The sequence below is a fragment of the Marinitoga sp. 38H-ov genome (assembly GCF_011057715.1).
In the GTDB taxonomy this organism is placed as follows: Bacteria; Thermotogota; Thermotogae; order Petrotogales; family Petrotogaceae; genus Marinitoga.
On record NZ_LNGH01000016.1, the window covers coordinates 1 to 57,671 of the forward strand.

Annotated in this window: 71 protein-coding genes, 1 tRNA gene and 1 other RNA gene (1 of these 73 running past the window's edge); 6 read left to right on the forward strand and 67 right to left on the reverse strand. The window is 28.0% G+C overall.

Annotated elements, in window-relative coordinates; genetic code table 11:
• Positions 1-79: 79 nt before the first annotated feature.
• The 50 genes from AS160_RS05290 to AS160_RS05535 all read right to left on the reverse strand — a co-directional run bounded on the left by AS160_RS05290 (position 80) and on the right by AS160_RS05535 (position 35,700).
• Positions 80-730, reverse strand: coding sequence for a 3-oxoacid CoA-transferase subunit B (locus AS160_RS05290; protein WP_165145969.1), 651 nt, complete (start codon positions 728-730; stop codon positions 80-82).
• Positions 730-1,383: a CoA transferase subunit A gene (locus AS160_RS05295; protein WP_165145972.1), complete on the reverse strand. Its 654-nt coding sequence runs from the start codon at positions 1,381-1,383 to the stop codon at positions 730-732. Before AS160_RS05295 ends, AS160_RS05290 begins: the two co-directional genes overlap by 1 nt.
• A gap of 205 nt (positions 1,384-1,588) precedes the next feature.
• On the reverse strand, positions 1,589-2,770 hold the full coding sequence (locus AS160_RS05300) for a class I SAM-dependent rRNA methyltransferase (protein WP_165145975.1): 1,182 nt from the start codon (positions 2,768-2,770) through the stop codon (positions 1,589-1,591).
• An 11-nt stretch (positions 2,771-2,781) separates the two neighbouring features.
• On the reverse strand, positions 2,782-3,552 hold the full coding sequence (locus AS160_RS05305; RefSeq protein ID WP_165145978.1) for a hypothetical protein: 771 nt from the start codon (positions 3,550-3,552) through the stop codon (positions 2,782-2,784).
• A gap of 47 nt (positions 3,553-3,599) precedes the next feature.
• A complete protein-coding gene (locus AS160_RS05310) occupies positions 3,600-4,763 on the reverse strand; it encodes a hypothetical protein (RefSeq protein WP_165145981.1) in 1,164 nt (387 codons plus the stop codon).
• A gap of 95 nt (positions 4,764-4,858) precedes the next feature.
• Positions 4,859-5,183: RNase P RNA component class A (gene rnpB / locus AS160_RS05315), an RNA gene on the reverse strand.
• Between the two features lie 9 nt (positions 5,184-5,192).
• Positions 5,193-6,104: a TIGR01212 family radical SAM protein gene (locus tag AS160_RS05320; protein ID WP_165145984.1), complete on the reverse strand. Its 912-nt coding sequence runs from the start codon at positions 6,102-6,104 to the stop codon at positions 5,193-5,195.
• 2 nt (positions 6,105-6,106) lie between these two features.
• The gene (locus AS160_RS05325; protein WP_165145987.1) at positions 6,107-7,369 is read right to left on the reverse strand and encodes an amidohydrolase; all 1,263 of its coding nucleotides are present in this window, start codon (positions 7,367-7,369) and stop codon (positions 6,107-6,109) included.
• 98 nt (positions 7,370-7,467) lie between these two features.
• Positions 7,468-8,214, reverse strand: a complete 747-nt coding sequence (locus AS160_RS05330) for an alpha/beta hydrolase (protein ID WP_165145990.1) — start codon at positions 8,212-8,214, stop codon at positions 7,468-7,470.
• 19 nt (positions 8,215-8,233) lie between these two features.
• Positions 8,234-9,490, reverse strand: a complete 1,257-nt coding sequence (gene rho / locus AS160_RS05335; protein ID WP_165146366.1) for a transcription termination factor Rho — start codon at positions 9,488-9,490, stop codon at positions 8,234-8,236.
• A 209-nt stretch (positions 9,491-9,699) separates the two neighbouring features.
• Complete coding sequence (gene rplQ / locus AS160_RS05340) at positions 9,700-10,107, reverse strand: 50S ribosomal protein L17 (protein WP_165145993.1); 408 nt, start codon at positions 10,105-10,107, stop codon at positions 9,700-9,702.
• 5 nt (positions 10,108-10,112) lie between these two features.
• On the reverse strand, positions 10,113-11,165 hold the full coding sequence (locus tag AS160_RS05345) for a DNA-directed RNA polymerase subunit alpha (protein ID WP_165145996.1): 1,053 nt from the start codon (positions 11,163-11,165) through the stop codon (positions 10,113-10,115).
• An 86-nt stretch (positions 11,166-11,251) separates the two neighbouring features.
• Complete coding sequence (rpsD, locus tag AS160_RS05350; RefSeq protein ID WP_165145999.1) at positions 11,252-11,881, reverse strand: 30S ribosomal protein S4; 630 nt, start codon at positions 11,879-11,881, stop codon at positions 11,252-11,254.
• Between the two features lie 21 nt (positions 11,882-11,902).
• A complete protein-coding gene (gene rpsK, locus AS160_RS05355; RefSeq protein ID WP_165146002.1) occupies positions 11,903-12,289 on the reverse strand; it encodes a 30S ribosomal protein S11 in 387 nt (128 codons plus the stop codon).
• A gap of 15 nt (positions 12,290-12,304) precedes the next feature.
• Complete coding sequence (rpsM, locus tag AS160_RS05360; protein ID WP_165146005.1) at positions 12,305-12,673, reverse strand: 30S ribosomal protein S13; 369 nt, start codon at positions 12,671-12,673, stop codon at positions 12,305-12,307.
• A gap of 21 nt (positions 12,674-12,694) precedes the next feature.
• Positions 12,695-12,811: a 50S ribosomal protein L36 gene (rpmJ, locus tag AS160_RS05365; protein ID WP_165146008.1), complete on the reverse strand. Its 117-nt coding sequence runs from the start codon at positions 12,809-12,811 to the stop codon at positions 12,695-12,697.
• 4 nt (positions 12,812-12,815) lie between these two features.
• Positions 12,816-13,067 carry a translation initiation factor IF-1 gene (gene infA, locus AS160_RS05370; protein ID WP_206528113.1) on the reverse strand — a complete coding sequence of 84 codons (252 nt, stop codon included), beginning with the start codon at positions 13,065-13,067 and terminating at the stop codon, positions 12,816-12,818.
• Between the two features lie 17 nt (positions 13,068-13,084).
• On the reverse strand, positions 13,085-13,837 hold the full coding sequence (map, locus tag AS160_RS05375) for a type I methionyl aminopeptidase (RefSeq protein WP_165146014.1): 753 nt from the start codon (positions 13,835-13,837) through the stop codon (positions 13,085-13,087).
• Positions 13,834-14,493 carry an adenylate kinase gene (locus AS160_RS05380; protein ID WP_165146017.1) on the reverse strand — a complete coding sequence of 220 codons (660 nt, stop codon included), beginning with the start codon at positions 14,491-14,493 and terminating at the stop codon, positions 13,834-13,836. The genes map and AS160_RS05380 overlap by 4 nt, the downstream gene beginning before the upstream one ends.
• Positions 14,494-14,495: 2 nt before the next feature.
• A complete protein-coding gene (secY, locus tag AS160_RS05385; protein ID WP_165146020.1) occupies positions 14,496-15,773 on the reverse strand; it encodes a preprotein translocase subunit SecY in 1,278 nt (425 codons plus the stop codon).
• Positions 15,773-16,228 carry a 50S ribosomal protein L15 gene (rplO, locus tag AS160_RS05390; RefSeq protein ID WP_165146023.1) on the reverse strand — a complete coding sequence of 152 codons (456 nt, stop codon included), beginning with the start codon at positions 16,226-16,228 and terminating at the stop codon, positions 15,773-15,775. The genes secY and rplO overlap by 1 nt, the downstream gene beginning before the upstream one ends.
• Before the next feature lie 13 nt (positions 16,229-16,241).
• Positions 16,242-16,427 (reverse strand): 50S ribosomal protein L30, encoded by a 186-nt coding sequence (gene rpmD, locus AS160_RS05395; protein WP_165146026.1) that lies wholly within the window; start codon positions 16,425-16,427, stop codon positions 16,242-16,244.
• A 3-nt stretch (positions 16,428-16,430) separates the two neighbouring features.
• Positions 16,431-16,964, reverse strand: a complete 534-nt coding sequence (rpsE, locus tag AS160_RS05400) for a 30S ribosomal protein S5 (protein ID WP_346774425.1) — start codon at positions 16,962-16,964, stop codon at positions 16,431-16,433.
• A gap of 17 nt (positions 16,965-16,981) precedes the next feature.
• A complete protein-coding gene (rplR, locus tag AS160_RS05405) occupies positions 16,982-17,344 on the reverse strand; it encodes a 50S ribosomal protein L18 (RefSeq protein ID WP_165146029.1) in 363 nt (120 codons plus the stop codon).
• 14 nt (positions 17,345-17,358) lie between these two features.
• Positions 17,359-17,913 (reverse strand): 50S ribosomal protein L6, encoded by a 555-nt coding sequence (gene rplF, locus AS160_RS05410; protein ID WP_165146032.1) that lies wholly within the window; start codon positions 17,911-17,913, stop codon positions 17,359-17,361.
• A gap of 14 nt (positions 17,914-17,927) precedes the next feature.
• Positions 17,928-18,332, reverse strand: a complete 405-nt coding sequence (rpsH, locus tag AS160_RS05415; protein ID WP_165146035.1) for a 30S ribosomal protein S8 — start codon at positions 18,330-18,332, stop codon at positions 17,928-17,930.
• 13 nt (positions 18,333-18,345) lie between these two features.
• Positions 18,346-18,531 (reverse strand): type Z 30S ribosomal protein S14, encoded by a 186-nt coding sequence (locus tag AS160_RS05420; protein WP_165146038.1) that lies wholly within the window; start codon positions 18,529-18,531, stop codon positions 18,346-18,348.
• Positions 18,532-18,545: 14 nt separating this feature from the next.
• A complete protein-coding gene (gene rplE, locus AS160_RS05425; protein ID WP_165146041.1) occupies positions 18,546-19,100 on the reverse strand; it encodes a 50S ribosomal protein L5 in 555 nt (184 codons plus the stop codon).
• A gap of 17 nt (positions 19,101-19,117) precedes the next feature.
• Complete coding sequence (gene rplX / locus AS160_RS05430; protein ID WP_165146044.1) at positions 19,118-19,435, reverse strand: 50S ribosomal protein L24; 318 nt, start codon at positions 19,433-19,435, stop codon at positions 19,118-19,120.
• Between the two features lie 9 nt (positions 19,436-19,444).
• Positions 19,445-19,813, reverse strand: a complete 369-nt coding sequence (rplN, locus tag AS160_RS05435) for a 50S ribosomal protein L14 (RefSeq protein ID WP_165146047.1) — start codon at positions 19,811-19,813, stop codon at positions 19,445-19,447.
• Positions 19,813-20,115 (reverse strand): 30S ribosomal protein S17, encoded by a 303-nt coding sequence (rpsQ, locus tag AS160_RS05440; protein ID WP_165146050.1) that lies wholly within the window; start codon positions 20,113-20,115, stop codon positions 19,813-19,815. Before rpsQ ends, rplN begins: the two co-directional genes overlap by 1 nt.
• A 6-nt stretch (positions 20,116-20,121) precedes the next feature.
• Positions 20,122-20,328, reverse strand: a complete 207-nt coding sequence (rpmC, locus tag AS160_RS05445) for a 50S ribosomal protein L29 (RefSeq protein ID WP_165146053.1) — start codon at positions 20,326-20,328, stop codon at positions 20,122-20,124.
• Positions 20,325-20,753, reverse strand: a complete 429-nt coding sequence (gene rplP, locus AS160_RS05450) for a 50S ribosomal protein L16 (RefSeq protein WP_165146056.1) — start codon at positions 20,751-20,753, stop codon at positions 20,325-20,327. The genes rpmC and rplP overlap by 4 nt, the downstream gene beginning before the upstream one ends.
• A gap of 22 nt (positions 20,754-20,775) precedes the next feature.
• Positions 20,776-21,408, reverse strand: a complete 633-nt coding sequence (rpsC, locus tag AS160_RS05455; RefSeq protein ID WP_165146059.1) for a 30S ribosomal protein S3 — start codon at positions 21,406-21,408, stop codon at positions 20,776-20,778.
• 12 nt (positions 21,409-21,420) lie between these two features.
• The gene (rplV, locus tag AS160_RS05460; protein WP_346774426.1) at positions 21,421-21,873 is read right to left on the reverse strand and encodes a 50S ribosomal protein L22; all 453 of its coding nucleotides are present in this window, start codon (positions 21,871-21,873) and stop codon (positions 21,421-21,423) included.
• A 14-nt stretch (positions 21,874-21,887) separates the two neighbouring features.
• A complete protein-coding gene (gene rpsS, locus AS160_RS05465) occupies positions 21,888-22,172 on the reverse strand; it encodes a 30S ribosomal protein S19 (RefSeq protein ID WP_047265682.1) in 285 nt (94 codons plus the stop codon).
• Positions 22,173-22,189: 17 nt separating this feature from the next.
• Positions 22,190-23,014, reverse strand: a complete 825-nt coding sequence (rplB, locus tag AS160_RS05470; protein ID WP_165146065.1) for a 50S ribosomal protein L2 — start codon at positions 23,012-23,014, stop codon at positions 22,190-22,192.
• A gap of 16 nt (positions 23,015-23,030) precedes the next feature.
• A complete protein-coding gene (gene rplW, locus AS160_RS05475) occupies positions 23,031-23,330 on the reverse strand; it encodes a 50S ribosomal protein L23 (RefSeq protein ID WP_165146068.1) in 300 nt (99 codons plus the stop codon).
• The gene (rplD, locus tag AS160_RS05480) at positions 23,330-24,007 is read right to left on the reverse strand and encodes a 50S ribosomal protein L4 (protein ID WP_165146071.1); all 678 of its coding nucleotides are present in this window, start codon (positions 24,005-24,007) and stop codon (positions 23,330-23,332) included. Before rplD ends, rplW begins: the two co-directional genes overlap by 1 nt.
• 32 nt (positions 24,008-24,039) lie before the next feature.
• Positions 24,040-24,663 (reverse strand): 50S ribosomal protein L3, encoded by a 624-nt coding sequence (gene rplC / locus AS160_RS05485; RefSeq protein ID WP_165146074.1) that lies wholly within the window; start codon positions 24,661-24,663, stop codon positions 24,040-24,042.
• A 31-nt stretch (positions 24,664-24,694) separates the two neighbouring features.
• Positions 24,695-25,003 (reverse strand): 30S ribosomal protein S10, encoded by a 309-nt coding sequence (gene rpsJ, locus AS160_RS05490; RefSeq protein WP_165146077.1) that lies wholly within the window; start codon positions 25,001-25,003, stop codon positions 24,695-24,697.
• A gap of 88 nt (positions 25,004-25,091) precedes the next feature.
• Positions 25,092-26,291: an elongation factor Tu gene (gene tuf, locus AS160_RS05495; protein WP_165146080.1), complete on the reverse strand. Its 1,200-nt coding sequence runs from the start codon at positions 26,289-26,291 to the stop codon at positions 25,092-25,094.
• A gap of 33 nt (positions 26,292-26,324) precedes the next feature.
• On the reverse strand, positions 26,325-28,403 hold the full coding sequence (gene fusA, locus AS160_RS05500; RefSeq protein ID WP_165146083.1) for an elongation factor G: 2,079 nt from the start codon (positions 28,401-28,403) through the stop codon (positions 26,325-26,327).
• Between the two features lie 20 nt (positions 28,404-28,423).
• Complete coding sequence (rpsG, locus tag AS160_RS05505) at positions 28,424-28,891, reverse strand: 30S ribosomal protein S7 (protein WP_165146086.1); 468 nt, start codon at positions 28,889-28,891, stop codon at positions 28,424-28,426.
• 12 nt (positions 28,892-28,903) lie between these two features.
• A complete protein-coding gene (rpsL, locus tag AS160_RS05510) occupies positions 28,904-29,278 on the reverse strand; it encodes a 30S ribosomal protein S12 (protein ID WP_165146089.1) in 375 nt (124 codons plus the stop codon).
• A gap of 310 nt (positions 29,279-29,588) precedes the next feature.
• Positions 29,589-30,767, reverse strand: coding sequence for a VWA-like domain-containing protein (locus AS160_RS05515; protein ID WP_165146092.1), 1,179 nt, complete (start codon positions 30,765-30,767; stop codon positions 29,589-29,591).
• A complete protein-coding gene (locus AS160_RS05520) occupies positions 30,752-31,321 on the reverse strand; it encodes a hypothetical protein (RefSeq protein ID WP_165146095.1) in 570 nt (189 codons plus the stop codon). The genes AS160_RS05515 and AS160_RS05520 overlap by 16 nt, the downstream gene beginning before the upstream one ends.
• On the reverse strand, positions 31,308-32,660 hold the full coding sequence (locus AS160_RS05525) for an MFS transporter (RefSeq protein ID WP_165146098.1): 1,353 nt from the start codon (positions 32,658-32,660) through the stop codon (positions 31,308-31,310). Before AS160_RS05525 ends, AS160_RS05520 begins: the two co-directional genes overlap by 14 nt.
• A 119-nt stretch (positions 32,661-32,779) precedes the next feature.
• A complete protein-coding gene (gene pulA / locus AS160_RS05530) occupies positions 32,780-35,374 on the reverse strand; it encodes a type I pullulanase (protein WP_165146101.1) in 2,595 nt (864 codons plus the stop codon).
• A gap of 251 nt (positions 35,375-35,625) precedes the next feature.
• A tRNA-Gln gene (locus tag AS160_RS05535) sits at positions 35,626-35,700 on the reverse strand.
• 105 nt (positions 35,701-35,805) lie between these two features.
• Here AS160_RS05535 and AS160_RS05540 point away from each other — a divergent pair.
• From AS160_RS05540 to AS160_RS05565, 6 genes are all read left to right on the forward strand, one after another.
• Positions 35,806-37,455 (forward strand): nucleoside kinase, encoded by a 1,650-nt coding sequence (locus AS160_RS05540; protein ID WP_165146104.1) that lies wholly within the window; start codon positions 35,806-35,808, stop codon positions 37,453-37,455.
• An 18-nt stretch (positions 37,456-37,473) separates the two neighbouring features.
• Complete coding sequence (locus tag AS160_RS05545) at positions 37,474-38,724, forward strand: S41 family peptidase (RefSeq protein ID WP_165146107.1); 1,251 nt, start codon at positions 37,474-37,476, stop codon at positions 38,722-38,724.
• Positions 38,724-39,419 (forward strand): hypothetical protein, encoded by a 696-nt coding sequence (locus tag AS160_RS05550; protein ID WP_165146110.1) that lies wholly within the window; start codon positions 38,724-38,726, stop codon positions 39,417-39,419. The genes AS160_RS05545 and AS160_RS05550 overlap by 1 nt, the downstream gene beginning before the upstream one ends.
• On the forward strand, positions 39,419-39,859 hold the full coding sequence (locus AS160_RS05555) for a hypothetical protein (RefSeq protein WP_165146113.1): 441 nt from the start codon (positions 39,419-39,421) through the stop codon (positions 39,857-39,859). The genes AS160_RS05550 and AS160_RS05555 overlap by 1 nt, the downstream gene beginning before the upstream one ends.
• A gap of 4 nt (positions 39,860-39,863) precedes the next feature.
• Positions 39,864-42,221: an MMPL family transporter gene (locus AS160_RS05560; protein WP_165146116.1), complete on the forward strand. Its 2,358-nt coding sequence runs from the start codon at positions 39,864-39,866 to the stop codon at positions 42,219-42,221.
• Positions 42,222-42,428: 207 nt separating this feature from the next.
• Positions 42,429-44,066, forward strand: coding sequence for a hypothetical protein (locus AS160_RS05565; RefSeq protein ID WP_165146119.1), 1,638 nt, complete (start codon positions 42,429-42,431; stop codon positions 44,064-44,066).
• Between the two features lie 8 nt (positions 44,067-44,074).
• Here the strand turns inward: AS160_RS05565 and AS160_RS05570 are convergent, their stop codons facing one another.
• The 17 genes in view from AS160_RS05570 to AS160_RS05650 are tightly spaced (at most 13 nt apart) and all read right to left on the reverse strand, a layout consistent with a single transcriptional unit that may run on beyond the window.
• Positions 44,075-44,422 (reverse strand): (Fe-S)-binding protein, encoded by a 348-nt coding sequence (locus tag AS160_RS05570; RefSeq protein WP_165146122.1) that lies wholly within the window; start codon positions 44,420-44,422, stop codon positions 44,075-44,077.
• 13 nt (positions 44,423-44,435) lie between these two features.
• Positions 44,436-45,011, reverse strand: a complete 576-nt coding sequence (gene rsxA, locus AS160_RS05575) for an electron transport complex subunit RsxA (RefSeq protein ID WP_165146125.1) — start codon at positions 45,009-45,011, stop codon at positions 44,436-44,438.
• Positions 45,008-45,625 (reverse strand): electron transport complex subunit E, encoded by a 618-nt coding sequence (locus tag AS160_RS05580; protein ID WP_165146128.1) that lies wholly within the window; start codon positions 45,623-45,625, stop codon positions 45,008-45,010. The genes rsxA and AS160_RS05580 overlap by 4 nt, the downstream gene beginning before the upstream one ends.
• The gene (locus AS160_RS05585; protein ID WP_165146131.1) at positions 45,625-46,323 is read right to left on the reverse strand and encodes an RnfABCDGE type electron transport complex subunit G; all 699 of its coding nucleotides are present in this window, start codon (positions 46,321-46,323) and stop codon (positions 45,625-45,627) included. Before AS160_RS05585 ends, AS160_RS05580 begins: the two co-directional genes overlap by 1 nt.
• On the reverse strand, positions 46,323-47,303 hold the full coding sequence (locus AS160_RS05590; RefSeq protein ID WP_165146134.1) for an RnfABCDGE type electron transport complex subunit D: 981 nt from the start codon (positions 47,301-47,303) through the stop codon (positions 46,323-46,325). Before AS160_RS05590 ends, AS160_RS05585 begins: the two co-directional genes overlap by 1 nt.
• Positions 47,300-48,628: an electron transport complex subunit RsxC gene (gene rsxC, locus AS160_RS05595; protein WP_165146137.1), complete on the reverse strand. Its 1,329-nt coding sequence runs from the start codon at positions 48,626-48,628 to the stop codon at positions 47,300-47,302. Before rsxC ends, AS160_RS05590 begins: the two co-directional genes overlap by 4 nt.
• Before the next feature lie 13 nt (positions 48,629-48,641).
• A complete protein-coding gene (locus AS160_RS05600) occupies positions 48,642-49,526 on the reverse strand; it encodes a radical SAM protein (RefSeq protein WP_165146140.1) in 885 nt (294 codons plus the stop codon).
• Between the two features lies 1 nt (position 49,527).
• On the reverse strand, positions 49,528-49,791 hold the full coding sequence (locus tag AS160_RS05605; protein ID WP_165146143.1) for a hypothetical protein: 264 nt from the start codon (positions 49,789-49,791) through the stop codon (positions 49,528-49,530).
• Positions 49,791-50,819 (reverse strand): DUF4899 domain-containing protein, encoded by a 1,029-nt coding sequence (locus AS160_RS05610; protein ID WP_165146146.1) that lies wholly within the window; start codon positions 50,817-50,819, stop codon positions 49,791-49,793. The genes AS160_RS05605 and AS160_RS05610 overlap by 1 nt, the downstream gene beginning before the upstream one ends.
• A 12-nt stretch (positions 50,820-50,831) precedes the next feature.
• Positions 50,832-52,076 (reverse strand): glucose-1-phosphate adenylyltransferase, encoded by a 1,245-nt coding sequence (locus tag AS160_RS05615; RefSeq protein ID WP_165146149.1) that lies wholly within the window; start codon positions 52,074-52,076, stop codon positions 50,832-50,834.
• Positions 52,077-52,089: 13 nt separating this feature from the next.
• On the reverse strand, positions 52,090-53,202 hold the full coding sequence (gene glgD / locus AS160_RS05620) for a glucose-1-phosphate adenylyltransferase subunit GlgD (protein WP_165146152.1): 1,113 nt from the start codon (positions 53,200-53,202) through the stop codon (positions 52,090-52,092).
• A gap of 4 nt (positions 53,203-53,206) precedes the next feature.
• Positions 53,207-53,845 carry a hypothetical protein gene (locus tag AS160_RS05625; protein WP_165146155.1) on the reverse strand — a complete coding sequence of 213 codons (639 nt, stop codon included), beginning with the start codon at positions 53,843-53,845 and terminating at the stop codon, positions 53,207-53,209.
• A complete protein-coding gene (locus AS160_RS05630; RefSeq protein ID WP_165146158.1) occupies positions 53,845-55,005 on the reverse strand; it encodes a class I SAM-dependent rRNA methyltransferase in 1,161 nt (386 codons plus the stop codon). The genes AS160_RS05625 and AS160_RS05630 overlap by 1 nt, the downstream gene beginning before the upstream one ends.
• Positions 55,002-55,445, reverse strand: a complete 444-nt coding sequence (ndk, locus tag AS160_RS05635) for a nucleoside-diphosphate kinase (RefSeq protein ID WP_165146161.1) — start codon at positions 55,443-55,445, stop codon at positions 55,002-55,004. Before ndk ends, AS160_RS05630 begins: the two co-directional genes overlap by 4 nt.
• Positions 55,445-56,065: an ATP-binding cassette domain-containing protein gene (locus AS160_RS05640; protein WP_165146164.1), complete on the reverse strand. Its 621-nt coding sequence runs from the start codon at positions 56,063-56,065 to the stop codon at positions 55,445-55,447. Before AS160_RS05640 ends, ndk begins: the two co-directional genes overlap by 1 nt.
• Positions 56,058-57,128, reverse strand: a complete 1,071-nt coding sequence (locus AS160_RS05645) for an FtsX-like permease family protein (RefSeq protein ID WP_165146167.1) — start codon at positions 57,126-57,128, stop codon at positions 56,058-56,060. Before AS160_RS05645 ends, AS160_RS05640 begins: the two co-directional genes overlap by 8 nt.
• Positions 57,125-57,671: the 3' end of an LCP family protein gene (locus AS160_RS05650; RefSeq protein ID WP_165146170.1), read on the reverse strand. It continues 629 nt past the right edge of the window; 547 of the gene's 1,176 nt are visible here — the last part of the coding sequence; its start codon lies off the right edge, out of view; the stop codon is at positions 57,125-57,127. The genes AS160_RS05645 and AS160_RS05650 overlap by 4 nt, the downstream gene beginning before the upstream one ends.

The window sequence follows — 57,671 nt, forward strand, 5'->3', positions numbered from 1 at the left end:
TTATTCTGAATTCTTGTTATTTTTCATCTTTGTTAATTTTCATTGTTTTTTTATTTCCCTCTTGACTTATTACCGGAGACTAAAATTCCATAATTTTTAAATCTTCTGGAACTATTAATTCTGCATCTGTTATCTTTTTTAATTCTTCTAATGTAATATCTGGAGCAATTTCTTTCAATATTAAACCATCATCCGAAGGCTCTATTACAGCATATTCTGTTACTATTAAATCTACTCTCCTCACAGATGTAAGAGGTAGATTGCATTTTTTTACTATTTTTGGATTACCTTTTGCAGTATGAGTCATAGCAACAATAACTTTTTTTGCTCCTGTAACTAAATCCATAGCTCCTCCCATACCTGGTATCAATTTACCAGGGACCATCCAATTAGCTAAATGCCCTTCCTCATCAACTTGCAAACCACCTAAAACTGTATAGTCAAGATGACCTCCTCTTATCAATGCAAATGAAAATGATGTATCAAATGTCATTGCCCCTGGAACAGTGTCAATATATCTTCCACCTGCATTTGTTAAATACTCATTTGCATACTCTTCAGTTACTTCAGAACCTATTCCTAAAACACCATTTTCTCCATGAAAGAATATATTCATATCTTTAGGAACATAATTTGCAACTAAAGTTGGTAATCCTATACCTAAATTTACTATATTTCCAGGTTTAAATTCTTTAGCAACTCTTTTTGCTATTCTTTCTTTTGCGTCCATTATTTTCTCCCCCTTACTACCACATAATCAACAAGTGCTCCTGGAATTTCTACTTCATTAGGACTAATAGATCCTGTTGGAACGATCTCATCAACTTCTACAATCACTAAATCAGCAGCCATTGCTATTATAGGATTAAAATTTCTTGCTGTATATGAAAATTGAAGATTTCCAACATGATCTGCCCTTTTAGCCTTTACTAAGGCTACATTTGCTCTTATGGCTTTTTCTAATATATATTTTTCCCCATCTATCTCAATTATTTCTTTTCCTTCTTCTACAACTGTTCCAATTCCAGTAGGAGTTAATATACCTCCTAACCCCACTCCACCAGCTCTTATTTGTTCAATTAATGTTCCTTGAGGTACTAATTGAACTTCTAATTCTTTAGCTATAAACTGTCTTTGAGTTTCTTTGTTTGTACCAATATGAGAAGTAATAACTTTTTTAACAAGTTTATTGTATACTAATCTACCAATCCCTTTATCTTCATATGAAGTATCATTACAAATAATAGTTAAATCTTTTTTATTTTGTTCAATTAATGCATCTATTAATGTTTCAGGCGTTCCTATTGTTAAAAATCCACCTATCATCACAGTATCTCCATTGTTAACAAAAGAAATAGCCTCATCGGCTTTAACTATTTTCATTTAATCACCCCTTAATAATAATGAAATTTATTTCATGAAAATTTTATCAATTTTTACATTATAATAAAAACTCAATAAAATATAATTAGCCTTGTTTAAAGTTATTAATTACCTTTTAATCTCAAATAATGAAATTTTTTTCACCGAGTGAAAAAAATAACAAATAAACAATTAAAAAAGCTTGATTCACCAGAACCAAGCTTTTTTAATTCTTGTAATTTTCAATTTCAAATAAATAAAATTTTAAATACTCTGTTTCTAAAATATTATATAATATTGGATGATCAGGGGATTGTGTACCTTTAAATATTTGTTTTAAAAATATTTTGTTGTCTTTTGCTGCATTTACTATTATTTTTTTAAATTCTTCTTCATACACTAACTGAGTGCATGATGCTGTAGCAAACAAGCCTTTATTTTTTGTTATTTTCATAGCTCTTAAATTAAGTTCTTTATACCCTCTAATAGCATTATTAATAGAATTTCTAGATTTAGCTAAGGAAGGGGGATCTATAATAACAAAATCAAAATATATATTTGCATCCTCAAATCTCCTTAAATGATCAAAGGTGTTAGTTTCAAATAATTCATATTTTTCTTTAGATATATTATTTGCTTTTAATGTTTTTTCCAAAACATATAATGCCCTATCAGAATAATCTAAAAAAGTAACATGCTTTGCTCCGCCAATTAAAGCATGAATCCCAAAATTCCCTGTATATGCAAATCCATCTAATACTATTTTATTATTTGCTAATTCTTTTACCCTTAAAGCATTATATCTTTGATCTAAAAAAAATCCTGTTTTTTGTCCTTTAGTATCAGCAAAAAAATTAATTCCATTAATTTCAAATGGAATTAATTCAGGACCATTTTTATATATCCATCCTTCTATATATTCAAAACCTTCAATATTTGAATTTTTATCATCGTCCTTCTCAAAAATACCTTTTGGTTCAAATAACTCAATTAATGCTTCTACAATATAATTCTTTAATTTATATATTCCTAAAGTATTTATTTGAATTACAAAATAATCTTCAAATTTATCAATAATCAATCCTGGAAAATAATCTCCTTCACCAAAAATAAGTCTAAAAGACTTTTCATTACTATATAATAATTTCCTATATTCATATGCATCTTTGATTTTATTTTTCACCCATTCATAATCTATAGTTTCATGTTTTTTTGTTAATAATCTAACTCTAATCTTTGAATTATCATTTATATAACCTCTACCAATAAACCTTTTATTATGAAATACATCTACTATATCTCCGTTTGTATATTCACCAATTGTTTTTTCTATTTCATTTTCATATATCCAACTATGACCATTTAATACTCTAGATTTTATATCTTTTACTAAATATACATTCGCCATCTCATCTCTCCTCATTGAACTATATTTTCAACTTTTTTTACAGTATAATATCCAACATGATATTTATCAAATATGAAAATATCATACCAATAATACATATTCTGTGTATCATTCTTTTTTAATTTTAAATTAACTGAATTACTACGAAAACCCCAATTATTTATTGGTTTGAAATTAACATAATCTCTTGGTTTTTGGTCAAGTTCAAAAATATAAATATTATATTTACTATTTAGATTATTTATAATCAAATTATACTCTTCATTTTTTACAACACTTTTATCAATTATTACATTCGGGTTTTCTTTAAAATGACTACCAACAGTAAATCTATATCTACCAGATATATTTTCATCAGAATATCTTATTTCATATGTCTTATTTTCATAATTAGTAACTTCTGATTCCTTTAAATACTTTCTATACTCAAAATATGTTGTTTCTTCATCAAACCAATCCAAAAGCATGTCAAGCAATTTAGTTTCTGGAATTCCATCCTTATCATCATCCCTAAATAACTCTACTTTCATTTTATCTTTATTTATATATTTTGTATTAAAACCTATACATGCAAAAAACATATATTTATCATTAGATTCTAATATATCATATTCTGGATAGTTATACCTAATATCAAGTTTTAAATCATTATAATTAATATTAAATAGTGTAACTGTAGGATCATATTCTTGAGAAATTTCATCTCCAAATCTATTAAAATTGATACAAGAACTCAATAATATAATAATAGAAAATATAAAGATAATTACTTTTTTATTCATAATTATTCACCTCCTAACAAAAGAACCAGGATAACCTGGTTCTTTTATTAAAATCCTACGGATATATTAATATTTACTGAAGTATTTCTTCCATTAAATAAATTCTCTGGATTAATAGCTTGAGTGCTTAATGATGCATGTACTTCTGCTAAATATATATTCAAACCTATTCCTCCATTAAATGTCCAATAAGAATATGAATCAAAATCTGTATTAATATTATAATTTTTTATTTCTGCCCAGAAGGGTAATATACCCCATAACAATCTCTTTCCTGCAGCTACTCCCCATATAAAATCTTCTGTTTCAGGGGCATATTCTATTGATGGAACAAAATCTAATAATATTGGCAATGTAATAAAGAATGTCATTTTCCAAGGTTTGAATTCAGTGAAAACCTCTTGTTCATTAGTAGCAGATCTCAAACCAAAGCTTGTGAATTCCAAATATTCTCTACTAAATACTGGTTCTGCAAAAACATCATATTTATAAATCCCTATACCTTCAGTAATTGGGATATCTTTTAATCCAAATCCTATAGCAGGAAAATCTTTTCCTGCTACAAAACCTATATCAAGAGTAAGAATACCATTATTAATTAATTTATCCATTAATGTATCCATGTGATTGAATAATGATTTTGGACCATCATATAATAAAGAATAAGTGTATGGAAGATCGTATTTTTCACTTGGAAATGCTGTTATTAAATTATAATAACTACCATTGTTTCTTCTAACAACATCATATATTGGCAATGAACTTCTAATAGTACCGCCAAAAGAAAATTCTTCTCCTTTAATACCAAAGTGAACTCCACCATCAATCCACAATGAATTTCTAAAATCTAATGTGGAATTATTATGCCAATCCCTATTTGTAATTGAAAGTTCAGGAGCTAAAACAAAGGCTCCTAATTTTAACTTTCCATACATTCCAAAATCTACTTTTCTTGCTAAAATATCTGAATCAGCAAGATCATAATATTCACCTTGATTGCCTAATAAATTTAAATCCAAAGCTCCTTCTAAATCCAAACTTTCTTGAATTAAATTAGAATTAATATCAGCGCTTAATTCTATAAAATTTCTTGCAGACCATGAAATTAATGCAGGATTTAATTGTCTATTCCATGGTGATATAGGTTCAATTTGTGAAAAAGACAAAACTGCTAAAATCATCAATATGCTTACTAAAAAAATCTTTTTCATATTTACCCCTCACTTTCATAATATTAAAATAATCTTAAATATATTATACTATTTTTGTATGAAAATTCAAAAAAAAAAAAAATATATATTATTTAAAAATAAGCGGGGCTATAAGCCGGATTCTGTGTTAATCGGTCATTTATCTAAGCGGTCTACCTGGAAGGGGCATATTGCATGCCGGGCAAGCTTACCCTTCCTATTTGACCTTGCTCAAGGCGGGGGTTGCCAAGCCATTAGGTTACCCTAATGCTGGTGAAGCTCTTACCTCACCGTTCCACCCTTGCCAAATTGGCGGTTTTCGTCTCTATGGCCCTATTCCGAGGATCACTCCTCCCGGCAGTTAACCGGCGCCTTGCCCTAAGAGTCCGGACTTTCCTCATGACAAATTGTATTTTGTCACGCGACCGATCGCCCCACTAAAATAATTAATTATCTATTTAAATAATTAAACAATCTACCTTGATATGTGTTTCTATTTCTCATTTCTTTTTCTAATAAATTAATTATTTTTATTTTTGACATTCCCCAATTCCCATGAATAACGTTATCTTTAGGAGGATCAGCCGCAAGTCTATGTATTACTACTTTTGGATCAAGATATTCTAAGAATAATATATTTCTATTAATAAATTCTTCTAACGACAAAGGTTTTACCCCGCCATTTTTATACATTTGACCTAACACTGTGTTTTCTGTAATATACAAAGAATGTAATTTTACTCCGTCAACATTTAAAGCTGATAATATTTTTGCGCCTTCTATTATATCTTCTTCTCTATCCCAAGGTAAATCAATTATCATATGAACAATAACTTCAATATTTCTATTTTTAGCACGATTAACCGCATCTATAAATTCGGCTAATGTATGACCTCTATTTAATATTTTTAAAGTATTATAATTGACACTTTGAAGGCCAAACTCTAGATATACATCTAATTTTTCTTTATACGATGCTATTAGATCTAATTTTTCATCTTCTACACTATCAGGTCTTGTTGAGATATCTAATATAACAATTCTATCATCAATTAATGCTGAATCGTATATTTTTTTCAACACATGAGCTGGCGCAAATGTATTTGTATTTGATTGAAAATAAGCCATATATTTATTTGCTCTTCCTTCATATCTCTTAATCATATATTCTACTTGCTCTTTTATAGAATTTTTAGGAGATAATGCTGCAAACCCACTACCAGTTTCTTCACAATATATACATCCACTAGTTCCTTTTAATCCTATTTTATTAGGACAGGTGAATCCTGCATTAATTGGTAATCTTTGAACTCTTTCTCCATATTTATTCTTTAAATACTCACTCAGTTTATTATATAACACATTTATTCTCCTTTTCTAAACTTTTTTTCTAACTCAAAATAATACTTATGAAAAATTTCAAAATAATCATTTTCCTTTAATTTAGGATATTCACCATTAAAATATACCCATTCTCCATTTACCATTGTAGAATATACTCTATTAACAGGTGAATATACTAAATGAGATTTCAATCTATTTATGTCAACTGGATACATTTCAAAATTATTTAAATCAATAATTGCTAAATCCGCTTTATACTCTTCTTCTATTCTTCCTATTTTTTCATTTAAAGCATATCCTCCATTTTCCCAAACCATTCTAAGTGCTTCTTCAGTTTTGAATTTTTCTGGACCATTTGACTTTTGTAGCAGTGAAGCTAATCTCATTTCTTCCCAAATATTTAATGTATTATTACTTGCTGCACCGTCTGTTCCTAAAGTTATATTTATTTCATGTTTAAGCATATCTAATATAGGCGCAACACCATTTCCTAACTTTAAATTACTTGATGGATTATGTGCAACTGCAACTTCATTTCTAGAGAGTATTTTCATATCATTTTCATCAACATGTATACAATGTGCTGCTATTACATTATTCTTAAACAACCCTGTTTTTTCAATATCTTCAAATTTATACATATCTCTTTCATTAATTGATTCATACAAGTGAATTGTTGTAAAAGTTTCATATTCTTTTGTTAATAGAGCTACTTCTTCAAGTTTATTCATAGGGCAAGTATATGGTGCGTGAGGCCCAAACCCTATTTTTATATTATATTTATTATGATAATTTTCAAATAAATATTTTGTTTCATCTATTCTCCTTTTCCACCCATCTTCATTATCATATCCTAATCCTCTTGTTAAAAATGCTCTTATACCAGTATTTTTTACCGCTTCAGCAGTTCCTTTCATAAATAGGTACATATCTACAACTGTTGTTACACCTTTTGATAACATCTCAAGAATTGAGATTAATGATCCATAATATGTTAAATCATCATTTAATAAGTCTTCTCGAGGAAACATCTCATTAAAAAGCCATTCTTGTAAAGTTAAATCATCCCCTATTCCTCGAAACAAACTCATAGCTAAATGTGTATGAGAATTAATAAATCCTGGTATTATTAATTTATTATTTAAATCATATACTTCAACCTCATCTAAAATTATATTTTCAGATAATTCAGCTATAATTCCATTATCTATTAAAATATCCATTTTTTTTATATCAGCATCTGCGCTCATTAATACATATCCATTTTTCAATAGCTTTTTCATTATACTCACCTCAATTAATATTATAACACCTTTATTTTAACTTTTTTTGATAAAATAATAAAATCCCCAACGCGGGGATTTTTACTATAAATATTATATTAATTTTCAATAAATTCTAAAAGGTTAGATATAAATGCTTCTTTATACTTTGGTTCATTAAATACTTCGTGTTTAGCATATTTATATTTTTGTATATGTGCATTTTTTAATTTTTCTGATAATATTTTCCAATTATCAACATTTATTATTCTATCCATTTCTCCATATTGAAGTAATATAGGCATATTTAAATTTTCAGCTTCATCTATTGCTATTTCTGCTTCTGAAAATAATTGTTTTATAGAACCAAAAGATATTTTATTGTGAACTAATGGATCTTCAATATATTTTCTAATTGCCTCATCATCATGACAAATATCTTTAGGATCAATCCCATTACTTATTGTTAATCTTTTTAAAAAACCAAAAAGCATAAGTAATATTTTTTGACTAGGAGTATATAATTTCCCAACTGCGGGGGAAGATAAAATTAACTTTTTGGGCTTTTTATTAGAATATTCAGAATATCTCAAAGCTATTAAACCACCTAAACTGTGGCCAAATAATATAAAGTTATCTGGCGTTATTTCCTCAATATAATCATATACCTTATAAATATTTTTTATATGACCTCTTTTTCCCTCACTCAAGCCATGACCTGGTAAGTCAAAGGTAATAATTTCATAATTTAAATCCAATAATCTCTCTATTAAAAACTCATATCTTCCAGAATGCTCTCCAAGTCCATGTACTATTACAAAAGTTTTTTTAGGATTTTCTGTTTTTTTAAATCTCTTTAAAAACATCCTACCCCTCCCCAATATATTAATCTACAAATTTTTGTTTTTCTATTTCTTTAAACAATTTAACATTATTATCGTATTTTCTCATAAGCCTTAAAACTTCCATTAATGATTCTTCGGTTGATAAATTATTCAACCAATTTCTTAAGATCCATGAATATCTTAATTCATCTTTACTAAATAATAATTCTTCTTTTCTTGTTCCAGATAATTTAACATCAATTGCAGGGAATATACGTTTATTAGATAATTCTCTTGAAAGAATTAATTCCATATTACCCGTACCTTTAAATTCTTCAAAAATTACTTCATCCATTTTAGATCCAGTTTCAACTAATGCAGTCGCTAAAATGGTTAAACTACCACCTTCTCTTATTCTACGAGCAGCACCAAAAAATTTTTTAGGAAATGTCAAAGCTGATGGATCGACACCTCCGCTTAACAATTTACCACTTGGTGGCACATATAAATTATATGCTCTAGCTAATCTAGTTAATGAATCCATTAAAATAACAACATCATGTCCAAATTCAACAAGTCTTTTTGCCATATTTAATGTCATTTCAGCAACCTTTATTTGATTATGGGGATCCATATCAAATGGCGCAGCAATAACCTCAGCATCTACAGTTTCCCGTATATCAGTAACTTCTTCAGGCCTCTCATCAATTAATAATACTATCCTTTTTGTTTCAGGATTATTTATAGAAATAGAATTTGCAATATCCTTTAATAATGTAGTTTTTCCTGCTTTGGGAGGTGCTACAATAAGTCCTCTTTGTCCTTTACCAATTGGAGAAAAAATATCTATAATTCTTGAACTTACAGGAGAATTGTCATACTCTAATTGAAGCCTTTCATTAGGGTAAACTGGCGTAAGATTTTCAAAAGAAATTCTATCTCTAGCTTTTTCAGGATCTTGATAATTTACAGCCTCTACTCTAAGTAAAGCAAAAAATTTTTCTCCTTCCTTGGGTGGTCTAACTTGCCCTGCAACAATATCTCCAGTTGATAAATTAAATCTTTTTATTTGTGATTGAGACACGTATACATCATCATTTCCGTTTAAAAGAGAATTATGTGTATTTCTTAAAAAGCCATATCCATCTGGTAATATTTCCAAAACACCTTCATGAAAAAAATAACCATACGACTCTGTCTGCTTACTTAAAATTCTAAATTTCAATTCATGATCAGTAAGTTTTGAATAATCTTCAATTCCATACTTTCGAGCTAAATTATATAACTGTCTTCTAGACATTTGGTTTAATTTTCCCATATCAACCTCAATAGGAATAATTTCGTCTTTCTTTATATCTCTTTCATTATTTTCACTCACTTTTTCACCTCTCTTATTTAAATGTATAAATAAAATTTTTGATAGGATATTTTGAAGACACATGAAGATTTAAAGTAGATAATATATTATACCATAAAAAATAAAAAAAGCCTCGAAAAAACTTCGAGGCTACATTATTTAAGATAAAATTATTTTTCTTCTTTTTTCTCAGCAGTTTCTACCAATTGCAACAAAGATATTTCAGCAGCATCTCCTCTTCTGAAACCTATTTTTAAAATTCTTGTATAACCACTTGTTCTATTTCTTTCTACATAAACTTTAGCAATTTCATCTACAACTTTATTTGTAAATCTTTTATCATTGAAGTATCTATTAATTTGTCTTCTTAATGCAACACTTCTATCTTTATTATCAGTTGTATTTGCTTCTATAGCTTTTGTCAATATTTTTTCAACTAATGGTCTTACAGCCTTTGCTTTTGCTGTAGTTGTTATAATACTTCCATGTTCAAATACTTCTCTAGCTAAGTTCTTTAATAATGCTTTCCTATGCGAAGCATATCTGCTTAATTTATTTATTTTCACTCTATGTCTCATAGTACTTAGGCTCCTCCCTTCTGGATCTCATCATAATCCAATTGGAATTTTTCAATTAATTCCTTTCGAATCTCATCTAATGATTTTTTACCAAAATTCTTAATTCTCATTAACTCTTCTGGATCCTTTTTAAGGATATCTCTTACTGTATGAATTTTTTCTCTTTTTAAACAATTTTTTGCCCTTTTACTTAAATCTAATTCATCTATTTTTGTTTCTAAAATTTCAATACTTACGCCTTTAAACTCTTCCTCAACAGTTTCTACATTCTCTTCAATATATGTAGAAACTTCAACTTCTAAATTATCTCCTTCTGGTTCAGCAAGTTCAAGGTCTTCACTTTTCCAAGAAGAATAAATGATATTAAAATGTTCTATTAATATTTTAGTAGCTTTAATTAAAGCTTCTTTTGGGTCTATAGATTTTTTTGTCCAGATTTCCAAAATCAATTTATCATAGTCAGTTCTTTTTCCAACACGAACATATTCTGTTAAATAGTTTACTCTGATAACTGGACTATAAACCCCATCAATATATATATATTCTATATCTTTAGATAAATCCATTTCAGATGTTGAAACAAAACCCTTTCCAACTGTAGCATATAATTCCATTTCAAATTTTTTATTCGCATTTAATGTGGCTATTTTTAATTCTGGATTTGCTATTTCAATTCCTGCTGGAGTAATTATATCTCCAGCTTTGATTTCAGTAGGACCCATTTTTTCTATTCTTAAAACAACAGGTTCTTTTATGTTTGTAATATTATCAAAATCCACAACTTTCAATTCTACTTTTTTCAAATTAACTGTTATCTCTAAAATATCTTCTTGAACGCCTTCAATAACATCAAATTCATGTAATTTTCCAGGAATTCTTATTTTTGTTATTGCTAACCCTGGAATTGAGGATAATAATACTCTTCTTAATGCGTTACCTATTGTAACAGCATATCCTCTTTCTAAAGGCGACAAGACAAACCTTCCATATTTGTATTCTAAATTTGACGATTCTTCTAAAGATTCTAATATCATTTTTTCTGGTTTTACAAAATCCATTCATTACCCCCAATTTAGCTTTCCTAAATTGGAGTGCACCCCCTTTCTTTTTGTTAGGCGCGTGTAGCGAAAAATTATACTTAATATTATTTTGAGTAAAGCTCGATAATAGCTTGTAAATCTACTGGTACTTCCATTTCATCTAATGTTGGCAATCTTAAGAATGTTCCTTTAAATGCATTATAATCAACTTCAATCCAATCTAATCTTCTATTAGCTTTTTGTGTTAATTCTATACCTTCTTTAATTGGTAAAATTGATCTACTTTTCTCTTTCACTTCAATTACATCTCCTGGTCTAACCCTATATGAAGGAATATCTACTTTTCTTCCATTTACTAAGAAATGTCCATGTCTTACTAATTGTCTAGCTGTTCTTCTATTTACCGCATAACCCATTTGATATACTACATTATCTAATCTTGTTTCTAAGATTCTCATTAAGTTTTCTCCTGTATTTCCTTCTTTTCTTGATGCTTCTTCGAAGTATCTTCTAAATTGTCTTTCTAATACACCATAAATTCTTTTTAAAGCTTGTTTTGCCCTTAATTGCATACCATATTGTGTAGGTTTTTTTGCTTGTTTTCCATGTTGTCCTGGTGCATATGGTCTTCTTGCAAGAGCACATTTATCTGAGTAACATCTTTCACCTTTTAAGTATAATTTAAATCCTTCTCTTCTACATAATTTACAAAGAGATCCTATATATCTTGCCATTACATTCCCTCCTCTTAGGCCTTACATTCCTTTTCTTTTCTTTGGTCTACAACCATTATGAGGTATTGGAGTTTTATCTTTTATATTTTCAATTACCAATCCTGCTGCTTGTAATGTTCTTATTGCTGATTCTCTTCCAGCACCTGGTCCTTTTACGTAAACGTCTAACTTTTTAACTCCAAATTTTAATGCTTCTTTAGCAATTTTATCAGCAGCTAACTGAGAAGCATATGGTGTACCTTTTTTTGTTCCTGAAAAACCTGCTGTACCTCCACTAGCCCATAATAATGTATTTCCTGATGGATCTGATAATGTAATAATTGTATTGTTAAAAGTGGATTGAATATGTACAACAGCTTTATCTAGAGATATTTTCTTTTTCTTTTGAGTTGTTGTTCTTCTAGCCATCGCTAAACCTCCTTATTACTTTTTCTTACCGATTTTTGAAGGTCTTGGACCTTTTCTTGTTCTAGCATTTGCATGTGTTTTTTGACCTCTTACAGGTAATCCATTTTTATGTCTGTAACCTCTGTAAGAACCTATTTCTATTAATCTAGAAATATTTTTTTGAATTTCTTGTCTTAATTCACCTTCAACTAAAAAATGCTCGTTGATATAATGTGTTATTTTACTGATTTCATCATCTGTTAATTCTTTTGCCCTTTTATCAGGATCAATACCTGTTGATTCTAATATTTCCATTGCTCTATGTTTTCCTATACCATATATTGATGTAAGAGCAATGAACAACTTCTTATTATTTGGTACTTCAACACCCAAAATACGTGGCATTCAAAATTCCCTCCTTTAAAATTATCCTTGTCTTTGATTATGCTTAGGATTTTTAGAACATACTACCCATACTCTACCTTTTCTTCTCATAACTCTACAATGTTCACATCTTTTTTTGACTGAGGCTCGTACTCTCATTTGCTCATTCCTCCTCACTACTTGGATTTCTCTTTATTCTTTCTCTTCTAATAATTCTACCTCTATTTAAATCATAAATAGATACTTCCACTATTACTCTATCTCCAGGAACTAATCTAATAAAATTTTTTCTCATTTTCCCAGATATGTGGGCTAAGATCATATGACCATTATCTAATTCTACCCTAAAAGTAGCATTCGGTAAAGATTCTAAAATATGACCTTCCATTACAATAACATCATCTTTTTTTGCCACGAACATCACCTCTCGGGCTATTCTAATATTGTTAATACTTCAGGACCATTTTCAGTTACAACAATTGTATTTTCATAATGAGCAGATAATGACTTATCAGCTGTTATAGCAGTCCATCCATCATCTAATACCTTTACTCTCCAATCTCCTATTGAAACCATTGGTTCAATTGCAAATGTCATTCTCTTTCTAATTAATGGTCCTTTACCTTTTTCCCCATAATTAGGAATTTGAGGATCTTCATGTAATTTTCTACCAACACCATGCCCAACATAATCCTTAATAATAGAAAAACCAAATGATTCTACATAATTTTGAATAGCATGGCCAATATCACCAATTCTATTTCCAGGGATGGCTTGTTCAATACCTATCCAAAAAGACTTTTCTGTAATTTCAACTAATTTTTTTACTTCTTCGCTAACTTCACCAATAATAAATGTTCTTGCGGCATCTGCTATATAACCATCTAATGTTAAACCCATATCAATAGAGACTATATCACCGCTTTTAAAAACTTTTTCTTTTAACGGAAATCCATGAACAATTTCTTCATTAACAGATATACATGTTGCATATGGAAATCCACCATATCCTTTAAAAGTTGGAATAAAACCTTTTTCTTTCATATAGATATTTACATATTTCTCTACTTCATAAGCAGAAGATCCTTCAACTACTAAATCCTTTATTTTTTCAAACAGGATAGCGAGCTGCTGACCAGCTCGCTTCATCTTATCAACTTCAGATTGTGTCTTTATCAAAATCATAATATCCCTTCCAATATATTAAACACTTCTTTTGTAACTATTTCAACTGTACCACTACCGTCTACTGTAAAGAATTGATTATATTTTTTATAAAATTCTATTACAGGGTAAGTTTTTTCCATGTATACCTTATATCTATCTCTTACTACTTCTTCTTTATCATCATCTCTTTGAATTAACTCTGCTCCATCAATATCACAAATATTTTCTACTTTTGGTTTCAATGTAATTGTATTATATATTTTACCACATTTAGGACATATTCTTCTAGAAGTAATTCTTTTAACAATTGTTTCTTCATCTACTTCTAAATATATTATACCTGTAATAGGATTATTTAGTTCATCTAATATTTTCTCTAATGCTTCAGCTTGTGGTATCGTTCTTGGAAATCCATCTAAAATAAACCCTTTTTTTACATCTTCTTTTACTAATCTATCTTTTATTACATCTAACATAATTTCATCTGGAACTAATTGTCCATTATCAAGGATTGATTTAACTTTTTTACCTAATTCACTACCTGAAGCCACTGCTTCTCTAAGCATATCCCCTGTAGAAATATGAGGAATACTATAATGTTTAGAAACTTCTTTTGCAATTGTTCCTTTACCAGCTCCAGGAGGTCCAAAAAACAATAAATTTAGTTTACTCATAATTATCTCCTCCCGCGGAGTTTACCTTTTTTCATAAATCCTTCATATTGTCTTGTTATCATATGAGCTTCAATTTGTTGCATAATATCTAATGATACACCAACAGCAATAAGAGCTGAAGTACCACCTATCCAAATATTTACACCTGATGCACTTCTAATAATATATGGTAATAATGAAATAACTACCAAGAATATTGCACCAATAAATGTAACTCTCATCATAGTTTTTGTAATATATTCAGCTGTTGGTTTCCCAGGTCTAATACCAGGAATAAATCCACCATATTTTTTAATATTTTCTGAAATATCATTTGGATCAATTACTACTGAATTATAGAAATATGCAAAGAAGAAAATTAACAATGAATATAATATTAAATAAATAGGAGTTCCATATCCAAACCATCTATTTACCCACTCTGCACCTGTAACAGATCCTAGCATTGAGGGTAAAGTCATAATTGCTGATGCAAAGATGATTGGTAAAACTCCTCCACCATTAACTTTTATTGGTATATATGTTGATGCCCCACCATATATTTTGTTTCCAACAACTCTTTTTGCATATTGAACATTAATCCTTCTTTCAGATGTTTGTAAATAAATAGTACCTACAACTACTGCTATTGCTACGATTATTAAAATAACCCACTCAAATACACTTAATCTTCCTACTAAACCACTAGCTATATATTGAGGGAATCTAGATACAATACCTGCAAAAATCAATACAGAAATTCCATTACCAATACCTTTTTCAGTAATCATTTCACCTAACCACAATAAAAACATTGTACCTGCAACAATAGAAACTGTGGATATTAAAAGAAATAATACATAATTTAAATTAGCTGATCTATATGCAGCTACCCCCATAGATAGGAAGAATCCTTGAAGAACAGCTAATCCTAAGGTAACTTGTCTTGTTAGTTTTCCAAATTTCTTTCTTCCTTCTTCCCCTTCTCTCAACATTTCTTTTAAACTTGGGATTACAGATGATAATAATTGTAAAATAATTGATGCATTAATATATGGAGTAACACTTAGAACAAATATGGAGAATTGTTTCAAAGATCCTCCAGTAAATACATCAAAAAAGCTAATAAATCCTTGTGATGCTCCTCCAACTCCTGCCAAAAAAGATTCCCATCTAGCCAAATCAATTCCGGGAATTGGAATATATATACCTACTCTAAAAGCTATTAAAGCTAATAATGTAAATATAATACGATCCCGGAGTTCCGGGATCTTCCACATATTTTTAAATGCTTCTTTCATTATTGAATCACCTCGACACTTCCGCCGGCTGATTCTATTTTTTCTTGTGCTTTTTTACTAAATGCATGTGCCTTAACTTTTAATGGTTTTGTTAATTCACCGTTTCCTAATACTTTTACACCATCTTTTATTTTTCTAATTATTTTCTTTTCTAATAATTTTTCAGGTGTTATTTCTTCATTTGCATCAAATCTGCTTTCTAAAACAGAAATATTAACTTCTGCATAATCCTTCTTAAAAGGAGCGTTTGTAAAACCATATTTAGGAATTCTTCTAAATAATGGTGTTTGACCACCTTCAAAACTTGGTCTTACTTTACCTTTACCTCTAGCTTTTTGACCTTTATGACCCTTACCGCTTGTTTTACCTAACCCAGAACTCCAACCTCTTCCTGTTCTTTTTGCTACCTTTCTTGATCCTTCGGTGGGTTTTAAGTCTGATATTTTAAAAGACATATTTGCTACCCCCTCATTCTTCAATTTCTTCAACTTTTACAAGGTGTTGTACCTTTGTTATCATACCTCTTATTTCAGGTCTATCTTCTTTTATTACTTCTTGGTTTGGTTTTCTTAACCCTAAGGCATCTAAGGTGGCGAGTTGTCTATAATGTTTTCCCGCTCTTCCTCTTACAAGTTTAATTTTTAATTTAGCCATTTCTTATCCCTCCTTATGGGCTCCTTGGAATACCTTAGCAACACTCAAGTCTCTGAGATCTGCATATTCTTTTGGAGATTTTAATTCTTTTAATCCATTCAAAGTAGCTTTAGATAAGTTTATAGCTGTTGTTGATCCTAAAGCTTTTGAAAGAATATTATGAACTCCTGCTAATTCAACTACAGCACGAACTGCAGCAGAAGCAATAATACCAGTACCAGGTCCAGCTGGTTTTAAAAGAACTTTTGATGCATCTTGTCTTCCTAATACTTCATGAGGGATTGTACCATTTTTTATTGGAACCTCTATTATATTTTTCTTTGCATCTTGGATAGCTTTTCTGATTGCTTGAGGAACTTCTCTTGCGTTTCCGCTTCCAACACCAACTTTTCCATTTTTATTTCCTACTACAGCTACAACTCTAAATGAAATATTTTTTCCACCTGTTGTAACCTTAGTAACTCTTCTAATTTCAATTATTCTTTCTTCAAATTCTTCAGCAGCTGCTGAAGCCATTAAATTCTTATCTAAGGCCATTTTCTGCGCACACCTCCTTAAAATTCAAGACCTGCTTCACGTGCAGCATCAGCTAATGCTTTAATTTTTCCGTGATATTTGAAGCCGCCTCTATCAAAAGATACTTTAGCTATTCCTTTTTCCAATGCTTTTTTAGCTACTAATTTACCTACTTCTTTAGCAGCTTCTATATCCCATGTTTTTTCTAATTTTAAATCTTTATCTAAAGTAGAAGCAGCTGCTAATGTATGTCCTTTAGTATCATCTATTATTTGAACATATATATGTTTATTACTCTTGAAAACTGCCATTCTTGGTCTTTCAGGAGTTCCAAAAACTTTGCTTCTAACCCTTAAATGTCTTTTTCTTCTTAACTTTTTCTTTTGAATGGGTTTAATCATCTGGTCAGCCTCCCTTAAACTTTCTTACCTTGTTTTCTGATTATTACCTCACCAACATATTTAATACCTTTACCTGAGTATACATTTGGTTTTCTAAATCTTTTAATTTTTGCTGCAACTTCACCAACTAAATATTTGTTTATCCCTTTAACAATTATTTTATTTGGTGCTGGTACTTCAATTGTAACACCTTCAGGCGGAAGGTATTCAATAGGGTGAGAATAACCTAATTGTAAGACTAATTTAGATCCTTGCATTGCAGCTCTGTAACCAATACCAAGAATTTCTAATTCCTTAGAAAATCCTTCTGTTACACCTTTAATCATATTTTTTACTAATGATGCATAAGTACCTTGGAACATGTTAATTCTTTTTTCATCGCTTTTTCTTTTCATTGACTCTTCATTAGCTTCAACTTTTATTTTATTATCTTCAATTACAAATTTTACATATGGTAAATATTCTTGAGCTAATTCACCTTTCGGACCTTTAACTTTAATAATATTATCGTTAACTGTCACTTCTACTCCATTTGGTATATCTATTGGATTTTTTGATATACGTGACATTTATTCAGCACCTCCTACCAAACGTAACAAATTAGTTCTCCACCAACACCAAGCTCTCTAGCTTCTTTGTCAGTTAGAACACCTTTTGATGTTGAAATTATTGATATTCCCATTCCGCCTTTAACAACAGGAATTTTATCCTTTGATACATATACTCTTCTACCTGGTTTAGAAACTCTTATTATACTATGAATAACATGTTGCTTATTTTTTCTTTCACCTTTATATTTTAATTGTATTTTTAATATTCCTTGTTTTCCATCTTCTATAAATTTATAATCAGAAATATATCCTTCTCTTTTTAAAATTTCAGCAATATTTCTTTTTAAATTAGATGCTGGAACTTCTACACTTTCTTTCATAACAAGGTTTGCATTTCTTATTCTTGTAAGCATATCTGCTACGGGATCACTCCACATCAAGATTCCCTCCTTACCAACTTGCCTTTTTAACGCCTGGTAATTTACCTTCCGCGGCTAATTTTCTAAAACATACTCTACATAATCCAAATTCTTTATATACTGATCTTGGCCTACCACATACAACACATCTTGAATATTCCCTAGTCTTATATTTTTTAGGTTTTTTCCATCTAGCAACCATTGATTTTTTTGCCATTATTTACCTCCTCCTTAATCTCTCTTGAAAGGGAAGCCCATTAATTGAAGGAGTTTTCTTGCTTCCTCATCTGTTTTTGCAGTAGTAACAATTGTAATATCCATACCTTGAACTCTTTTTACTTGATCAGGTTTTAATTCAGGAAATACTAATTGTTCTGTTAAACCAAATGTATAATTTCCTCTTCCATCAAAACTATTAGGATTCATACCTCTAAAGTCTCTTAATTTTGGGAAAATTATATTAATCAATTTGTATAAGAAGTTATACATTCTTATATTTCTCAATGTTACTTTTGCACCAATAGGCATTCCTTCTCTTAATTTAAAGTTAGCAACACTTTTCTTTGCTCTTGTAACAACTGCCTTTTGACCTGTTATTGTTGATAATTCTTGTGCATGTTTTTCAACAACGTCAGCATTTCTTGAGCCCTCGCCAATTCCCATATTAACTACAATTTTAACTATTTTTGGAACTTCATGAATGTTTTTGTATCCAAATTCTTTCATGAGGGCTGGAACTACTTCTTTTTCATATTCATTTTTTAATGGAATGTATTCATATCTCATAATCTATTCCTCCCTCATTAAACCTTATCTATGATTTCGTTACATTTTCTACAAATTCTTACCTTTTTACCTTCTTCTAAGAATCTGTATCCAACTCTTGTTGGTTTGCCACAACTTGGACAAACTACCATTACTTTGCTTGCATGTATTGCAGAAGGTTGTTCTATTATTCCGCCTTCTCTTAATTCTTGAGTTGGTCTTTGGTGTTTCTTAACAATATTAACATTTTCAACAATTATTTTATTTAATTTAGGTATTACTCTTAAAATTTTTCCTTCTTTTCCTTTATCTTTTCCAGAAATAACTTTAACTAAATCGCCTTTCTTCACTTTCATGCTCTCACCTCACCATACTTCTTGTGCAAGAGATGCTATTTTTGTGTAACCTGCTTCTCTCACTTCTCTAGCGATTGGACCAAAAACACGAGTACCTACAGGCATATTGTTTTTATCTATTAAAACAGCAGCATTTTCATCAAATCTAATATGAGAACCATCTTTTCTTTTGATTTCTTTACTTGTTCTAACAACAACTGCTTTAACAACTTGTCCCTTTTTTATATCTGTATGAGGGATAGCTTCTCTAACAGAACAAACCACAACATCTCCAACAGTACCTACTGATTTATGAAATCCACCTAATACTCTAATTACTCTTAATACTTTTGCACCTGAGTTATCTGCTGCTCTTAAATAACTTTCAGCTTGGATCATTATTCGTCACCCCCAAGTTCTTCCACTGTTTCGGGTGTTTCATTATTTTTTTCCGCAAAAATATTCTTTTCAACAATTCTTACAACTTTCCATGTTTTTGTTTTTGAATATGGTCTTGTTTCTTCAATTTCTACAATATCTCCTAAACCACATTCGTTATTTTCGTCATGAGCATGGAATTTTTTTGATTTTTTAACAAATTTTTTATATATAGGATGTTTTATTTTTCTTTCAACTAAAACTGTAACTGTTTTATCCATTTTGTCACTAACAACTTCTCCAATTAACGTTTTCTTGGGCATTACTCATTACCTCCTTATACCCAATTCCCTTTGTCTGAGAATTGTTTTTATTCTAGCTATATCTCTTCTTACCATTTTTATGGAAGCAGTATTTTTTATTTGACCTAATTCATGTTGGAATCTCATTTCAAATAACTTTTTCTTTGCTTCTTCTAATTTTGTTTTTAATTCATCATCTGTTAAGTTGATTAATTCTGCTACTTGTTTTTTCATTTTGCTTCCCCCCTTATATGGTACCTGGGTACTATTTTAGTCTTAATTGGTAATTTTGTTGCAGCATATAATAAAGCTTCTTTTGCTAATTCATCTGTTGTTCCAGCAATTTCAAATAAAACTTTTCCTGGTTTTACTACTGCTGTCCAACCTTCTACATCACCTTTACCTTTACCCATTCTTGTTCCAATTCCTTTAGAAGTAATTGGTTTATCTGGGAATATTTTTATCCATATTTTACCATTTCTTTTTAATGTTCTAACCATAGCTAACCTACATGCTTCAATTTGTTGAGAAGTTATTAATGCTGGTTCTAATGCTTTTAAACCCCAATCGCCAAAGTCTACTAAAGTACCACCTTTGGCATTGCCCTTCATTTTTCCTCTTTGAATCTTTCTATATTTATATCTTTTTGGCATTAACATTTACATCACGCCCTCCTTTAGTTCATAACTGAGTGTCGCCTTTATAAACCCAAACTTTGATTCCGATTGTTCCAGACAATGTTTGTGCTTCAGCAGTTCCATAATCAATATCGGATCTTAATGTTTGTAAAGGTAATCTTCCTTCCATATACCATTCTGTTCTAGCAATTTCAGCACCGTTTAATCTTCCTGAAACCATTATTTTAATTCCTTTAGCGCCTTTCTTTAATGCAGCAGAAATTGCTCTTTTCATTGCTCTTTTATATGAAGCTCTCTTTAAAATTTGCGCAGCAATATTTTCTGCAATTAATACCGCTTCTGTTTGAGGATTCTTTATTTCATCAATATTTATTCTTACATTTCTATCATTAACTATTGATTCTATTTCATTTTTTAAATCTTGAATTTCTGCACCTTTTCTTCCTATAATAATACCAACTCTAACTGCTTTAATTGTTATATTAATTTGTGTTGAAGAAGGTCTTTCAATTAAAATATCTCCAATACCTGCTTCAAAATATTTATTCTTAATATAATTTCTTATTTTTAAATCTTCTTCTAAAAATTCTGCATAATTTTGATCACTAAACCAGTTAGCCTTCCAAGGTTTGGAAATTCCTAACCTAAATCCATATGGATGTACTTTTTGACCCACGGATATTCCACCTCACTTCTGAGATTTTAACTCTTTTTCTTTTTCTCTGTCTCTAACTACAACAGTAATATGTGATAATCTTTTTTGTAAGATATCAGCTCTACCTCTACCTCTTGCCCACAATCTTTTCATTCTTGGACCATCATTTACATATACTTCAGCAACATATAAGTTATCTGCATCTAATCCAAAATTATTTTCTGCATTTGCAATTGCCGAAACTAATACTTTATATGTTAATCTTGCAGCTTTTTTAGGACTAAACATTAATATTTGTAATGCTTCATCAACATTTTTACCCCTAATTGCATTTACAACTGATCTTGCTTTTCTTGGAGAAATTCTTAAAAATTTTGCAGTAGCTTTTGCTTCAATTTTTGGCTGTGCTGCTTCAGCTTCTTTTCTTAATTTATGAAAAACAGATCTTTTCAATCTTTTACCATCTTGAACTCTTGATACAGCCATGATTATGTCCCTCCTCATTTCACCTTACCTTTTTTAGCCTTTTTGTCAGCATGACCACCAAATCTTCTTGTTGGTGCAAACTCACCTAATCTATGTCCAATCATATGTTCTGTTATATAAACAGGTATATGTTTCATACCATTATGTACAGCTATTGTATGTCCAATCATTTCAGGTAATATCATTGAAGCTCTGCTCCATGTTTTAATTACCTTTTTTTCACCTTTTTCATTTAATTCTCTTATTTTTTTCAACAGACTTGGGTGTACATAAGGCCCTTTTTTCAATGATCTACTCACTAACAGCACCCCCTAGGTTACTTTTTTCTTCTTCTTACTATAAATTTATCTGATTTTCTCTTACCACGTCTTGTCTTGTATCCTTTTGCAGGTGTTCCCCAAGGACTTTGTGGTATATGACCTTTACTTGCACCTTCACCACCACCCATTGGGTGATCAACTGGGTTCATAGCCATACCTCTAACATGTGGTCTTTTACCCAACCATCTTGTTCTACCTGCTTTACCAAATACTTCATTTATATGATCTTCATTTCCTACCATTCCAACTGTTGCCATACATTTTACGTGAACTCTTCTCAATTCACTTGAAGGCATTCTTAATAATGCATAATTCCCTTCTTTAGCCATTAATTGTGCATATGTTCCTGCGGATCTAGCAATTTTTGCACCTTTTCCAGGTTCAAATTCTATATTATGAACAATTGTACCTACAGGAATTTTTTCTAATGGTAATGCGTTACCAGGTTTAATTTCCGCATTAGGACCTGATAATAATTCTTCTCCAACTTTTACACCTTTAGGAGCTAAGATATATCTTTTTTCTCCATCAGCATATACTAATAATGCTATTCTCGCACTTCTATTTGGATCGTATTCTATAGAAACTACTTTTGCAGGTACGTCAAATTTTTCTCTTTTAAAATCAATAATTCTGTATCTTCTTTTATGTCCACCACCTCTGTGTCTCATTGTTACTCTACCGTATGAATTTCTTCCACCGGACTTTTTGAGAGGTTGAATCAAAGATTTTTCTGGAGTGGACTTTGTAATTTCTGAAAAATCAGTAATTATCATAAATCTCCTTGAAGGAGTTATCGGTTTGAATTTCTTAAGACCCATTATTGCTCACCTCTCCTTATAAATTACCTTGAAGCTCTTTGATAACATATCCTTCAGCTAATTTAACAATTGCTTTTTTCCAGGATCTTGTTTTACCTTCGAATCTTCCTAATCTCTTTGGTTTAGGTTTAACATTCATCACAAATACTTTTTCTACTTTTACATTAAATATATCCTCAACAGCTTTTTTAATTTCTGGTTTTGTCGCATCTTTTGCAACTTCAAATGTATATTTATTTTCGCCCATTAAAATATATGTTTTTTCTGTGAGGATCGGCCTTAAAATTACATCATATTTGAATTCTTTTCTATCCATTAGCCGAGCACCTCCTCGATTTTTGCAACAGTGTCTTTTGTAAGGATTACTTTTTCATTATTTATAATATCAAAAACATTTAATCCATCTACATTTGTTTTATTTCCATTTTTTCCTTGATTTGGATTATCAGCTATAATAACTTTAACGCCAGGAATATTTCTTGCTGATAATTTTACATTAATATATTCATCCTTTTTCCAAGGTAACACAACTAAAGTTTTTGTATTTTCGAATCCAAAATTCTTTAAAACTTCTTTCATTGATTTTGTTCTTGGTTTATCAAAAGTTAAGTCATCAACAACAATCAAATTATTTTCTTTCACTCTAACGCTTAAAGCAGACTTTAAAGCTAATTTTTTCATCTTTTTTGTTAAACTTTTTGACCAATCTCTTGGTTTTGGTCCAAAAGTCACTCCACCATGTCTCCATAATGGTGATCTAGTTGAACCTGCTCTTGCTCTACCTGTATGTTTTTGAGCCCATGGTTTTCTTCCTCCACCTCTAACTTCAGCTCTTGTTTTTGTAGAGGCAGTTCCACTTCTTCTGTTTGTTAATTGCATATCGACATATCTGTATAATACATCTAAATTTGGTTCAATTGAAAAAATAGAATCTTTAACTTCTATAGTTCCAATCTTCTCACCTTTAACTGAATAAAGGTCTAATTGAGCCATTTTACTTACCTCCTATTCTTCATTTTCGGGGCTTACTTTTTGATTGCTTCTCTTATTATTAATAATCCACCCCTCGCACCTGGAACTCCACCTTTAACTGCTATTAAGTTATTTTCTTTATCAATTTTTACAACTTCTGAATTCAATATTGTAACTCTTTCATTTCCATAATGCCCGAACATCTTTTTTCCTTTGAAAACTTTTGCAGGTTCTGTATGGTTACCTGTTGAACCTAAAGCTCTATGGAATTTAGAACCATGTGTTTTTCTTCCTCCACCAAAATTCCATCTTTTAATTACACCAGTATAACCTCTACCTTTTGACCAACCTGTAACATCAATTTTATCTCCTTCTTCAAAAACAGTTACATCGATAACTTGACCAATTTCATATGAATCCACATCTTCTACTTTAAACTCTTTTAATACTCTCATTGGTTTTAATCCTGCTTTTTTGAAAATTCCAAGTTTTGGTTTATTTACTTTATATTCTTTCATTTCTTCAAAACCAACTTGAATTGCAGTGTAACCATCTTTTTCTTCTGTTTTCTTTTGCACTACAACACATGGCCCAGCCTTTACAACTGTGACCGGGATGGCTTTACCATCTTTATAAACTCTTGTCATACCTACTTTTCTTCCTAAAATACCCTTCATGCTTATTCACCTCCAGAGCCCGATCAAAAAATTAAGCCTTCATATCTACTGATACACCTGATGGTAATTGTATCTTTAATAATTGAGTTACAGTTTCTTGAGTTGCATCGTAAATATAAATAACTCTTTTATGTACTCTTTTTTCAAATTGTTCTCTTGAATAATTGTATTTATGTGGTGATCTAATTACTGAATAAATTGTTTTTTCTGTTGGTAATGGAATAGGACCAGATACTTTTGCATTACTTTGTTTAACAGCATCTATGATCTTTTGAGCAGATTCATCTAATAATCTATGATCATATGATTTTAATCTTATTTTGATTAATTTTTTTGCCATACAAACCCTCCTTTAAGCATTTAGCAAAGGGAGCGTGGAAGCTCCCCGATTTTATATTTTATAGCAAATACTTTGCAAAAAGATTTTATTATTCTATTATTTCTGTAACAACACCAGCACCTACTGTTCTTCCGCCTTCACGAACAGCAAATCTCATGTTCTTTTCTAAAGCTACTGGGTAAATTAATTCAACTGTTGCTGTGATGTGGTCACCAGGCATTACCATTTCTGCTCCACCATCAAATTCTACTAATGTACCTGTAACATCAGCAACTTTAATGTAGAATTGTGGTCTGTAACCTTTCTTGAATGGTGTATGTCTTCCACCTTCTTCTTTCTTTAATACATAAATTTGAGCTTTGAATTTTTTGTGTGGTGTAATTGAACCTGGTTTTGCTAATACTTGACCTCTCCATACTTCATCTTTATCAATACCTCTTAATAAACAACCAACGTTATCACCAGCGATACCTTCATCTAATAATTTTCTGAACATTTCAACACCAGTTACAACTGTTTTTCTAATTTCATCTGTCATACCTACGATTTCAACTTCATCTCCTGGGTGAATAGCACCTCTTTCGATTCTTCCTGTAACAACTGTACCCCTACCTGTGATTGAGAATACGTCTTCAATTGGCATTAAGAATGGTTGATCTACTGGTCTTGCTGGTTCTGGGAAGTAACTATCTACTGCATCCATTAATTCATATATTTTTTGTACCCATGGATCATCTTGTGAATCTGCTTCTAATGCTTTTAATGCTGAACCTTTAATTACAGGAACTTCGTCTCCTGGGAATTCGTATTGGTTTAATAATTCTCTTACTTCCATTTCAACTAATTCGATAATTTCTTCATCATCAACCATATCTGTTTTATTAATGAAAACAACAATTGCAGGAACGTTAACTTGTCTTGATAATAATACGTGTTCTCTTGTTTGTGGCATAACACCGTCTGTTGCTGCAACAACTAAGATAGCACCATCCATTTGTGCAGCACCTGTAATCATGTTTTTAATGTAGTCAGCGTGACCTGGACAGTCAATATGTGCATAGTGTCTGTTATCTGTTTCGTATTCAACGTGTGATACATTAATTGTAATACCTCTAGCTTTTTCTTCTGGAGCTTTATCGATTTGATCAAATGGTGTGAAATCTGCGTACCCTTTCATTGATAATGATTTTGTAATAGCAGCTGTTAATGTTGTTTTACCGTGGTCAATATGTCCGATAGTACCGATATTCATATGTGGTTTACTTCTGACGAACTTTTCTTTTGCCATTTTCTTTTCCCTCCTCTATCTTTTGTGATGATATTATTTATTTATTATTTTTTCAGCAACTGAATTTGGAACTTCTTCATAATGAGAGAATTGAATAGATTGTGTTGCCCTACCTTGAGATAAGGATCTTAACACAGTTGCATAACCAAATAATTCTGACAATGGAACTAATGAATGAATTAATCTTGTATTTGTATTTCCAACATTTTCAAATCCTTCAATTCTTCCCCTTCTTGAATTTAAGTCAGCTATTATATCTCCCATATATTCTTCAGGTGTTGTTATATCAACTTTCATTATAGGTTCTAATAAAACTGGATTTGCTTTCTTAGCTGCATCTTTTAGTGCCATAGAACCAGCAATTTTAAATGCCATTTCTGATGAGTCAACTTCGTGATATGAACCATCATATAATGTTGCTTTGATTCCTACCATTGGATATCCAGCTAAAATACCAGATTGCATTGCTTCTTTAATACCAGCTTCAACTGCAGGAATGTATTCTTTAGGAATAACTCCACCAACAATTTTATCTTCAAATTCTAATACTTTTGTATTATCAATAGGTTCAAGTTTAATTTTTACATGACCGTATTGACCTCTACCACCTGATTGTCTGATGTATTTTGCTTCAACATCTGCTTCTCTTCTTATTGTTTCTCTATATGCAACTTGTGGTTGTCCAACTTTTACTCCTACTTTAAATTCTCTTTTTAATCTATCTACAATTATTTCTAAATGCAATTCTCCCATTCCTGAAAGAATTGTTTCTCCAGTTTCATGATCAAGTTTTACATTTAAACTTGGATCTTCTTCTGTCAATGCTTGTAAAGCTTTTGATAATTTTGCTTCATCATTTTTTGTTTCAGGTTCAATCGATAATGAGATAACTGGTTCTGGGAATTCTAATTTTTCTAATACTATTTCTTCGGATTCTTCAGTTAAGGTATCTCCTGTTGTTGTATTTTTTAAACCTACGATAGCTACAATATCCCCAGCTCTGATGTAATCTACTTCTTCTCTTTGATCTGAATGCATAAACATTAATCTTGAAACTCTTTCTTTTTTACCTTTAGTTGAATTTTTTACATAACTTCCCTTTTCTAATTTACCAGAATATACCCTAGCAAATGTTAATTTACCAACAAATGGATCTACCATAATCTTAAATGCTAATGCAACAAATGGACCATTTTCATCTGGATGTAATTCTTTTACGAATTCTCCACTTCTTTCATCATATGCCTTAACAGGCGGTAAATCTAAAGGAGATGGCAAATAATCAACAATTGCATCTAATACTGGTTGAACACCTTTGTTTTTAAACGATGTCCCACAAACCACTGGTACAAATGCACTTTCAATTGTTCCTTTTCTTATAGCAGCTTTTATTTTATCTTCTGGAATATCTTCCCCTTCAAAGAATAATTCCATTATTTCTTCGTCATATTCAGAAATAGCAGTAATTAAATCTTCTCTGTATTGATCAGCCTTTTCTTTTAAATCTTCAGGAATATCCCCATATTCAAATTGAGTTCCATCTTCATTTGTCCAATATATAGCTTTCATTTTTACTAAATCTACAACACCTTCAAAATCTGCTTCAGCACCTATCGGGATTTGAATTGGTAATGGGTTTGTTCCTAATTTATCAACCATTGATTGAACAGCATTAAAGAAATCCGCTCCAAGTTTATCCATTTTATTCATATATGCAATTCTTGGAACATTGTATCTATCAGCTTGTCTCCATACTGTTTCTGATTGAGGTTCAACACCAACTTGCGCATCGAATACAGCAACTGCTCCATCTAATACTCTTAAAGCCCTTTCAACTTCAACTGTAAAGTCAACGTGCCCTGGAGTATCTATAATATTAATTCTGTGATCCTTCCAAAAACAGGTTGTAGCAGCTGAAGTAATTGTAATACCTCTTTCTTTTTCTTGTTCCATCCAGTCCATTGTTGCAGTTCCATCATCAACAGAACCCAACTTATGTTTTTTACCTGTATAGAACAAAATTCTCTCAGTTGTTGTAGTTTTTCCTGCATCTATATGTGCAATAATTCCTATATTCCTTGTCTTATTTAATGGATATAACCGCTCTTTCAAAACAATCCCTCCTCAAAAAATTACCAGCGGTAATGAGCGAAAGCCTTATTAGCTTCAGCCATTTTATGTACGTCGTCTCTCTTTTTAACAGCAGCACCAACACCATTATAAGCGTCAATTAATTCTTGAGCTAATTTTTCTTTCATTGGTCTTCCAGATTTATCTCTTGCAGCTTTAACAATCCATCTTAAAGCTAAAGAAATAGCTCTATCTTCTGGAACTTCAAATGGAACTTGGTATGTAGCACCACCAACCCTTCTTGGTCTAACTTCAATTAATGGTCTTACATTTTCTACTGCTTGATGATAAACTTCCAAAGGATCTTTTTCTAATTTTTCTTTTATTATATCAAACGCTCCATATACTATTGATTGTGCAATAGTTTTTTTACCATCTTTCATAATTCTTACTACTAATTTTGAAACTAAAGTATCATTATATATTGGATCAGGAGTTACTGGTCTTTTTGGCGCTCTTCTTCTTCTCATTTACTTACCTCCTTACTTCTTAGGTCTTTTTGTTCCATATTTACTTCTGCTTTGTTTTCTTCCTTCAACACCAGCTGTATCCAATGTTCCTCTAATAATCTTATATCTAACACCTGGCAAGTCTTTTACCCTTCCACCTCTTATCATAACATTTGAGTGTTCTTGTAAATTATGACCTTCACCAGGAATATATGCTGTAACTTCAATTCCATTTGAAAGTCTTACCCTAGCTATTTTTCTCAAAGCTGAGTTAGGTTTTTTAGGTGTCATTGTAGATACCCTTACGCAAACTCCTCTTTTTTGAGGATTACTTTGTAATGCTGGTGACTTTGATTTTTTCTTAATTTGCTTTCTTCCATGTCTTACGAGCTGATTTATAGTTGGCATAGTATTTTCTATTCCTCCTTTCAATATTTTAAAAAATACCAAGTGTATTTTACCGCAGGTCTTTTTAATTTTCAATTAAAATGTTGTGATGATTTTATTAAGTAACAATTATGTTAAGAAGTTTTTTTATTCGATTCCTTCTTTTTTGATAATCAATTTTTTTTTATATTTTTAAAAATCTTTTTAATACTACTTTTTAAAGTCCTTTTATTTTTTTATAATTATATTTTAAACGTTTTATTGGAATTTATATTTATTAATTTGTTACGATATAATTCACGCTCTTGGGTGTTTTATAATACCTACTATATTATAACACAATAACCGAGTATTTTCCATATATTTCTTCAACATTTTTTTTAAATTCATTATTATATTTTGAACTTAAAACAAATAATGCTCTTCTTTTTACCATTGGAATATCTACATATCCATCGGTAAAAATTATTATACCTTCTGGTCTAATGTTTTCTTCTAAATATTGAACAGCAGGTTCAAGATCCGTTTCTCCTTTCCCTTTTATTTCTATATTTTTCCAATCACCCTTACCATATCTCATAATATTTTGAACATCGTTATCGACCTGAACCAAATATATTCTTGAATCATATATCTTTGATAAGTTCTCTATTTCAGAAAAAAACATAGAATATTCTTCGTCGATTATAGAACCACTTGTATCTATAATTATCGCTATTTTAGCCCCAAAAAGACTTCTCCACCCAGGCTGCCCATCATATCTTCTATTAGGCCTTAATGGAGTTCTATATTTCTCAATAACAATAGAATTACCAAAAAATCTCCTAATTAAATCTTTCCAATCTTTTTTTGATTTATTAATTATTAATGATATAGGAACTTCTAAACCAGAGGGAATATCTCCTTTAGATTTTTCATATGTTTCAGTAACCACTTCACTTACTAAATCACTTACTATTTCATCCATTATCTCAAAATTTCCAAACTCTTCATGCGAATCAACTCTTCCCTCATCTATTAATTCTATGTCTGCTTTATTTGATTTTTCATAATACTCCATAATCCACTTATAATACTCTTCAGCTGTTTTATTAATATAATTTATAGGAGGACCAACAAAAAAATTTTCATTATCTGTACCACAACCTTCATCAAGTAGTGTGTCAAGCGGTACCGAAAAAGCATCCAATTCTCTTATTTGCTGATTAATAGCCGCATCCATTGCTAAATTCCATATTTTTTTATCTTTATTATTTTTTGACTTGATAAAAATATGCCCATGAATTATATGAAATATTTCATGTTTTAATATAGCTTTAGAAAACATTAACCCTTTTGCTTTTAATCTTCTAGGATTATATAATATCTTAAATCTACCATTTTTAGATATTGATAATTTTACTGTTCTTACATTTTCTGAAGGAATATTATCAAAATACATTTTTAGAAAATTATAAAAAATACTTTCTTTTCCTAATTCAATCCAAGCTTTCTCTAAGAGATCCTCCATTTCAACACCTCTATAATTTCATTTAGTCCTTTATTCTTTTTCTTATTTGCAATGTTATTATTATAATACCTATAATCTTCAGTAACATCAGATAATACTTCAATATTCTCTTCTTTTAAAATATTAATAAAATCATTTTTTGTGTATTTTTTTATATCTTTCATTTCTATTTCTAGTAAATACTTTTCATCAATATTATACTTTAAATCGTCTAATTCAATAAATTCATCCAATACAATTTCAGGATTTTCTTTTATTATATAACGCACCTTTATAATCATCTCTTTATTAAATAACTCATTAATATTTTTAGGAATATATTTCTTTTCTTTTTCTATTTTTTCATGTGGAATATTAGTATTTGCTTTATACGCATAGTTCCATTTTTTTATTAATTCATTATTTTTTAATATGATTTGTAATCTCACTCGTTCGATTTCATTTTTTTCATTTCTTAAATACCATTGTACAATACCTATTTTTTTCTTAGATCTATCTATTAATTTCTTAGCAACTTTATCATCAACAATATACTTTCTTTCAATTTCTATCATTTTTTTCATCCATCCTCTTTCTAGGATTTAATATTTTTAAATATAACGGTAAATTAATTTCTCTTCTTTTAAATAATGAAGGGTTTGATAATAACCAACTTTTATATCTTATTGGTTTTTCAAAAGCTTCAACACTTGTTAAATGTAATAATGCATATATTCTCAACAGAAATCCAAATAATATCAAAAATTGTATTCCATGATATTTATCACCTAGTATGTAAAATGTTTTATCTTTCAAAAAATTACCTAATATACCCCCTATACTAGAGGATATTATCGCCGTTATTCCTGAAACAAGAGCATATGCTCCAATGTAATTTTCAGCAGGCTCAGAAACTGTTTCTAATAACAAGTTAAAAAAAGTTAAATTTATAGCAGCCCATGCAAATGCTGAAAAAATACCGTCTAATAGTATCAAACTATGATAATTATATTCCGTCATAACAAAATATAATAATGGAGCTATAGTTGCTAACGAGATTCCTATCATTAAAATATTCTTGTTACCATACTTATCACTTAATCTACCATAAAAAGGATATAATATCATAGTTATAATTCCTGATATAACACTTATATTTCCTAAAAAACTTGTTTTTACACCTAATATCGCTATTTGCAAATATGAAAAATACGGTCTAGTCATTTCGATAGCAAATGTCCAAATAGCCACAAAAATCAAAAAATGCAAAAATCTCTTATCTCTAAATGGTTTTTTTAAATTTATCTTAGCTACATTTTCTTTCATTTCGGGAATTTGATGAAATAAAAATAATATAATTGTTGTTATCGAAAACACCCCTACTAAAGAGGTTACTAATAATATTCCAATCTTTTTATTTGGAAAGTCTAAAAATCTCGAATATATAAAGGTTACTAATATCCCAATAGCGGATGAAAATACATTTCTAACTCCAAAATATTTTCCTCTTTCTTCAAAAGGAACTAATTCTCTCATTGAAGCAGTCCATATATTGCTTATAAACGTACCGAAAAGAGAATATATAGTCATTATAAAAACAAATATCCATGAATTTTTAATATCAAAAAATACAGCTATTGGTAAAAGGATTAATGAACCTCTTCCAATTATAGAAACAAAAATTAAACTTTTTTTCCTATTACCAAATAATTTATACCAAAAGGGTGTAAATATTTGAAACATTTGAGAAAAAACCGGAAAAGATGAAATTAAAGATATCTGAAAAGGATTAGCATTAAAATATAATGCTATTGAAATTATAATAAATGTCTGAGTAGCTACAAAAAAAGCATTAAAAAACATTGCTTCTACTATTGACAATTTTAATGTTCTAGATAATTTAAATTTAACCATCCCCTTTATTATTTTATATAAATATTATATCATTTTATATCATTAAATGATATATCATTTTATAGAATACTTTGACCATTTTAATTAAAAAATCCCAAGAGAAATCTCTTGGGAGAATTTTAATTTTGATATAAGACATAAGCAGCTAATGGTTCTAAAACTATTAAATTTTCAACGGTTTCTAATACATTAATACCTGATTTTTTATCATTTACAACAACATTCCATTTTCCTTTAGGTAAATTAAATTGAACTTTTGATGAATTTGCATTATAAATAACCAAAATATTTTTCCATGTATCATTATTAGCGTTATTTTTAATAATATAAGCAACCATCCTTTTTTTAGGTGTATTTATAAACTCAATATGTTCTTTAATCATTTCAGCATCAGTCATTCTAAATGCAGGATGCTCTTTTCTTAATTCTATTAACCCTACATAATATTCAAATATATCATAATATTTTTCTTTTCTTGACCAATCAAAAACATTTGGTTTTTCTTTATTATATGGATTATGATCTCCATTTTTGGTTCTTGCAAAATCAACTCCACCATGTAAGAATGCTATACCTTGCGATGTTAAAATTATGGCATTAGAAAATTTTTGAGATTTCTTTAATAAATTTTCAACTTCTGATGGAATACTTTCTTTCCATGGTTCATACCCTAAAGCCAATGCGTTTTTATCCCACAATGTATTATTATCATGATTTGATACATAATTTATTGTCTCCTCAGGATCGCTAGCCCACAATCTAATTCTAGAATCATATTCAATAGATCCTACAACTCCTCTTTTTATTTTTATTTCTTTACCTAAGGATCCTAATCCAAATCCTTTAACTTTAGCGTCAAAAACACTACCTCTAATTGCATTTCTAATGTCATCATTAAAAACTGCAACTTTTAAACCTTTTTGATCTCCTTTTCCAAATAACAACTTCCCTCCACCTGTCCAAGGTTCTCCATATATTAATATGGAATCATCTATATTATGCAATTCTTTGGTAATTAATTCAATAGTATCTTTATCTATTAAACCCATTAAATCAAATCTAAAACCATCTATATGATACTCATTTGCCCAATACTTTACAGAATCTACAATAAACTTTCTAACCATAGGCCTTTCTGTAGCAATTTCATTACCAACACCAGATCCATTTGTATAATGCCCTGTATCATCTGTTCTATAATAATAATATGGAACAGTTTGATCAAATGCAGAACCTTCACCAACAACAGCTGTGTGATTATAAACCACGTCTAAAATTACTCTAATATTATTTTCATGGAATTTTTTTATCATTTCTTTTACTTCTTTTATTCTAGAATTAGGGTCAAATGGATTAATAGAATAAAAACCGTCAGGAACATTATATAATTTCGGATCATATCCCCAACCATATTGCTCTTTAAATTTAGTTTCATCAATAAAATATATATCTTGAATAGGCATAATATGAACATGAGTTATACCCAATTCTTTTAAATGTTCTAAACCAGTTTTTACTCCACCTGGACCAACAGTATTTTCTTGTACTAAACCTAAATACTTTCCTCTCAATTCTTCTTTAACACCTGAATTCTTATTTATTGTAAAATCCTTTACATGAATTTCATATATAATTGCATCCTCCGGATTAATAAAAATCGGTTTAATATCTTTATCCCAATTTTCAGGATTTGTATCTTTAAGATCTATAACTGCTGATTTTTCCGAATTAACAGATACCGCTATTGAATAAGGATCCACCGTTTCTCTGTATTTGCCATATGAAAAAAATCTATATTTGTAATACATTCCTTTTAAGTCACCATTTACTTTAACAAACCATACTCCTTCTTTAGATTTTTCCATCTTATATATTTTATCCGGAATTATTGAGTTATAGTCTTTGTACAATAATAGTTCTGCATTTTTTGAAATAGGAGACCATACTTTAAATATTGTATTGTTTTTTGAATAAGTAATTCCTAAATCATTGCCATTATAATAAAAATTATCTAAAATTCCTCTCATTATTACATTTTTTTCTACATAGTTTTCTAATTTCACTTTTAAGTTTAAATCAACATTATAAAATGGTTCATTTAGAACTATTTTAATTTTATTTGTTTTTGAAATATCAGTTGGATCTAATTTAACAACATCTTTTATACTTAATTCTTTTCCTTCAGAAAATACATGAACCTTTCCTTTCCAATCATTTATATCAAAAGGTGTTGTTAAATATAACTTTATTTCAGTAGAAGAATCCATTATAGCACTCAAAATTCTAGGACTTATATCAATATCTTCCGCTTTTGTATAAGGCTCTTCTACACTAGTTACAACCCATATTTCAGCTACTCCCGTATCAGGAATCTTAACAAATCTATCTTTAGATACATCTTTTGCTTGCCATTCATTTAAACGAACTATGTAACCTAACTCAGAATGTTTTTCATTTAATACAATAATAGCATATGGACCAAACTCATCTTTACCAGTAAAGTTATATGCATGTCCCTCTAATGATTCCGGTTTATGAGGCCAAACCCATAAATTCCATCCATTATAATTGTTGTCAAAACGATGGTAATGTAAAATTAAAACCGTTTTACCTCCAAAATCTTCAGCAGTCTTACCTAAACCGTATTCTGGAAAATTTGCAAAGAATAAAATTGAAATAAATAACAATATAACAGTTAATAATATTTTTCTCATAAAATCCCTCCTTCAATTAAATTATAACAATGAAGTTAATTTATATAAATTAAATAATTAGTTATAAATACAAATTATAATAAATTATAGCAAATTATTATTATATATAATAAAAAATCTATGTATAATAATAAAAAAAGCTCCCTTTTAGGGAACTTTTTATTTTTTTTATAATATGATATAATATTACGTTCTAATTATGGTATAATAATTTTTGCAAAGCAAAAATAAAAGCCGGCTAATGCCGGCTCTGGCTGGGGCGGATGGATTCGAACCACCGAATAACGGAGCCAAAATCCGCCGCCTTACCGCTTGGCCACGCCCCAATCACAGTAATTATTATATCATATTTTTTCATTTTGTCAACATCTTCATGTTTCTAAAATAAAATAAGATTATTACAAAAAAATAAATTAACAAGGAGGAATAGTATGAGATTTGAACTTAATATTAAAAATAATCTAATATATGTAGAAAAAGGAACAACATATTTAGAAGCCATAAAAGATATAGATCATCCTTTGAAAATATTAGCTGTAAAACATAATAATAATATAAAAGAATTAGGAAAAATTATTGAAGACTCTGGAAAAATAGAACTTTTAGATATTTCTACTATTGATGGTTTTAGAATATATCAAAGAGGAGTTTTATTTCTATTATATATGGCATTAAAAGAATTATATCCTGAAGATAAGCTTTTTGTTCACCATTCAATAGGCGATGGACTATACTGCGAATTAAAAAGTGGCAAACCTTCACAAAAAAAACTTGAAATTTTAAAAGAGAAAATGTTAGAATATGTAAAAAAGGATTTGCCTTTTAAGAAAAATACAATTAATAAATTTAAAGCAATGAAAATGTTTGAAAATATTGGATTAAAAGATAAATCCGATTTATTTAAATATAGAAAAAAAGATAAGGTTAATATATATATTTGTGATAAATATTTTAATTATTTTTATGGTTACATGCCTCCATCTACTGGTTATACTGATCAATTTGATTTAATTGCTATAGATGATGGATTTGTAATTATACACCCAACGCCAAAATCACCAAATAAAGTACCTGAATATAAGCATTTCCCTAAATTATCATATACATTTAATGAATATAAAGAATGGTTAAAAATATTAGAAGTAAGTACAGTTGGAGAATTAAATGAATTAATATCAAAAGGGCCAAATGAAGTTGTAGAATTAATTCGTGTATCAGAAGCTCTTCATGAAAAAAAATATGCTCAAATTGCAGATGATATTATTAAAAGAAAAGGAGTTAAAATAATTTTAATAGCTGGTCCTTCGTCATCAGGAAAAACCACATCAGCTAAAAGATTATCATTGCAATTAAAAGTTAATGGTTTAAAACCTATCCCTATATCTTTAGATGATTATTTTGTAGATAGAGAAAAAACACCGAGAGATGAAAATGGAAATTATGATTTTGAGTCTATACATGCATTGAATTTAGATCTATTTAATATTCATTTAAAAAAATTATTAAATGGCGAGGAGATAGAATTACCAAGATTTGATTTTGTTCATGGAAAAAGTATTCCAAGCGGAAACAAAATCAAAATTGAAGATGACCAGGTCCTTATAGTAGAAGGAATACATGGTTTAAATGAAACATTAACTGCTAGTATCCCAAGGGATTTTAAATATAAAATATATGTAAGCGCGTTAACACAAATGAATTTAGATTCTATGAATAGAATAACTACAACAGATACAAGGTTAATAAGAAGAATTGTAAGAGATTTTAAATTTAGGGGACATTCTGCTTTGGCAACTTTAAAAATGTGGCCAAGTGTTAGAAGGGGTGAAGAAAGAAATATATTCCCATATCAAGAAGAAGCTGATATAATGTTTAATTCAAATTTAATATATGAACTTTCTGTATTAAAAATATTTGCTGAACCTTTATTATTATCTGTTAATAATTCTCATCCGGAATACTCGGAAGCTAAAAGATTATTAAAGTTTTTAGATTATTTCCTACCTATAACAGAGTTAGAAGAAATACCAAGAAAATCTATTATTAGAGAATTTATAGGAAGAAGTACATTTAAATATTAATTGAAGGGAGCGATTTTTTTGTCAAAAAAATTGAAAGGCATTATTACTATTCTACTCATTATTTTTTCATTTGCATTGTTATGGGCAAATACTAACAATACAAAGGATGTTGAAAAACTATATTTGGAAAAATTCCAAGAACCAATTTATACCTTGTTATATTATATTAATAATATATATTATGAAAAAAATGATGTTAATTATGATAAAGTTTTAGATTCTACACTTAAAGGATTAGTTGATGGATTAAACGATCCTTTTGCTTGGTACTTAGATTCTCAACAAGTTACAGAAAGTAAAATTGAAGAATCTGGAGAATATGGTGGTTTAGGTATTTTAGTAAGTTATGATTCAAAACTTGAAGCAATTAGAATTGTTAGTCCTATGGTTGGAACACCAGCATATGAAGCAGGACTTCAGGCTGATGATTTAATAATTAGTGTTGATGGATCTCCCGTATCTGATATAGGTTATATTGGAGCTGTTAATAAGATGAGAGGTGCTCCAGGAACAAAAGTACAAATAGAAATTTTTAGAGAAGGTTGGGAAGAAACAAAAAAAATCACCTTAATAAGAGCTAAAATAGAAACAGTTACTGCAAAATATAAAGTTTTTAATAGCGATGATTTTAAAATTGGATATATAAAATTAACAAATTTTGCAGAAAAAAGTGCATCTGAAATGCAAAAAGCTTTAAAAGCTATTGAAAAAGAGAATGTAAATGGTATTATTTTAGACTTAAGAAATAACCCTGGAGGATTTCTTAATGTCGCTATTGATATAGCAAGCATGTTTATTAAAGATAAAACAATAGTAACAGTAAGATATTATGACGGGTCGGAAGAAATTATAAAACCAAAAACATATGAACACTTTGATTTTTTAGATAAATTACCTATAGTATTATTAGTAAATAAATCATCAGCTTCAGCATCTGAAATTTTAACCGGAGCATTAAAAGATAATAAAATAGCTATTGTTATCGGGAAAACCACTTATGGTAAAGCAGCTGTTCAAAGACCTATTCCTCTATCTAACGGTGGAGAAGTTTGGTTACCAATAGGACATTATTTTACTCCTAATGGAAATGATATTCATTTAAAAGGTATAAATCCTGATATTGAAATAGATAATCCTACAAAAGAAATAAAAGATGTTGAACAATTAGAAGCTAAAAATACTACTACTTTTGAAGCAGTTATTGATTTAGATAATGATTTACAATTATTAAAGGCTATTGAAGTTTTAAAATCGGGGGAAGATAATTAATGAGAATTTATGGAATGGTAATAGTTTTTTCTATTACCATTCTTTTATTAAGTATTATAACCTATTTTTTATTTGGAAATATTGAAAAAGAAGAAATTATAAGAGATACACTTCCTATATTTACTATAAATAATTATCATAATGAAATAAAAAATGGTATAATTTCCAAGATATCTAATTTTAAAAATATTTCAAAGATTTTTTTTGTTATTGATGATTTAGGTATTTTTGTTGGTAAAATAAATGTTGATTATTTAAATAATCATATTTATATTGCTGTAATTAATTCAGAAACTTATAATGAATTAAAAATAACTTTAAAATCATTAGATTCTTCTATTCAAGAACATAAAGAAAACATATCATTTTATGGTTTAGATTTAGTAAAAAATATATCTTATTCTAAGAATTTTACTTTAGTTAATTATCCTACTATAGCTATATTAGATTTATCAAAACTTTCACTAGAACAATTAAGTTTTTTAAAATTAAAATATTATGTTATGGATAAAAACACGTATAAGCCTTATTCATTTAAAACTGATTTTTTAGAAAACCTAAAAAAAGAAAATGGTATAATATTAGATTCTAATATCATTAATAATCCTGGAGTTAAACCTTTATTAGAGGTATTTGAAGAGTTAGGTATTAATGTTATATATGATATGAAAGTATATACTGGAGGAATACACTAATGTTAAATTATATTTTTAAAATCATATTTTCACCTAGAAAAGTAAAAAGTGCTCCTTTTTACAATATATATGTTGGAATTATAATTTTATTATTTTTCTGGTTTTCTCCATTATTTTCAAATTTAACTATATATGGTTTTTTCAAAAAAACACTTTTAATTGTTTCTTTAATATTTGTAAATAATGGTATAAGAACATCTTTTTATGATATTAAAGATTTCAGAAATGTTTTCCCATATTATATTCTTTCTTCATCGCCATTGTTATTCATAGGTTTTTTTAGCATTCTTATTAAATACTCCTTTCATTATTATTTTATATTACCTTTTATTTGGATGGAATTATTAAAGATAAGAATAGATATAATGCATAAAAAATATTTTGCTATTATTTTTGGAATTATAATTGACACTTTAGTATATTTATTGCTCTGGAGATGATAAAATGAAAAAAAAATATTTATTACTTTCAGAATTTCTCACTAAAAATTACAAATTAATACTAATTTTATTTTTTATTCTTTCTATTTCTATAATATATAATGTAACTAATTTAAAAATTAATTCTGATCTTTTAGAGCTTTTACCAAAAGATGATCCCATAGTTCTTTCATATAAAAATGAATCTAAAAATCAATCAGAATCTGAAATAATGATTGTCGCCTTTTATTTAAATGAAGATACTAATTATAGAAAATTAGCTCTTGATTTTAAAGAAGAAATGAAAAATTTGAATGGTTTTAAAGATTTAGCTAAAACAGATGTATCATTACTATTATCATACGGATTTTTAAATGTTTCAAATTCCAATTTAATAGATGAATTGGTAAAAAATATAAATAAAACCTTTGAATCTTTTTCTAATATAAATCCATATGATTTTAAATCATTTGAATATATTAACGATACTTTATATTTATTAAATAAATTAAATGATAATTTTGAATCTTCTAAACAAACTGATCCATTATTAGGATACTATACATTATCTCCAGATAAAAAAATAATGGTAATGGGAGTAACATTTAATGAACCTACTTCAAACTTAGATTTTGTAAATATTATAATTCCGAAAGTTAAAAATATTCTAAATAAGATAAATACTAAATATAATATTAAAACCGGACTAACAGGCTCTTATATCTATTCCTATGAAGCTAATAAAACTGTTTCTTTTGATTTTTCTATTACAACATATCTTTCAATAGTACTTATTATGATTATTTTCTATATTACCTTTGGTAATTTAACAAGTACTATATTAGTTTTTATCAGTTTAATTTTTTCAGTAGGTATAACTTTAGGATTATCTACTCTTATTTTTAAAGAATTAAATATTTTAACTTCATTTGTTGCTGCAATTACTCTAGGTTTAGGTATTGATTATGGCATACATATAACTAGTAGGTTAATAACGGAATTTAAAGAAAGAAAAAATTATATAGAAGCACTATCAATAACATATGAAACGGTATTAATTCCTATAATCTATGGTGTTTTAACAACAATTCTTGTTTTTCTTTCTTTAGTATTTATTAAACTTCCTGCTTTTACCGAAATGGCTATAATAAGTAGCTTAGGTTTATTCGTATTTGCTTTAATTATGATTTTTATTACTCCTATTACATTTTACCCTTTTAGACATATTATTCTAAAAACTTATAAAGAAAATAAAATAAATATTTGGTTTCAAAAACTAGGAGTTTGGATACCAAAAAGGCGAAAAATAATATTATCATTTATTATATTATTTATATCAATTTTCTCTGTATTTGGTATAATTAACTTTTCTAATTTTTCTTATACCCCACCAGGATTAGCACCAACAAATTCAGAAAGTAGTCAAACCTTTAATGATATAGCCGAACACTTTGGTAATTCATTATTTAATGAATTACAATTTATTATTGCTATAGATGAAAATTCTCAAGAATTTATAGACGAACTAAAAAAATCACCATATATTTCCAAAGTTGAAAGTTATTTAGATATATTAAAAAAACAATTAGGTGATTTTGAAAAAATTAAATTGAAAACTCAAGAAATATCTAAAATTGTAAACGATCCATTCACTGTTGCTGTATTAAAAAAATACGATATTTATTCTGAAACTTTAAAAATTATTGATTTAGCAGCTAACTCAAATAATGAAAAAGATTTTATACTAGGAATTACTGAATTAATACCAGAAAGTTTAAGAAAAAATATTTTAATTAATAAAGAAGGTAAAGATTATTTTATAGTATACGTAACTCCTTCAATTAATTTAAATGCAAACAATGGAATGAAATATTTTTATGACTCTGTTAAACAATATATAAATAGATTTTTAGGTAGTTCTAAAGCTTTGTACAGACTTATGTATTTAATAGAAAAACAATTTTTCTCTGTTCTAGCATTTTCTATTGTTATGATAGGACTTCTAACATATTTATCAAGAAAATCATCAAAAGAAACAATTATTGCTATATTAGGTTTAATTTTCACAAATTTTACAACATTTGGAATTATTTACTTTTTTGATATTAACGCAACATTCTTAACAATAATTTCACTACCTTTAATATTTGGTATTGGAGTAGATGGATATATACATTTATTTCACGCAATTGATGAAGATAAATCGCATTATTGGCATACTTTAAAAGCTATAACATTATCATTTTTAACAACAATCTCATCTTTTATAACCTTTCAATTATCCAGAGGGGAATTACTTAAGCAGTTTAGTTTAACAATGGTTTTGGGCATTTTTATTTCATGGATTATGACAGTATTATTGATACCTTCATTAAAAAAATGATTTTTACATAAATAGTTCTTTTGTTACGTTTGAAAATTCACAATTAATATTAAAGTATTGAAACTTAACATTTATTTTTGTATACTATAGATGTAAAAAGAAAATCCCCCTATCCCCCCCTGAAATAGATGGATAGACATTTAACGGATCCTTTGGATCCGTTTTTTTTTATGATATAATATTCATATATTTTTCAGGAGGTTAATCATGAAAAAGTTAAAATTTATTTTATTTTCTTTATATATATTTATTATAATCACATTATTTACTTTTATAATTTTTATATACAGCGAAGTAAAAACATATAATCAAAATATTGAAAGAAATTATGTTAGAAATTTTATTATACAAACTGATAAAAAGATAATAGAAAATGTATATAATTATATTAAATATAATTATTTTAATTTTAAACCATTTCATATTATTATAAAAAAAAGCAATAATATATCTGACATAGAAAATAAAGATGGTTTAATAACAAAAAATATTGAAGTTGATAATAATATATATGAATTTAGTTATTCCATTGAAGATTACTTAAATTATATTAAATTATTTACTGGAAAAGATATTATTATATATTATAATAATAAAACTTACCCGGTTAGTATTAATTTAAATAACTTAAATAATAAACTGTCAATTAATTATGAAAACATTGATTTTTATATTTTAAATACTAATAATTTTAATGAACGATATTCACATTTTTTTATGACTATTTTAGTATTAATATTCATAGTATTATACATAATTATTCATAGGATTTATTATTATTCGAAATTAGATATATTAAATATCATTGAATTTATAAACAAAAGAGATGATAATATAAAATTAAATACCCAAGAAGGAAATATATTAAAAGAAAATATTACAAAAATAATTGATAAAAATAAAAAATTAGAATCTATTTCAGAAGACTTAAAAAATGAATTTAATAAAAATATTGAAAGATATAATAATATAATAAATGATTTTATTATTGATATTAGTAATAAGCTCCAAAATATTTCAAATTATATTTACCTTCCTAACAAAAACAAAGAAGAAATAATAAATAAAAATATTAATGAACTTTCTAATATAATAGATAAATATATAATATTACTAGATTTCAAACAGAAATTAGAAAATGATATAGAAAACTACGATTTTTTTAACTTGGATGAATTACTTAATGAAATAATATATTATTTATCACAAAATTTATATAATATTACCATTAAAAAGCAAAATAACTTGATTAATAATATTATTTTTGGAAATAAAAAATTAATTTATTTATTATTATATGATATCTTAGTTTTAATATTATCCAACAAGTCTCATGGAAATATTATTTTAAAATATTATGTGATAGATGGAGAATTAGAAATAAAAATTATAGATGAAAATAATATATATAATGAATATTTAATATTACTAAAAAACAAATCCAATCATCTAAATATTGATTTAATATATAAATATTTAAATAATCTTAATGGTAATATATATATAAATCAAGATAGTAAAAATAATATAATTATAATTAGAATACCTATTAGTATAATAAATTTTCTAAATAAGTATGATTTTAAAAAGCTATTTAAAAATTATACTTTAGAATTAATAGAAAAAAAATATACATTAAATAAAGCAAATATATATATAAATGAATTATTATTCTCATATATAGAAACACTAAAAAATCCTACCTCTGAAAATGTTGAAAAAATCAAAAAAATTCTTAAAGATCATAAATTTGATTTATTAAATAATCTTTTAGATTATATTATACAAAATAATGATGAAAAAATTAGAAATTTATTAATTTCAAAATTAAAAACAGGAGGATAATCCTCCTGTTAAAATTTTTCCTTAATTTTTTCTATATCTTCACCTATTTCTTCCCAAATTTTATTTAATTCATCATCAGACAATTTTGCTAAATTATTTAACTTTTCAGGAACACCTTGTCTTTTTCCAGGTAAACATCCATCTGCTTTTACTTCACCTTTCACAAAACCTTTTGCAAACCCCGGACATCCAGGATAACCACATGCACCACAATTAATTCCTGGTAATAAATTTTCTGCAAATATCACTCTTAAATCTTCTTTTACTTCAAATTTCTTTTCAGCAAATGCTAAAAATGTTCCTGCTAAAAAACCTAAAATTGCAAGTAGTATTACCGCATTTATTATTATAGACATTATTACTCCTCCCTTATATTTTTATGAGACCTGAGAATCCCATAAATGCCATTGATAAAAGTCCTGCTGTAATTAAAGCAATAGCAGTTCCTTTAAATGGCTCAGGAATATCATAGTAGTCCATTCTTTCTCTAATAGCAGAGAAAATAATCAATGCCATTCCGAAACCAAAACCAGCCCCTAAAGCATTAACTATAGTTTCAACTAATGTATATTTATTAATTACATTAATTAATGCTAGACCTAAAATTGCACAATTAGTAGTAATTAAAGGCAAATAAATTCCTAATGCTTCATATAAATTTGGTGAAACTTTTTTTATATAAAACTCTATAAATTGAACTAATGTTGCAATAACAAGTATAAAAACAATAGTTGTTAAAAATTCCAACCCTAATTTAACCAATAAAAGATTTAAAAACCATGTAATTACACTGGATAAAACCATAACAAAAATAACTGCCATAGACATTCCAGATGCTGAACTTATTTTCTTAGAAACCCCTAAAAAAGGACATATACCTAAAAATTTAGACAAAACAAAATTATTGACTAATATTGCTGAGAGAAATATGAAAAACAATTTCATTTGTTTTCACCAGCCTTTGCTTTATTTCTATTATGTATTCCTATTGCATTAAACATTGCCAATAACATACCTAAAACCAAAAATGCTCCTGGTGGTAATATCATAACATATAATTTCATAGCATCTCCCCAAATAGGAAGACCAAAAATTGTACCATTTCCCAATAATTCCCTAACAGAACCCAATAATACTAAAGCTCCAGTAAATCCTAATCCCATACCTAACGCATCATAAATTGAATCTAATACTGTATTCTTTGAAGCAAATGATTCAGCACGACCTAAAATAATACAGTTAACAACTATTAACGGAATAAATAATCCTAATGTTTTCCATAAGTCATATACATATCCATGCATTAATATATCTACCATTGTAACAAAAGAAGCTATAACAACAATATATATAGGTATTCTAATATTTTTAGGAACCCATTTTTTAATTAAAGATACAACTATATTTGACAAAATTAAAACAGATAAAGTTGCTAATCCCATACCTAATGCATTTTCTGCATTAGTGGTAGTTGCTAGTGTAGGGCACATACCTAAAACTTGTATAAAAATAGGATTTTGTTCAAATAATCCAGCTTTAAAATTTTTTATATTAGCCATTATTGAATCACTCCTTTGGATTTGAGATATTCAAATCCTGCATTTATTGAATTAGCCACTGCTCTTGGAGTAATTGTTGCACCTGTCATCACATCACTAGTTTGTATTATACCTTTTTCTTTTCCTTCTTTTATTTGTTGAGGTGTGTTTAATAATACCCCAGCATCTTTATTTACTTTTACCCCATTCAACAATCCTTCATATGAAATTGGGAAAAATCTTTTCTTTATATTTTCTTGAGCGATATTTGCACCTAACCCTGGAGTTTCTTGTGAATAAGAAATTACTTCCAAATTATTAAAGTATATTTCATCCTCTTTTACAAAAGATACCACAGAAATAACTTCTCCTCCAAATCCTATACTTGATACTGTTAAAATATATATTTCTTGTCCTTTATCATTTATATATTTGTATACTGGAGAATATACTTTTGAATTTGAATTTGAATATAATATTCCACTTTCATTTGAATCCCAAATAGCTTCATCTAATTCTTTTGATGAGTTTGGAATATTACTTATTAATAATCCATCACCTTTTGAATTTTCTAACACTTTTTTAATAGCCTTTAATTTTGCTTGTAATTCAGCATTATCTATTGCTGGCTTTGCTGAAACATATACAATTGAAACAATTAATCCAGAGATTACAATAAATATCATTAATATAAGTCCTGTCTTTATATATTCTTTCATTATTTACCACCTCTTGTTGTTCCAAAAATGCGTGGTTTAGCATAAATATCAATTAATGGCACTAATGCATTCATAATTAAAATAGAGAATGAAACACCTTCAGGATATCCTCCAAAAAGCCTTATAACCATTGTAATTAATCCTAATCCCAATCCAAAAATAATCTGACCTTTAACTGTCATAGGGCTAGTAACCATATCAGTAGCCATAAACAATGCACCTAGCATTAATCCTCCTGCTAATAAATGAAATAATGGAGATGCATATTTTGTAGGATCAACTAAATAAAAAATTGAAGCAATTACAAATACTGTTGAAATATATGTAACTGGTATCCAAATTTTTATTCTTCCACGAACTACTAAATATATAAAACCTATCAACAATGCTAAAGCACTAACTTCCCCTATTGATCCTGGAACTGTACCAACAAAAAGTGATTTTAGACTAATTGTGTAATCAGACCAATTTGATAAAGAATCAATACCTTTTTCTTTTAATATTGCTAAAGGTGTTGCTGTTGTTATTGTATCAAATTTATAATAAAATGGTCTATACCAAGTTGTCATTGCAACTGGGAAAGATATTAACATAAATACCCTTCCAATTAATGCTGGGTTAAATACATTTTTACCCAAACCACCATAAACATGTTTTCCTAACACAATTGCGGCAAATGTTCCTATTAATATTTGCCACCAATTTACTGCTAAAGATAAATTCATTGCTAATAATAAACCTGTTACTGAAGCACTTCCATCTGGTTTAAAGTTTTTTTGTTTTCTAAGAACCTTCATTATAAATAATTCCATTACTTCTGCTAAAATCATTGTATATAACATTATCCATAACGCTCTTAATCCAAAAACCCATGTTGATACAATTACTGATGGTATGAGGGCTATTAATACATCTACCATCACAGCTCTTACACTATCTTTTGATCTTAAATGTGGTGCTGCTGCAACATTCAACTTCATTTTTTTGCCCTCCCTTTTAAAGCTCTAGCTACTTTCTTTCCAGTTTTAAAAGATTTAACCAATTCAATACCAGCTGGACATGCATATGAACATGATCCACATTCAATACAATCCATCAACCCATATTCAAGAGCTTTATCATACTCTCTTTTTTCAACTTGCATTTTTAATAAGTATGGCATTAAATTTATTGGACATACTTGAACACATTTTGAACATCTAATACATGGGAATAATTCTTTATCAGGTGCAACATCTTTAGTCATAACTGTTAATGCATTATTCCCTTTAAAAGTAGGAAGTTCTATATTTGGAAGTGGAATACCCATCATAGGGCCACCATACAATATTCTATCTATTTTTTCCTCTTCGACTAATCCAACATAATCTAACAAATCTTTTGCTAATGTACCTATTCTATATATAAAGTTTCCAGGATTTTTTACACCTTCACCGGTTAGTGTAATGCCTCTTTCTACTAAAGGTTTCCCTTTTTCAACAGCTTCATATATAGCATATATTGTTGAAACATTAAATACTATTGCTCCAACATCTAATGGCAATCCACCTGAAGGTACTTCTTTTTTTGTAATAGCATATATTAATTGTTTTTCCGCACCTTGAGGATACTTTGTTTTTAATACTTTTACTTCAATTGGTTCTCCAGATACAGCTTCTTTCATTTTTTCTATTGCATCAGGTTTATTACTTTCAATTCCAATATACGCTTTGTTTACTCCTGTTGCATGCATAATTATCTTTATACCTTTAACTATTTCTTTTGATTTTTCTAACATCATCCTATGGTCTATAGTTATATATGGTTCACATTCTGCAGCATTAATAATTAAATAATCTGCTTTTTTCCCTTCTGGAATAGACATTTTTACATGAGATGGGAACATCGCTCCACCTAGTCCCACAATACCTGCTTCTTTTACTATTTCTATAATTTCTTTTGGTGATTTTTTTGAATAATCTCCATGATTAGGAATAAAATCCCATTCATCATCACCTGTTCTTTGAATAACTATTACATCATTTTTTGAACCAGATGCGGCATTTGTCATTTTAATAATTTCCACAACTTCACCAGTTACAGAAGAGTGAATATTTGCAGAGATAAAACCATTAGCTTCACCAATTTTTTGACCTGTTTTTACTTTTTGGCCTGGTTCCACTAAAATCTTCGCAGGAGCTCCTATATGATTTGTAGTGTAAATATACACTTTTTCTGGTAGTGGCAAAACCTTTATTTCTTTATGTTCTGCCAATTCCTTTTTTTCAGGTGGATGAACTCCTCCCTTAAAAGATAATAGAGCCATTTCCTTCCTCCTTTCAATATTTCCTATTATGTGGAACATTATATAATGTTTTATTTGGCTTCTCATTATAATACGGTCTTGTGCAAAAACTACATCCACTTGTTTTTATTGCTTCATTATAAGAAATATCGACATCTGGTAATTTTACTAAAATGCCATTTTTAAATTCAAAATCGTCTTTTTTTACATCAAATTTTTCTATAATTTCTCTAGCAAGTTGTATTTTTCTATACCTTTCCAAAGATGGAGGATCTTTTTTTTCAAATTCAGTACCCGCAACTGGTGTAAAAGCAAATAATGATACTAAAATATTATATTTTTTCATTTCAAACATTAAATTAATTAAATCTTCATCTGTTTCCCCTAATCCAACAATAACATGAGTTGTTATTTTTCCCGGATATTTCTTTGAGGATTCAATTAAAATGTTAAAGAGAGAGTCAAAACTCCCTCCCCTAATTCTACCAAATAATTCTTTATTAGCAACATCAATTGATATACCTAAATCATCTATATTATACTTGAATATCTCATTTACTTCTTCCATATTTTTAGGTCTTAAAGATACTGCTTTTAACACAGGTATATCTTTTGTTTTATATAAAAATTCCTTTAAATCTTCAAAATAATTATTAGAATTAACTACTTGAAGGCATAATCTTTTAAATGGATTTTTATCTTTAATCTTAGTTATAAATTCATCTATATTATATTCTGGCCATTTAACTCTAGACAACAAATCTTTGTCTGAATTTGCATCCTTTGCTTGAGCACAAAAACTACAATTATATATACATTTTTCTCCCAACATCAAATAAGCTGTAGGCATATCAAAATTAATCTTACCCTTTTTAAAACCTAATAAAACAGCTGTTGCATAAGATAGTTTGACTTTCATTCTATTCCTCCTGAATTATTACTCCTTCTATATTATTACTAAATATAACTTTAATAATTGTTGCATCAGAAGAAGTATATATAATATTAGATGAATATCTTTTATCTTTAAAATCATTTTCAATAGTATTTATTTTTTCTAACTCTTTTTTCAATTTAATATCTCTATATATACTATTTTTATATATATAATTTATCATAAATATATTAAATACAACCCCTATAATAATTAAAGAAATTATTAAAATTAATGAAAAATTTTTCATCAAAATACTCCCAACCATATACCTAAAAAAATAGCTGCTATTATTAATCCTATTGATAATCCAAAAATAATTAATATATCACTACTCCTTACTTTATTTTGAGGTAAACCAGCTTCTCTTTTTAAACCATCTATACTTTCTTTTAAAACATCACCTATTATTTTATCTTCCGGTGGATTAAAATATTCTTCTCTTTTTCTGTGCATCTCCTCTATTCTATTAGAATCGACCATCATTTTTAAATTTTTTGAAATTACAGCCTTTCCAATTACCCCACCACCAAGATCAACTTTAATAAAATAATAGTCTGTGTTTTGAATTAATTCTTTCGCAATTAAACTTGATTCAATTGGCATAATATTTTTTCCTTGTTCGTCAAATTTATCTGGATATTGCTCCTTTAATCTATTAATATTTGCAGGTTCAACTGGATCTATTATTAGAGAATAAACGGGATCTCCAACATCTAAATTATTTATCGTCATACCATTCAAAGGATCCGATAGAGGTAAAACTTCAGGAGAATTTAAAACATCTACTCTACTTAAATATGCTTTTTCTTTCTCTGAAAAACTTCTGTGTTGAGTCATCAACCATACAAGATCTTGATAAGTTAATTTTTCTGCAACTATTCTTAAATTTATTTCTCCTTCCCATTCTTCAAAAATTTCTGTCAAAATAGCTTTAATAACAGCAACGTCTGAATCTCTTACTCCTAAAAACATTTTTGCGTTAACAATTTCTGGCCCATATCTTTTTATTGTAGATTGTACATATGCTAAAAATTGTTTATTAAGATCTAAAACAGTAGAATCTTTTATAGCATTATAATATAATTCTTCTAAATTTGCTTTATACTCTATATATGATAAATTTATATCAGGTAATTCATATTTGGGTAATTTAGATTTAGGTATTGACAGTACTTTATACTCTGGTTTTCCCCTTTGTTTACCAAACATATACCCTATTATAACTTCTGCTGTTAAAGAAGATGTAGCAAAAAATTTTACAGCATAAAAATCCATAACCAAGCCCCCTTATATTACATAACCTCCTGAAGGAACATCACCATTTATTTCTGTTACATAATTTCCTATCACAACATTTTTACCTATTGTTATGTTTGACGGTATTTTTGAATTAAAACCTATTAACGTTAAATCTGAATTATATATTTTCTTATTATATTGACTTTCTTTAAATTCCCCTATTCCTATTTTTACATTTTCTCCTATTTCAGTATTTTCAGCAATAATAACTTTTTCAATATATGCGCCTTTTTTAATAATACACTTATTCATAATAACTGAATCTTTAACAATTGCTCCTTCTTCTACTATTACTCCTTGAAACAATACCGAATTATGAACCTCTCCATGTATTTCGCAACCTTCACTAATTAAAGAACTACTAAGTTTCGCATTATTTGATACAAATGATGGAGGTAATTCCTCTGATTGAGTATATATTTTCCAATTAATATCATGGATATTTAATAATGGCAATGGCCCTAATAGCTCCAAATTTGATTCCCAATACGACTCTAATGTACCGACATCTCTCCAGTAACCTTCATAATTATATGCAACTAAATTATTTTTCTCTTCTAACATTTTTGGTATAATATTTTTACCAAAATCATGTTCTGAATTAGGATCATTTGCATCGTCTATTAATAATTGTTTCAAAACATTCCAAGAATACACATAAATACCTAGAGAAGCTAAATTACCGCGCGGCTCCTTGGGTTTTTCTTGGAATTCTACAATTTTACCAAAAGAATCTGTTACCATTATTCCAAATCTATGTGCTTCATTTATTGGAACCTCCATACAAGCTATAGTAGCATCTGCATTTTTTTCAATATGAAAATCTATCATCTCATTATAATCCATTTTATATATATGATCACCAGATAAAATCAATACAAAATCAGGATCATAATTATCTATGTATTCTATATTTTGATATATTGCATCAGCCGTTCCCATATACCATGATTGATCTGTACTACTTACATATGGAGGTAAAATTGTTAATCCACCTGTTTTTATATCTAAATCCCATGGTCTCCCTATTCCTAAATGTTTATTCAATACGTGAGGTCTATACTGTGTTAAAACACCTACATTGTATATTCCTGAATTTACACAATTACTTATAGCAAAATCAATTATTCTATATTTACCTCCATACGGAACAGCTGGTTTAGCTAAGTACTCAGTTATAACTCCTAATCTAGTACCTTGTCCGCCAGCTAAAATCAAAGCTACAACATTCATTAAAAATCCCCCCTTATATAATCGATCCTTTTTCTATCAATATTATTTCATTTTCACCAATTATTTTCCTTCCTTCTCTAATTTCACAATCTTTATCTATAATTGCATTCCTAATAACAGTTCCTTCTGATATAATTGTATCTTGTAATATTATCGAATTTTCAACAACTGCTCCTGCTTTTATCTTTACTCCTCTTGATATTATAGAATTCTTAACAAAACCATTAATTATTACACCATCAGCAATAAAAGCATTTTCTACCTTAGCATTTATATTTATTTTAGGTGGAGCATAATCTTTTAATTTTGTATATATTTTTTTATTATAAAACAGTTCTCTTCTAATTTCAGATTTTAATATATCCATATTAGTTTGATAATATGTTTTTATAGATTTTTTTATATTTGACCAATAACCTTTAAAATCATATGCATAAACCCTTAATTTTTCTAAGTTTGGAATAATTACATCATGAACAATATCTGTACCTCCATTAGGAACTGTAGAATATAATAATTCCATTAAAAGAGATTTATTTATAAAATAAATCCCTAATGATATTCTATTAGATTTTATTTCCTTTGGTTTTTCATAAAATTCCAGAATTCGTCCCTCTTCATTTACAACTACTTGACCAAATGTATTTAAAAGTTCCTTATCTTCAAATTCTTTTGTTAATATAGTAATATCTGCACCATGAGATAAATGATATCTATATAATTTGTTAAAATCAAAATTATATATATGATCTCCTGATCCTATTAAAACAAAATCTTCGTCTCCTCTTCTTAATAAAGTCATATTTTGAAATATTGCGTCAGCTGTACCTTTATAAACTGGTATTTCATCCTTACTTTTAAAATATGGTTGTAATATAAATAAACCACCTGTTTTTCTATCTAAATCCCATTCCTTTCCACTGCCTAAATGATCCATAAGGCTCCTTGGATAATATTGAGTTAAAACACCTACCTTTTTTATTTTTGAATTTACAAAATTACTTAAAGTAAAATCAATTGCTCTATATTTTCCAAAAATAGGTACTGCAGCACTTGCTCTTTTTTGAGTTAATTTTCCTATTCCACTTTTAGATGATCCAGCTAAAATTAATCCTAATACTTTCATTTTATCAATCCCCCTCAAGAATTTTATCAAATTCCTCTTCTAAATGCTTTAACTTATCTATATCATTTTCTAATATTTTAGGATATAAATAATCAATACCAAAAAGTTTTAATTTTTTTGATATAATAATCTTTAAATACGGATATTGAAATAATAGCTTAAGATTTTTCAACATTTTTTTATATGCAAATTTAAAATCAATATTTATTTTAAATTCATTTTTTAATACTCTATTAAATTCCGTTGATATCTTTTCTATATTATTTACTTTAAGTATTTTCCACCATTTGTTTTCTATAAAATGATTGCCTATAAATCTTAAAGATAGGATTTCATCAAAATTATATTCAAATTTCGTATGCAATTTAGATTCCGAGTAATATATATTTATTATTGGATGTAATTTCTCATCTAATTCCATATGGGATATAAATCCATTATAATATCCTTCTGGAAAATTTTTCATTAATTCTTTATAATCAGATATGCTTAATTCGTGCAATTTATTCCCAATTTCTCTATATTTATTATTATTTACATAAAAAAATATATCTGGTCCTTGTGCTCCCAAATATAATTCTGGTCCCCATAATTTATAATTATCTTTCATAGAATAAATTATATGTGCTAATATGCTTGGCACTATTTAATCACCCTAATCCAGAAACATTTTAAATATAAACTTTCTGGTATTTGAAGTATCCAAGGATGATCATTTGATTGTGTTATAATATCCAAACTTTGCAACATAATTCCTTCATTTTCTACACTTCTCCTAAGCGATTCTATTAACAATGATATATCTGCTTGATATGCACAGCTACATAAACTTAATATTCCGTAATTGTCTAATCTTTTTATACCTAATTCTGAAATCCTTTTAAAAATCTGTACTCCTTTAAATCTCTCAGTCTTCTTTTTTATTAATGATGGAGGATCCAACATCATTAAATTAAATGTATAATTTGTATTATTTAAAAACGTTTCAACATCGTCAAATACCGTTTCTATTTCTACTCCATTTAACTTTGCATTTTCTTTAAGCAATTCAAGTGCATATTCATCCTTATCAACAGCTATCACTTTTTTTGCTCCATATTTAGCCATATTCAATGCAAATCCACCAGTATATGAATATGCATCTAATCCTATAGCATCTTTAGAAAATTGCCTAATGTAAACTCTGTTTTTCCTTTGATCAAAGAAAAACCCAGTTTTTTGACCATTTTTTATATCAACTATGTATTTAATACCCTCTTCTTCTATAATAAATCTATCTGGTGGTTCTTCTCCAAATAAAACTCCTGTATTTCTCTCTAAATCTTCTTCAGATGAAGTTTCAAAATCGCTTCTTTCATATATTCCTTTTATATCATCTCTAAATACTTTTATCAATGCACTAATAATTTCATTTTTTTTATTCTCAACACCTTTGTTTCTAAATTGTATTACTATATATTTCTCATATTTATCAATAATCAATCCTGGTATTCCATCTGCTTCCGCATGAAAAAATCTATATGAATTACCAAAATTTTTTCTTATTTTTAATGCCTTTAAAAATTTATTATAAAAAAATACTTCATTTATTTCTTCATCTTTTAACGATAATATCTTAACTGCTATATTAGATGATTTTGAAAATATTCCCTTTCCTATAAATTCAAAATCTGATGAAAAAACATTACATATTTCACCATCTTTTTTTTCACCTGTTATTTCAGATATTTCATCTTTAAAAATCCACAAATATCCATTTTTTATCTTTTTTTCTTTTCCTTTTTTTAATTTCACTATAATCATAAGTCGTCTTGCACATCCAATCTATAATTTATTATCTCTTCATCTTTAAAGAATATTTTTAATTCTCTTTCAGCATTTTCAGGCGAATCTGATGCATGAACAATATTTTTAGTAATACTCATTCCAAATTCACCTCTAATACTTCCAGGTGATGCTTTTAATGGATCTGTATTACCTATAATATGCCTTACCATTTCTATAACTCTCGGACCTTCTAAAACCATTACTATAATAGGTCCAGATAAAATAAAATTCATTAAATCATCATAAAATGGTTTACCTTTATGTTCTTTATACAATTCTTCTGCTTGTTCTTTAGTTGGAGAAATCATTTTCATAGCAACTATTTTTATTCCTCTTCTTTCTAATCTACTTATTACTTCGCCAACCAATCCTCTCCTAACTGTGTTTGGTTTTAAAAATAAAAATTCTCTTTCCATTATAATTCCCCCTTTAAAATTCCATCTTCTAAAAATATTTTTTTATCGCAATAATTTATTAATTCATTCTCATGCGAAACTACCACCACTGTTTTTTTTAAGGATACTATCTTTTTAAATAAATTAAATACTATAAGCTTATTATTCATATCCAAACTACCAGTAGGTTCATCTGCTAAAATTAATTTAACATCGCCAACTACAGCCCTTAAAATACTGGCTCTTTGTTTTTCACCACCAGATAATTCATATGGATATTTATTTAATAAATTCTCTATTCCCAATATCTCCGAAATATCTCTTATTTCATTATAATTATACCTTTTTTTTCTAATATATTGAGCAAGTTTAGCATTATCTAGTATTGTTAATTCATTTATTAGATTAAAAAATTGAAATACAAATCCTATTTTTGTCTTATCAATATTATAATTTATCTTTCCTGAATCCGGTTTTAATAATTTTCCCATTATAAATAATAACGTACTTTTTCCACTACCAGAGTGTCCATATATTCCATAATACTTATTATATTCAATACTTAAAGAAATATTTTTTAAAACATTATTTTTTTTATCATATGAAAAATAAATATTTTCCATATCTATTAAATTATTCATTATGTAACACCTCAATAGGATCAAAAGACAAAAGTTTCCTTGATGAAAAAAATGAAAAAACAAAAGACAATGAAATAATAAAAATAAAACTTAAAATAATATCATTAAACGAAATATAAAAAGGAATAGTGTCAATGTAGAAAATCACAGATGGGAGTTTTAAATCTATTAACTTTAAAATCAAAATAGTAATATATGCAAGCAAATAACCGATTAAAAATCCTAAAATAGATATTAATAAACTTTCTAATATAAAAACCATAGATATTTTTATTTTTTTCATACCCATAGAATATAATATACCTATTTCTTTTTTTCTTACAAAAATTGAATACATAACCGAATTCGAAATACTAAATCCACTCATTAATACCACAAAAAACGTAATTATCATAGCAAAATAAGAATCTATTTCAACAGCTTTAGCAAAATTTTCATTTTGCTCTTCCCAGGTGGATGATATTATATTTTTTAAATATTTTTCTTTTACTTTTTTTGCATCTTTTGGATTTTTTAAATATATACCTGTATAATACAAATTTTCATTTGATTTGTTAACTATAAATGATGAATCTATAATGTATATTCCTGAATGAAAAATACCAGAAACTTTTATATTTTTCAGTTTAATACCATTCGTGTCATCTGTATAAAATACATTTATTGTATCTCCTGGATTAATGTTAAAATTTTCTGCCATAACATTACCTATTATAGCTTCTTTAGTGTCTCCTTTTATTATTAAATCATTATAATACTCTAAATCATTTATTTCCCAATAAGATACTCCTATTCGTTTATTATTTTTATTAAAAAAACCTTGATAAATAGAGTAATATATTTTATATTTTTCGCCTTCAATCTTTTCATTATATTTATCATAAATTATCACATGGGGATAAAATGAAGTAATTGAATCTATTAAAACTTTATCAAATCCTTTAATAACAGAAATAACAACTATCATTCCCCATACGCCAATAAGTATTGAAAGAAAAGGGAATAAAAAATGTTTTTTATTTTTTTTAAAAAAACCTTTTACTAATAACAAAATTTCTTTCATGCATTACTCCCCACTAAAATAATTGCATCTGAATTTAATGTATTATAGTAATTTTCACTTAAAAATTTTATAATAGAAAAGTAAATATCTTTATCTTCTATAAATTCAAAAGCTATATTACTATATCTTTTCTTTAACTCATCAAAAATTATTTTCTCATAACTCTTATTTTTAATAATAACATATGATTTATTATGTTTTATACTTTCGATATTTGGTAATATATCAACAATTTCTATTAAATATCCAGAAGAATTTTTCCACCTATTACGTGTTACTGTATAAAAACTTAAATTAAAATTCTCCATATTATTAATAAATGTAATCCAAATTTTCTCCTGATTTTTTGGTTCTTCAAAATTAATTAAATAATCGTTCATATATTTTATTTTCTTACTGTCAACTTTTACATAATCTCCAACAACTTCTATTGGTAAAGATAAAAAACTTATATTGGCATTTTTTGCAACTAAAAACAAAGAAAATAATTTATTATAATTAAAAGAATTAACTGTATTATCTAACACTTTTTGAATAGAATAT

Excerpts from the sequence above, each read along its gene's own strand:
- rpsQ (WP_165146050.1), bottom strand. The coding sequence starts at position 20,115 with ATGCCCAAGAAAACGTTAATTGGAGAAGTTGTTAGTGACAAAATGGAT.
- AS160_RS05300 (WP_165145975.1), bottom strand. The coding sequence starts at position 2,770 with ATGGCGAATGTATATTTAGTAAAAGATATAAAATCTAGAGTATTAAAT.
- AS160_RS05380 (WP_165146017.1), bottom strand. The coding sequence starts at position 14,493 with ATGAGTAAACTAAATTTATTGTTTTTTGGACCTCCTGGAGCTGGTAAA.
- rplB (WP_165146065.1), bottom strand. The coding sequence starts at position 23,014 with ATGGGTCTTAAGAAATTCAAACCGATAACTCCTTCAAGGAGATTTATG.
- AS160_RS05580 (WP_165146128.1), bottom strand. The coding sequence starts at position 45,625 with ATGGCTAATATAAAAAATTTTAAAGCTGGATTATTTGAACAAAATCCT.
- AS160_RS05565 (WP_165146119.1), top strand. The coding sequence starts at position 42,429 with ATGAAAAAGTTAAAATTTATTTTATTTTCTTTATATATATTTATTATA.
- rpsH (WP_165146035.1), bottom strand. The coding sequence starts at position 18,332 with ATGTGGAGTGATCCCGTAGCAGATATGCTTACAAGAATAAGAAATGCA.
- rplN (WP_165146047.1), bottom strand. The coding sequence starts at position 19,813 with ATGATCCAAGCTGAAAGTTATTTAAGAGCAGCAGATAACTCAGGTGCA.
- map (WP_165146014.1), bottom strand. The coding sequence starts at position 13,837 with ATGATTTTGATAAAGACACAATCTGAAGTTGATAAGATGAAGCGAGCT.
- AS160_RS05645 (WP_165146167.1), bottom strand. The coding sequence starts at position 57,128 with ATGAAAGAAATTTTGTTATTAGTAAAAGGTTTTTTTAAAAAAAATAAA.
- AS160_RS05295 (WP_165145972.1), bottom strand. The coding sequence starts at position 1,383 with ATGAAAATAGTTAAAGCCGATGAGGCTATTTCTTTTGTTAACAATGGA.
- AS160_RS05555 (WP_165146113.1), top strand. The coding sequence starts at position 39,419 with ATGTTAAATTATATTTTTAAAATCATATTTTCACCTAGAAAAGTAAAA.
- rplP (WP_165146056.1), bottom strand. The coding sequence starts at position 20,753 with ATGTTAATGCCAAAAAGATATAAATATAGAAAGATTCAAAGAGGAAAA.
- rplD (WP_165146071.1), bottom strand. The coding sequence starts at position 24,007 with ATGGCTCAATTAGACCTTTATTCAGTTAAAGGTGAGAAGATTGGAACT.
- AS160_RS05605 (WP_165146143.1), bottom strand. The coding sequence starts at position 49,791 with ATGAAAAATTTTTCATTAATTTTAATAATTTCTTTAATTATTATAGGG.
- rpmD (WP_165146026.1), bottom strand. The coding sequence starts at position 16,427 with ATGGCTAAATTAAAAATTAAACTTGTAAGAGGAAGAGCGGGAAAACAT.
- AS160_RS05550 (WP_165146110.1), top strand. The coding sequence starts at position 38,724 with ATGAGAATTTATGGAATGGTAATAGTTTTTTCTATTACCATTCTTTTA.
- AS160_RS05610 (WP_165146146.1), bottom strand. The coding sequence starts at position 50,819 with ATGGATTTTTATGCTGTAAAATTTTTTGCTACATCTTCTTTAACAGCA.
- rpsL (WP_165146089.1), bottom strand. The coding sequence starts at position 29,278 with ATGCCAACTATAAATCAGCTCGTAAGACATGGAAGAAAGCAAATTAAG.
- ndk (WP_165146161.1), bottom strand. The coding sequence starts at position 55,445 with ATGGAAAGAGAATTTTTATTTTTAAAACCAAACACAGTTAGGAGAGGA.
- AS160_RS05570 (WP_165146122.1), bottom strand. The coding sequence starts at position 44,422 with ATGTCTATAATAATAAATGCGGTAATACTACTTGCAATTTTAGGTTTT.
- AS160_RS05590 (WP_165146134.1), bottom strand. The coding sequence starts at position 47,303 with ATGAAGTTGAATGTTGCAGCAGCACCACATTTAAGATCAAAAGATAGT.
- AS160_RS05615 (WP_165146149.1), bottom strand. The coding sequence starts at position 52,076 with ATGAATGTTGTAGCTTTGATTTTAGCTGGCGGACAAGGTACTAGATTA.
- rsxC (WP_165146137.1), bottom strand. The coding sequence starts at position 48,628 with ATGGCTCTATTATCTTTTAAGGGAGGAGTTCATCCACCTGAAAAAAAG.
- AS160_RS05520 (WP_165146095.1), bottom strand. The coding sequence starts at position 31,321 with ATGATAGAAATTGAAAGAAAGTATATTGTTGATGATAAAGTTGCTAAG.
- rplW (WP_165146068.1), bottom strand. The coding sequence starts at position 23,330 with ATGGATAGAAAAGAATTCAAATATGATGTAATTTTAAGGCCGATCCTC.
- rpmJ (WP_165146008.1), bottom strand. The coding sequence starts at position 12,811 with ATGAGAGTACGAGCCTCAGTCAAAAAAAGATGTGAACATTGTAGAGTT.
- rpmC (WP_165146053.1), bottom strand. The coding sequence starts at position 20,328 with ATGAAAAAACAAGTAGCAGAATTAATCAACTTAACAGATGATGAATTA.
- rpsK (WP_165146002.1), bottom strand. The coding sequence starts at position 12,289 with ATGGCTAGAAGAACAACAACTCAAAAGAAAAAGAAAATATCTCTAGAT.
- secY (WP_165146020.1), bottom strand. The coding sequence starts at position 15,773 with ATGAAAGAAGCATTTAAAAATATGTGGAAGATCCCGGAACTCCGGGAT.
- glgD (WP_165146152.1), bottom strand. The coding sequence starts at position 53,202 with ATGAAAGTATTAGGATTAATTTTAGCTGGATCATCTAAAAGTGGAATA.
- rho (WP_165146366.1), bottom strand. The coding sequence starts at position 9,490 with ATGGGAAAATTAAACCAAATGTCTAGAAGACAGTTATATAATTTAGCT.
- AS160_RS05525 (WP_165146098.1), bottom strand. The coding sequence starts at position 32,660 with ATGGTTAAATTTAAATTATCTAGAACATTAAAATTGTCAATAGTAGAA.
- tuf (WP_165146080.1), bottom strand. The coding sequence starts at position 26,291 with ATGGCAAAAGAAAAGTTCGTCAGAAGTAAACCACATATGAATATCGGT.
- rplV (WP_346774426.1), bottom strand. The coding sequence starts at position 21,873 with ATGGCTGTATCAAGAGTTCAAGATGGTAAAAGATTGAAAAGATCTGTT.
- AS160_RS05585 (WP_165146131.1), bottom strand. The coding sequence starts at position 46,323 with ATGAAAGAATATATAAAGACAGGACTTATATTAATGATATTTATTGTA.
- AS160_RS05600 (WP_165146140.1), bottom strand. The coding sequence starts at position 49,526 with ATGAAAGTCAAACTATCTTATGCAACAGCTGTTTTATTAGGTTTTAAA.
- AS160_RS05305 (WP_165145978.1), bottom strand. The coding sequence starts at position 3,552 with ATGAATAAAAAAGTAATTATCTTTATATTTTCTATTATTATATTATTG.
- AS160_RS05640 (WP_165146164.1), bottom strand. The coding sequence starts at position 56,065 with ATGAATAATTTAATAGATATGGAAAATATTTATTTTTCATATGATAAA.
- rplE (WP_165146041.1), bottom strand. The coding sequence starts at position 19,100 with ATGAGATATGAATACATTCCATTAAAAAATGAATATGAAAAAGAAGTA.
- rpsG (WP_165146086.1), bottom strand. The coding sequence starts at position 28,891 with ATGAGAAGAAGAAGAGCGCCAAAAAGACCAGTAACTCCTGATCCAATA.
- rplF (WP_165146032.1), bottom strand. The coding sequence starts at position 17,913 with ATGTCACGTATATCAAAAAATCCAATAGATATACCAAATGGAGTAGAA.
- rpsJ (WP_165146077.1), bottom strand. The coding sequence starts at position 25,003 with ATGGCAAAAAAATTAATCAAAATAAGATTAAAATCATATGATCATAGA.
- pulA (WP_165146101.1), bottom strand. The coding sequence starts at position 35,374 with ATGAGAAAAATATTATTAACTGTTATATTGTTATTTATTTCAATTTTA.
- AS160_RS05515 (WP_165146092.1), bottom strand. The coding sequence starts at position 30,767 with ATGGAGGATCTCTTAGAGAAAGCTTGGATTGAATTAGGAAAAGAAAGT.
- rsxA (WP_165146125.1), bottom strand. The coding sequence starts at position 45,011 with ATGAAATTGTTTTTCATATTTCTCTCAGCAATATTAGTCAATAATTTT.
- rplQ (WP_165145993.1), bottom strand. The coding sequence starts at position 10,107 with ATGAGACATAGAGTGAAAATAAATAAATTAAGCAGATATGCTTCGCAT.
- AS160_RS05540 (WP_165146104.1), top strand. The coding sequence starts at position 35,806 with ATGAGATTTGAACTTAATATTAAAAATAATCTAATATATGTAGAAAAA.
- AS160_RS05420 (WP_165146038.1), bottom strand. The coding sequence starts at position 18,531 with ATGGCAAAAAAATCAATGGTTGCTAGATGGAAAAAACCTAAAAAATAT.
- AS160_RS05310 (WP_165145981.1), bottom strand. The coding sequence starts at position 4,763 with ATGAAAAAGATTTTTTTAGTAAGCATATTGATGATTTTAGCAGTTTTG.
- AS160_RS05560 (WP_165146116.1), top strand. The coding sequence starts at position 39,864 with ATGAAAAAAAAATATTTATTACTTTCAGAATTTCTCACTAAAAATTAC.
- rplR (WP_165146029.1), bottom strand. The coding sequence starts at position 17,344 with ATGATTAAACCCATTCAAAAGAAAAAGTTAAGAAGAAAAAGACATTTA.
- rplO (WP_165146023.1), bottom strand. The coding sequence starts at position 16,228 with ATGTCTTTTAAAATATCAGACTTAAAACCCACCGAAGGATCAAGAAAG.
- AS160_RS05630 (WP_165146158.1), bottom strand. The coding sequence starts at position 55,005 with ATGATTATAGTGAAATTAAAAAAAGGAAAAGAAAAAAAGATAAAAAAT.
- rpsE (WP_346774425.1), bottom strand. The coding sequence starts at position 16,964 with ATGGCCTTAGATAAGAATTTAATGGCTTCAGCAGCTGCTGAAGAATTT.
- AS160_RS05345 (WP_165145996.1), bottom strand. The coding sequence starts at position 11,165 with ATGGATTTTGTAAAACCAGAAAAAATGATATTAGAATCTTTAGAAGAA.
- rpsM (WP_165146005.1), bottom strand. The coding sequence starts at position 12,673 with ATGCCACGTATTTTGGGTGTTGAAGTACCAAATAATAAGAAGTTGTTC.
- rpsD (WP_165145999.1), bottom strand. The coding sequence starts at position 11,881 with ATGGCAAGATATATAGGATCTCTTTGTAAATTATGTAGAAGAGAAGGA.
- rplX (WP_165146044.1), bottom strand. The coding sequence starts at position 19,435 with ATGAAAGTGAAGAAAGGCGATTTAGTTAAAGTTATTTCTGGAAAAGAT.
- rplC (WP_165146074.1), bottom strand. The coding sequence starts at position 24,663 with ATGAAGGGTATTTTAGGAAGAAAAGTAGGTATGACAAGAGTTTATAAA.
- AS160_RS05325 (WP_165145987.1), bottom strand. The coding sequence starts at position 7,369 with ATGAAAAAGCTATTGAAAAATGGATATGTATTAATGAGCGCAGATGCT.
- AS160_RS05330 (WP_165145990.1), bottom strand. The coding sequence starts at position 8,214 with ATGTTTTTAAAGAGATTTAAAAAAACAGAAAATCCTAAAAAAACTTTT.
- AS160_RS05290 (WP_165145969.1), bottom strand. The coding sequence starts at position 730 with ATGGACGCAAAAGAAAGAATAGCAAAAAGAGTTGCTAAAGAATTTAAA.